General features: G+C 71.2%; 44 protein-coding genes, 4 pseudogenes and 2 CRISPR repeat arrays (2 of these 50 cut by a window edge). Of the genes and pseudogenes, 26 read left to right on the plus strand and 22 right to left on the minus strand.

The genetic code is table 11. The annotated features are described in order from the left end of the window. A protein-coding gene (locus ABZ862_RS01400; RefSeq protein ID WP_360950321.1) for a pyruvate dehydrogenase crosses the window boundary here: on the plus strand, positions 1 to 755 show its 3' portion. Its footprint begins 988 nt before the window's first position; only the last 755 of its 1,743 coding nucleotides appear in the window; its start codon lies off the left edge, out of view; it ends in the stop codon at positions 753 to 755. Positions 756 to 1,592: 837 nt separating this feature from the next. Further along, positions 1,593 to 1,865: pseudogene (locus ABZ862_RS01405) on the plus strand (ATP-binding protein); the annotation flags it as partial. A 169-nt stretch (positions 1,866 to 2,034) separates the two neighbouring features. Here ABZ862_RS01405 and ABZ862_RS01410 read toward each other — a convergent pair. Beyond that, positions 2,035 to 3,072, minus strand: a complete 1,038-nt coding sequence (locus ABZ862_RS01410) for a DUF2637 domain-containing protein (protein ID WP_360950324.1) — start codon at positions 3,070 to 3,072, stop codon at positions 2,035 to 2,037. A gap of 302 nt (positions 3,073 to 3,374) precedes the next feature. Then, the gene (locus ABZ862_RS01415; protein WP_360950327.1) at positions 3,375 to 4,166 is read right to left on the minus strand and encodes a (2Fe-2S)-binding protein; all 792 of its coding nucleotides are present in this window, start codon (positions 4,164 to 4,166) and stop codon (positions 3,375 to 3,377) included. Between the two features lie 761 nt (positions 4,167 to 4,927). Between ABZ862_RS01415 and ABZ862_RS01420 the strand changes: the two are divergent. Continuing rightward, positions 4,928 to 5,599, plus strand: a pseudogene (locus ABZ862_RS01420) (GntR family transcriptional regulator); the annotation flags it as partial. Positions 5,600 to 5,800: 201 nt separating this feature from the next. On the opposite strand, the gene ABZ862_RS01425 reads toward ABZ862_RS01420, so the two are convergent. The 3 genes from ABZ862_RS01425 to ABZ862_RS01435 all read right to left on the minus strand — a co-directional run bounded on the left by ABZ862_RS01425 (position 5,801) and on the right by ABZ862_RS01435 (position 9,167). Beyond that, positions 5,801 to 6,331 carry a DUF2231 domain-containing protein gene (locus ABZ862_RS01425; protein WP_360950330.1) on the minus strand — a complete coding sequence of 177 codons (531 nt, stop codon included), beginning with the start codon at positions 6,329 to 6,331 and terminating at the stop codon, positions 5,801 to 5,803. Positions 6,332 to 6,500: 169 nt separating this feature from the next. Beyond that, complete coding sequence (locus tag ABZ862_RS01430) at positions 6,501 to 7,298, minus strand: hypothetical protein (RefSeq protein WP_360950333.1); 798 nt, start codon at positions 7,296 to 7,298, stop codon at positions 6,501 to 6,503. 183 nt (positions 7,299 to 7,481) lie between these two features. After that, complete coding sequence (locus ABZ862_RS01435) at positions 7,482 to 9,167, minus strand: PucR family transcriptional regulator ligand-binding domain-containing protein (RefSeq protein ID WP_360950336.1); 1,686 nt, start codon at positions 9,165 to 9,167, stop codon at positions 7,482 to 7,484. 529 nt (positions 9,168 to 9,696) lie between these two features. On the opposite strand from ABZ862_RS01435, the gene ABZ862_RS01440 reads away from it, so the two are divergent. Genes ABZ862_RS01440 through pucD form a run of 3 tightly spaced genes read left to right on the plus strand, consistent with a single transcriptional unit; the run spans position 9,697 to position 13,652 of the window. Then, positions 9,697 to 10,587 carry a xanthine dehydrogenase family protein subunit M gene (locus ABZ862_RS01440; RefSeq protein WP_360950339.1) on the plus strand — a complete coding sequence of 297 codons (891 nt, stop codon included), beginning with the start codon at positions 9,697 to 9,699 and terminating at the stop codon, positions 10,585 to 10,587. Beyond that, entirely contained in the window at positions 10,587 to 11,180 is a 594-nt protein-coding gene (locus ABZ862_RS01445) for a (2Fe-2S)-binding protein (RefSeq protein ID WP_360950342.1), read from the plus strand. The genes ABZ862_RS01440 and ABZ862_RS01445 overlap by 1 nt, the downstream gene beginning before the upstream one ends. A 3-nt stretch (positions 11,181 to 11,183) precedes the next feature. Then, the gene (gene pucD / locus ABZ862_RS01450; protein ID WP_360950345.1) at positions 11,184 to 13,652 is read left to right on the plus strand and encodes a xanthine dehydrogenase subunit D; all 2,469 of its coding nucleotides are present in this window, start codon (positions 11,184 to 11,186) and stop codon (positions 13,650 to 13,652) included. A 20-nt stretch (positions 13,653 to 13,672) separates the two neighbouring features. Here pucD and ABZ862_RS01455 read toward each other — a convergent pair whose 3' ends face one another. Beyond that, the gene (locus ABZ862_RS01455) at positions 13,673 to 14,113 is read right to left on the minus strand and encodes an SRPBCC family protein (RefSeq protein WP_360950348.1); all 441 of its coding nucleotides are present in this window, start codon (positions 14,111 to 14,113) and stop codon (positions 13,673 to 13,675) included. Positions 14,114 to 14,318: 205 nt separating this feature from the next. On the opposite strand from ABZ862_RS01455, the gene ABZ862_RS01460 reads away from it, so the two are divergent. Further along, positions 14,319 to 15,329 (plus strand): DUF2278 family protein, encoded by a 1,011-nt coding sequence (locus ABZ862_RS01460; RefSeq protein ID WP_360950351.1) that lies wholly within the window; start codon positions 14,319 to 14,321, stop codon positions 15,327 to 15,329. Positions 15,330 to 15,407: 78 nt separating this feature from the next. On the opposite strand, the gene ABZ862_RS01465 is transcribed toward ABZ862_RS01460, so the two are convergent. The 5 genes from ABZ862_RS01465 to ABZ862_RS01485 all read right to left on the minus strand — a co-directional run bounded on the left by ABZ862_RS01465 (position 15,408) and on the right by ABZ862_RS01485 (position 19,209). Continuing rightward, positions 15,408 to 15,674: a DUF4235 domain-containing protein gene (locus ABZ862_RS01465; protein ID WP_360950354.1), complete on the minus strand. Its 267-nt coding sequence runs from the start codon at positions 15,672 to 15,674 to the stop codon at positions 15,408 to 15,410. A gap of 4 nt (positions 15,675 to 15,678) precedes the next feature. Then, the gene (locus ABZ862_RS01470; RefSeq protein ID WP_360950357.1) at positions 15,679 to 16,128 is read right to left on the minus strand and encodes a DUF3618 domain-containing protein; all 450 of its coding nucleotides are present in this window, start codon (positions 16,126 to 16,128) and stop codon (positions 15,679 to 15,681) included. Beyond that, the gene (locus tag ABZ862_RS01475) at positions 16,125 to 16,496 is read right to left on the minus strand and encodes a phage holin family protein (protein WP_360951376.1); all 372 of its coding nucleotides are present in this window, start codon (positions 16,494 to 16,496) and stop codon (positions 16,125 to 16,127) included. Before ABZ862_RS01475 ends, ABZ862_RS01470 begins: the two co-directional genes overlap by 4 nt. A gap of 163 nt (positions 16,497 to 16,659) precedes the next feature. Further along, complete coding sequence (locus tag ABZ862_RS01480) at positions 16,660 to 17,727, minus strand: YihY/virulence factor BrkB family protein (RefSeq protein ID WP_360950360.1); 1,068 nt, start codon at positions 17,725 to 17,727, stop codon at positions 16,660 to 16,662. Between the two features lie 312 nt (positions 17,728 to 18,039). Beyond that, entirely contained in the window at positions 18,040 to 19,209 is a 1,170-nt protein-coding gene (locus ABZ862_RS01485) for a hypothetical protein (protein WP_360950363.1), read from the minus strand. Positions 19,210 to 19,813: 604 nt separating this feature from the next. Between ABZ862_RS01485 and ABZ862_RS01490 the strand changes: the two genes are divergently transcribed. From ABZ862_RS01490 to ABZ862_RS01510, 5 genes are all read left to right on the plus strand, one after another. After that, positions 19,814 to 21,262, plus strand: coding sequence for an amino acid permease (locus tag ABZ862_RS01490; RefSeq protein WP_360950366.1), 1,449 nt, complete (start codon positions 19,814 to 19,816; stop codon positions 21,260 to 21,262). 190 nt (positions 21,263 to 21,452) lie between these two features. Then, entirely contained in the window at positions 21,453 to 22,700 is a 1,248-nt protein-coding gene (locus tag ABZ862_RS01495) for an arginine deiminase (RefSeq protein ID WP_360950369.1), read from the plus strand. Between the two features lie 76 nt (positions 22,701 to 22,776). Next, positions 22,777 to 23,778, plus strand: a complete 1,002-nt coding sequence (gene argF / locus ABZ862_RS01500; RefSeq protein WP_360950372.1) for an ornithine carbamoyltransferase — start codon at positions 22,777 to 22,779, stop codon at positions 23,776 to 23,778. A gap of 120 nt (positions 23,779 to 23,898) precedes the next feature. After that, on the plus strand, positions 23,899 to 24,834 hold the full coding sequence (arcC, locus tag ABZ862_RS01505; RefSeq protein WP_360950375.1) for a carbamate kinase: 936 nt from the start codon (positions 23,899 to 23,901) through the stop codon (positions 24,832 to 24,834). 40 nt (positions 24,835 to 24,874) lie between these two features. Then, positions 24,875 to 25,345: a hypothetical protein gene (locus tag ABZ862_RS01510; RefSeq protein WP_360951379.1), complete on the plus strand. Its 471-nt coding sequence runs from the start codon at positions 24,875 to 24,877 to the stop codon at positions 25,343 to 25,345. A 332-nt stretch (positions 25,346 to 25,677) separates the two neighbouring features. On the opposite strand, the gene ABZ862_RS01515 is transcribed toward ABZ862_RS01510, so the two are convergent. Next, positions 25,678 to 26,088, minus strand: coding sequence for a hypothetical protein (locus ABZ862_RS01515; RefSeq protein ID WP_360950378.1), 411 nt, complete (start codon positions 26,086 to 26,088; stop codon positions 25,678 to 25,680). Between the two features lie 109 nt (positions 26,089 to 26,197). On the opposite strand from ABZ862_RS01515, the gene ABZ862_RS01520 reads away from it, so the two are divergent. From ABZ862_RS01520 to ABZ862_RS01530, 3 genes and pseudogenes are all read left to right on the plus strand, one after another. Next, positions 26,198 to 27,085, plus strand: a complete 888-nt coding sequence (locus ABZ862_RS01520) for a hypothetical protein (protein WP_360950381.1) — start codon at positions 26,198 to 26,200, stop codon at positions 27,083 to 27,085. A gap of 167 nt (positions 27,086 to 27,252) precedes the next feature. Next, the gene (locus ABZ862_RS01525) at positions 27,253 to 28,776 is read left to right on the plus strand and encodes a hypothetical protein (protein WP_360950384.1); all 1,524 of its coding nucleotides are present in this window, start codon (positions 27,253 to 27,255) and stop codon (positions 28,774 to 28,776) included. 155 nt (positions 28,777 to 28,931) lie between these two features. Next, positions 28,932 to 29,288, plus strand: a pseudogene (locus ABZ862_RS01530) (crosslink repair DNA glycosylase YcaQ family protein); the annotation flags it as partial. Between the two features lie 17 nt (positions 29,289 to 29,305). On the opposite strand, the gene ABZ862_RS01535 reads toward ABZ862_RS01530, so the two are convergent. The 8 genes from ABZ862_RS01535 to ABZ862_RS01570 form a co-directional block, all read right to left on the minus strand. Then, positions 29,306 to 29,842, minus strand: coding sequence for a GNAT family protein (locus ABZ862_RS01535; RefSeq protein WP_360950387.1), 537 nt, complete (start codon positions 29,840 to 29,842; stop codon positions 29,306 to 29,308). Positions 29,843 to 29,927: 85 nt separating this feature from the next. Continuing rightward, positions 29,928 to 31,637 (minus strand): carbamoyltransferase C-terminal domain-containing protein, encoded by a 1,710-nt coding sequence (locus ABZ862_RS01540; protein ID WP_360950390.1) that lies wholly within the window; start codon positions 31,635 to 31,637, stop codon positions 29,928 to 29,930. Positions 31,638 to 31,681: 44 nt separating this feature from the next. Then, positions 31,682 to 32,611 carry a hypothetical protein gene (locus ABZ862_RS01545; RefSeq protein ID WP_360950393.1) on the minus strand — a complete coding sequence of 310 codons (930 nt, stop codon included), beginning with the start codon at positions 32,609 to 32,611 and terminating at the stop codon, positions 31,682 to 31,684. 25 nt (positions 32,612 to 32,636) lie between these two features. Continuing rightward, the gene (locus tag ABZ862_RS01550; RefSeq protein ID WP_360950396.1) at positions 32,637 to 33,575 is read right to left on the minus strand and encodes a ribokinase; all 939 of its coding nucleotides are present in this window, start codon (positions 33,573 to 33,575) and stop codon (positions 32,637 to 32,639) included. 9 nt (positions 33,576 to 33,584) lie between these two features. Further along, entirely contained in the window at positions 33,585 to 36,341 is a 2,757-nt protein-coding gene (fxsT, locus tag ABZ862_RS01555) for an FxSxx-COOH system tetratricopeptide repeat protein (RefSeq protein ID WP_360950399.1), read from the minus strand. Beyond that, positions 36,338 to 36,766, minus strand: a complete 429-nt coding sequence (locus ABZ862_RS01560) for a hypothetical protein (RefSeq protein WP_360950402.1) — start codon at positions 36,764 to 36,766, stop codon at positions 36,338 to 36,340. Before ABZ862_RS01560 ends, fxsT begins: the two co-directional genes overlap by 4 nt. 25 nt (positions 36,767 to 36,791) lie before the next feature. Beyond that, positions 36,792 to 37,991 carry a TIR domain-containing protein gene (locus ABZ862_RS01565; protein WP_360950405.1) on the minus strand — a complete coding sequence of 400 codons (1,200 nt, stop codon included), beginning with the start codon at positions 37,989 to 37,991 and terminating at the stop codon, positions 36,792 to 36,794. Between the two features lie 362 nt (positions 37,992 to 38,353). Next, positions 38,354 to 39,505 (minus strand): magnesium and cobalt transport protein CorA, encoded by a 1,152-nt coding sequence (locus ABZ862_RS01570; protein ID WP_360950408.1) that lies wholly within the window; start codon positions 39,503 to 39,505, stop codon positions 38,354 to 38,356. A 261-nt stretch (positions 39,506 to 39,766) separates the two neighbouring features. Here ABZ862_RS01570 and ABZ862_RS01575 point away from each other — a divergent pair, with 261 nt between their 5' ends. The 11 genes from ABZ862_RS01575 (at position 39,767) to cas2e (ending at position 52,733) form a co-directional block, all read left to right on the plus strand. Then, positions 39,767 to 40,972, plus strand: coding sequence for a helix-turn-helix domain-containing protein (locus ABZ862_RS01575; RefSeq protein WP_360950411.1), 1,206 nt, complete (start codon positions 39,767 to 39,769; stop codon positions 40,970 to 40,972). Between the two features lie 120 nt (positions 40,973 to 41,092). Next, complete coding sequence (locus ABZ862_RS01580; protein WP_360950414.1) at positions 41,093 to 41,296, plus strand: hypothetical protein; 204 nt, start codon at positions 41,093 to 41,095, stop codon at positions 41,294 to 41,296. Between the two features lie 50 nt (positions 41,297 to 41,346). Next, positions 41,347 to 41,667, plus strand: coding sequence for a DUF6415 family natural product biosynthesis protein (locus ABZ862_RS01585; RefSeq protein WP_360951382.1), 321 nt, complete (start codon positions 41,347 to 41,349; stop codon positions 41,665 to 41,667). A 64-nt stretch (positions 41,668 to 41,731) separates the two neighbouring features. Further along, positions 41,732 to 42,858: direct repeats of the CRISPR family, unit length 29 nt; unit sequence CGGGACACCTCCGCTCGCGCGGAGCCGAC. Positions 42,859 to 43,067: 209 nt separating this feature from the next. Next, on the plus strand, positions 43,068 to 46,016 hold the full coding sequence (gene cas3, locus ABZ862_RS01590; protein WP_360950417.1) for a CRISPR-associated helicase Cas3': 2,949 nt from the start codon (positions 43,068 to 43,070) through the stop codon (positions 46,014 to 46,016). A 229-nt stretch (positions 46,017 to 46,245) separates the two neighbouring features. Next, positions 46,246 to 47,832, plus strand: coding sequence for a type I-E CRISPR-associated protein Cse1/CasA (gene casA / locus ABZ862_RS01595; protein WP_360950420.1), 1,587 nt, complete (start codon positions 46,246 to 46,248; stop codon positions 47,830 to 47,832). Between the two features lie 41 nt (positions 47,833 to 47,873). Next, a complete protein-coding gene (gene casB / locus ABZ862_RS01600) occupies positions 47,874 to 48,581 on the plus strand; it encodes a type I-E CRISPR-associated protein Cse2/CasB (RefSeq protein WP_360950422.1) in 708 nt (235 codons plus the stop codon). 76 nt (positions 48,582 to 48,657) lie between these two features. Next, positions 48,658 to 49,833, plus strand: a complete 1,176-nt coding sequence (gene cas7e / locus ABZ862_RS01605) for a type I-E CRISPR-associated protein Cas7/Cse4/CasC (RefSeq protein WP_360950425.1) — start codon at positions 48,658 to 48,660, stop codon at positions 49,831 to 49,833. Next, positions 49,833 to 50,708, plus strand: a complete 876-nt coding sequence (gene cas5e, locus ABZ862_RS01610; RefSeq protein WP_360950428.1) for a type I-E CRISPR-associated protein Cas5/CasD — start codon at positions 49,833 to 49,835, stop codon at positions 50,706 to 50,708. Before cas7e ends, cas5e begins: the two co-directional genes overlap by 1 nt. Next, complete coding sequence (gene cas6e / locus ABZ862_RS01615; RefSeq protein ID WP_360950431.1) at positions 50,705 to 51,394, plus strand: type I-E CRISPR-associated protein Cas6/Cse3/CasE; 690 nt, start codon at positions 50,705 to 50,707, stop codon at positions 51,392 to 51,394. Before cas5e ends, cas6e begins: the two co-directional genes overlap by 4 nt. Before the next feature lie 71 nt (positions 51,395 to 51,465). Beyond that, on the plus strand, positions 51,466 to 52,392 hold the full coding sequence (cas1e, locus tag ABZ862_RS01620; protein ID WP_360951385.1) for a type I-E CRISPR-associated endonuclease Cas1e: 927 nt from the start codon (positions 51,466 to 51,468) through the stop codon (positions 52,390 to 52,392). A 23-nt stretch (positions 52,393 to 52,415) separates the two neighbouring features. Beyond that, complete coding sequence (gene cas2e / locus ABZ862_RS01625) at positions 52,416 to 52,733, plus strand: type I-E CRISPR-associated endoribonuclease Cas2e (RefSeq protein WP_360950434.1); 318 nt, start codon at positions 52,416 to 52,418, stop codon at positions 52,731 to 52,733. Between the two features lie 18 nt (positions 52,734 to 52,751). Then, positions 52,752 to 55,592: a CRISPR direct-repeat array (repeat unit 29 nt; unit sequence GTCCTCTCCGCGCGAGCGGAGGTGTCCCG). Positions 55,593 to 55,726: 134 nt separating this feature from the next. Here the strand turns inward: cas2e and ABZ862_RS01630 are convergent. Then, positions 55,727 to 55,996, minus strand: a pseudogene (locus ABZ862_RS01630) (trypsin-like serine protease); the annotation flags it as partial. A gap of 362 nt (positions 55,997 to 56,358) precedes the next feature. Then, a protein-coding gene (locus ABZ862_RS01635; protein WP_360950437.1) for a LuxR family transcriptional regulator crosses the window boundary here: on the minus strand, positions 56,359 to 57,671 show its end. 1,519 nt of this gene lie beyond the right edge of the window; the window shows 1,313 of its 2,832 coding nt (coding positions 1,520-2,832); its start codon lies off the right edge, out of view — the gene reads right to left on this strand; it ends in the stop codon at positions 56,359 to 56,361.

Here is a 57,671-nt window from a genome sequence, read left to right on the forward strand (position 1 = left end):
GGCGCTTCCTCGACAAGATGCTCAAGAAACACGCCGACGCCCTGGAGGGCGTGGTGAAGGCGTACACGCGCAAGGTCGAGAAGCACGTGCCCGTTCATCCCGAGTACGTGGCGTCGGTGCTCGACGAACTCGCCGACGACGACGCCGTGTTCACGGTCGACACCGGGATGTGCAATGTCTGGGCGGCCCGGTACATCACACCCAACGGCCGCCGCAGGGTCATCGGTTCGTTCTCCCACGGCTCGATGGCGAACGCGCTGCCGATGGCGATCGGCGCCCAGTTCACCGACCGGCGTCGCCAGGTGGTGGCGATGTCGGGGGACGGCGGATTCGCCATGCTGATGGGCGACTTCCTCACCCTCGTCCAGCACGACCTCCCGGTGAAGGTCGTCCTGTTCAACAACTCCGCGCTCGGCATGGTGGAACTGGAGATGCTGGTCGCCGGACTGCCCTCCTACGGCACCGCCAACGCCAACCCCGACTTCGCCGCCGTCGCCCGCGCCTGCGGCGCCCACGGGATACGGGTCGAGAAGCCCAGGCAGCTCGCGGGCGCCCTCAAGGACGCCTTCCGGCACAAGGGCCCGGCCCTCGTCGACATCGTCACCGACCCCAACGCCCTGTCCATCCCGCCGAAGATCAGCGCCGAGATGGTCACCGGTTTCGCCCTGTCCGCCTCCAAGATCGTGCTGGACGGCGGCGTCGGCCGCATGCTCCAGATGGCCCGTTCGAACCTCCGCAACGTGCCCCGGCCGTAGCCCCCTGTCCGGTCCTCCGCCGGTCCGCGGCGGGCGCGGACCGACGGATTCCGGCCCGCCCCGCGGAGAGAGGACCGGCGGATTCCGGCCAGATTCACACGCCGCGTGAGGACTGCCGTACCGCCCGGCCGCGACGGTCACGGCTCCCGCCCCGGGAGCCGCGGACGGTGCCCGACGAGAGGCGGCGGGGCCACGGCTGCCCTGGGCGGGAGATCCGCGGACGGGGCCGTACGGCCCTCCCGCACCACCCGGGCGCCCCGGAACCGGCCGCCGCCCCGGACGGCCCCGCACGGCCGGAACGGGGCGCCGTTCCCGCCTTGTGGGACGGACCGCGCATGGCCGAACACCGGTCGTCAACTGCCGTACATGACTGGCCCGTTCCGCGTCCGGGAATGGATCCCGTGAAGGTGTTCGATCAGGAGGGGTACCGGCAACAGCGTGCGGGCGGGGGTCATGGAGAGGCAAGCACGAGGGGGCGGTCCTGTGACGATCGGGGCTTCCCCGGTCACGTCGGTGGCCGCGTCAGTGGAGGAAGAGCCGGGCGCCGGCACGGAGCGGGCGCCCGCACCGCAACTCAGACGCAGACTCGGCAGGGCGGACCTGCGGGCCGTCTCCGAATCACGCAGGGCACTGCGGGAACTGCTCTGCGAGTGGGGGAGCCCCGGACATCCCGGCACGGCGGACACCCCGGACGGCCCGGACAGCCCGCATCAGCCGGACGGCGGCACGGGCGCCTCACGGGACACGGCCGGCACGGACGGCACGGGTGGTACGGGAGCCTCGACGGCTCCGGAGGACTCGGGCGGTCCGCGACGCGCCTCCGGTGTCTCCGAGGTGTCGGACGTCGCCGAGCTGCTCACCAGCGAACTCGTCACCAACGCGCTCATCCACACCGACCACGACGCGGTACTGACCGCCACCGTCGGGCCCGGCGGACTCCGGGTGGAGGTGAGGGACTTCGTGTCCCGCAGGCCGAGGCTGTGCGTGTCGGACCCCGACGAGGGCACACACGGCCGGGGCCTGCTTCTGGTGCAGTCCCTCGCGGACGCCTGGGGCGTACGCGCCCACGGGGTCGGCAAGTCGGTGTGGTTCGAACTCGACGTCGCGTGAGGCGGTGACCCGGACAGGTCCGGAGGGACGGACCGGATACGGCGCGGGGCGGATACGGCGCTGACCGGATACGGCACGGGGCGGGGGCGCGACCTGTGCCAGGCCGCGCCCCCGCCCCGAATCGTGCCCGCGGGCGGTCACCTTCCGACCGTCGCGGCTTGCCGTCCTGTCAGCCGAACTGCTGCTCCAGGTCCTTCAGCTTGCGCTCCAGCGAGTCGAGCCGCGGGAGAGCCATTGTGTCGTCCTCCGCGGTGAGATCGACCTTGGCGGAGTCGGAACCCTGCCGCACGGGCTGCAGCGAGGGACGGGCGCGCACGGGCAGCTCGGCCGCTATGGCAGGCTCCGCGGAGACACGCTCGGCGCTCGCACGCTCCAGAGCGGCGGGCTCCGCCTGATGACCCGGGCCCCGGCCGATGAAGCCGCGGTGCCCCCGGCTGAGCGCCTTGAGCTGGGCACGCTCGACGCGCTGCTGCTCGCGACGGCGCATCCGGGTGTCCTCCTTCTGACGGCGGTCGTCGCGCACCTCCTCGACGGCCTCGTCCAGGCTGCGCACGCCCTCGAGCAGCATCAGCGACCAGGCGCTGTACGTCTCGCGCGGGGCCCGCAGCCAGCGGACCATACGGATCTGCGGGAGCGGGCGCGGCACCAGACCCTGCTCACGCAGCGCGGCGCGACGGGTCTGCTTCAGCGCGCGGTCGAACAGCACCGCGGCGGACAGGGACATGCCGGCGAAGAACTGCGGAGCGCCCGCGTGGGAGACGCCGCGGGGCGCGTGCACCCAGTTGAACCAGGCCGAGGCGGCCGCGAAGGTCCACACGAGGATGCGCGAGCCGAGCGCCGCGTCACCGTGGCTGGCCTCGCGCACCGCGAGCACGGAGCAGAACATCGCCGCACCGTCGAGGCCGAACGGCACCAGGTACTCCCAGCCGTCGGTCAGGCCGAGGTTCTCCTGGCCGAAGCCGACCAGGCCGTGGAACGAAAGCGCCGCGGCGACCGCGGCGCAGCAGAACAGGAGTACGTAGGACGCCGTCGCGTAGAGGGCCTCCTTGCGCCTGCGGCGCTCCTCGCTGCGCTCCCAGGAGTCCTCGGCCTTCGCGTGCTCCCCGGACCGCTTGCTGCGCGTGAGCACCGCCACCGCCGCCAGCACACCCAGGAGCAGCACGGCGCCCGGAAGCAGCCAGTTCAGCGATATGTCGGTCAGTCTCATCTGGGGTCCCTTGCATTGGGATAGGGCGTATCGCCCGCCATAGTGGACCACTCCGCCGAGCCCTCAGGGGGTTTCGGGGCAAGAGGCCGCCAAGGAAGTGCAAGGGGATGCCAAGGGCGGCGTTCTGCCCGAACTGCCATTTGAGGGGCGGGAGTTGAGTTCGAGTAAGACTACCCGTACGGCTGGTTCCACGGAAAGTTACCGTGAAAAGTGAGGAACTTGTGAATCGCCTGTCACCGTACGTGAGGTCTCCTCGTCGGCGATCTTACGGGAGGGGTGTGACGCGTGGTACTGAGGAAAGCTCAAGCCGCCGCAATCGTTATGGGTTTGACGTTTCGGACGGCGCCACAGGTGCGCGGACAGGTCGCGCAGGCGTCCGCGGGGCGCACGGTGTAGAACATGCAGCAACTCGCGCGGGTGCCGGACCCGGTGACCTCCGGGAGCAGAAGTGCCAGCTCACGTGGGGTGCGCCGCTCGGTATCCGTGCCGAGCAACGGGGCGACGTGGCGCAGTCCTTCGGTGATCTCGTCGGTCACCATGCCCCACAGGGCGCGCCCGCGCCGCCGCATCCGCGGCCCGAACGCGGCGAGCAGCGGCTCCAGATGCTCCGTGACGGCCGCCCGTACCTCGGCGCGCAGCGCCTCCTCACCGGCGACCGTCCGGGCCCCGGGCAGTGCCGCCGCCGGATCGTCCGGCAGGCAGGCGAAGGAGACGGGACGTACGGCCATCCGGCCGGCCGTGCGGTCGTACGACACCGCTGTCACGGGCAGCCGCGGCACCCGGCGCTCCAGCAGCCAGGGGACGGTGAACAGCAGACAGGCGGGCCAGGCGTAGCGGTGCAGGGCGAAGCTCGCGACCACGTCCGGGCGGGCCCTGGTGCCGTAGTCCCGCAGTACCTGCTCGTCGTCCCAGGCGAGGAAGGCGTCCAGTGCCGCCCCGCCCGCGGCGAGCGAGGCCGCCGTGACCCAGCCGCCGCCCTGCGGGAGCCGTTCGCCGGGGCCCGGCTCCGTCACGACGAGACCCGGGAACGCCGCGGTGAGCCGGGTGTACGCGGAGGTGAGGGGTGATGACGGGCGCGACGTGACGACGGGCATGCCGGGACCACCGATTCGGGATCGAGTGCAGGTAAGGCTCACCTTACCTAAGGCGGCCTGGATTTGAACTGTCGGCTTCTGCCCCTAAGGTGCTTGACGGACAAGTAACAACCCGTCGTAATGACCCCAAGACGACCCCAGTCCCGACGAACCCGGAGGAGGCCCCCGTGACGCAGAGCGCACAGGGCTCGGCACAGACGGGGGCGGAATCCCTGCGGGAAGCGGAGCGGGGGGAGAGCGCGGAGGCGGAAGCGGGGACGGAGGCCGGGACGGTCCCCGCGACGGAACCGGGGCACCGGTCACGGCCGGCACCGGGCCCTCACCCGATACCGGATTCCCGTCCGGTCCTTGGGCTCCGGTCGGCGCCGGATTCCCGGTCGGTTCCTGAGCCGCGTCCGGCGCGGGATTCCCGTCCGGTCCTTGAGTCCCGCCCGGCGCGGGATTCCCGGTCGGTCCTTGAGCCCCGATCGGTTCCGGAGCCCCGGTCGGCTCCTGCGTCCCGGGCGGTTCCGGACCTCGGTCCGGGCGCCCGGTACGGCCGCCTCCAGGTCCCGGTCCAGCCGACGGCCGCCGACAGGGACCGCGTCCATGGGGCCGGCACCCGCCCCGGGCGGGGCGCGGCGCAGGACCCCGCACCACGGTCCGCGCAGGCCGAAGCGCGAGGAGCCGCGCGGCCGTTCACCCCGGCGGAGGCGCCCGCCCGGAATCCGGCACGGACGACGTCCGCCCCCCGGCAGACGTCCGCGCTCCCGGCCGGCACCCGGGGCGAGCACACCCACAGTGAGCCCCCCGCGCCCTCGGCCCGTCCCGTAGTCCAGCGGTCCTCCGTGCGCGGGCAGATCCTCGACGCGCTGCGCACCGCGCTGGCCGCGGGGAACCTGACGCCCGGCGAGGTGTACTCGGCGCCCGTGCTCGGGGAGCGCTTCGGCGTCTCCGCGACACCCGTCCGCGAGGCCATGCAGCAACTCGCCCTGGAAGGAGCTGTGGAGGTCGTACCGAACCGCGGCTTCCGGGTCGTACGGCGTGGTGCCCGGGAGATCGCCGAACTCGCCGAGATCCGGGCGCTGATCGAGGTCCCCGTCCTGCTGCGGCTGGCCCGCACCGTACCCGCCGAGCGCTGGGCGGAACTGCGGCCCGCCGCCGAGGAGACGGTCCGCGCCGCGACCGCCGGCTGTCCCGCCGCGTACGGCGAGTCCGACCGCGCCTTCCACCGCGCCGTCCTCGGCCTCTCCGGCAACGAGCAGCTCGTCCGCCTCGCCGAGGACCTGCACCGCCGGGCGCAGTGGCCCCTCACCAACGCCCCGTCCGGGCACCCCCGTACCGACCTGCTGGCCGACGCGACGGCACACACGGCCCTGCTGGACGCCCTGATCGCCCGCGACCTGGACGCCGTACGGCACGTCCTCGGCGAGCACTTCACGGCCACCGCCTGACCACGGGACACCGCGCCGCCCGCCGGGGTACGGGAAAACCCGTGGGGGCGGTCCGTTCGGCCGGACCGTCCCCACGGGCCGTGGAGACGTGCAGAAATTCAGAAGTTCAGCGGCTCACAGGTCGCGGGCCGCAGGCACAGCCGCGCACGGAGGCAAAGAGACGCGGAGGCGAAGAGGCGCAAGAGCCCGGCGGGAACCGGGTCACTCGTCCCCGTCGCCCTTGCCGCCGGTCGCCGTCTTGGAGTAGCCGTCGTGCCACGCGGCCTTCGCGCCGGAGTCGCCGATGCGGTACACGTCGACGACGGCGCCGGCGGCCACCACCACGGAGAGCACGGCCGCGGCTATCCGGATGACCGACCCGGTGCGGCCGGACGCCTGGGCACCGCCCTGCGCGCCGCTCTCCGCGGCGGCGGTCCGGCGCGTCGTCCACCACACGACGGCGGCCAGCACGAACAGGCCCAGCGCCCACGGGAGCATCCCGTCACCCAGTTCGGCGTGGCGGCGGACCAGGGGGTCGCTGTCGACATGCCGCTCGAGCCACTCGCCCGCCTCGGTGGCCAGCGGCACGCTGCCCAGGGTCACCAGGGCCATGACAGGAAGAACCACGCCGATACGCCGTGCGGCCACCGGCCAGACCGCGGACACCACCAGGGCCAGCGCGGTCAGCGGAACGAGGACGACGACGAAGTGGACAAGCAGGACATGCGCGGGCAGTCCGTTGATGAGGCTCATGCGAGGGGACTCCTCAGGGGGGTTGGGGCCGTCAGCCTGCCACAGGAACTTCTCAGCTTCCTCTGAGCCCCCGCTAAGCCTCGCCAGACCCACGCGTTTCAGGACACGGCGCGGCGTCGTCCCCGGTCGGACAGGCTACCGGGTGCCTCTCCGCTCCCTTCCACCGCCCTCAGGCGGTAGCCGCCCCGGGCCCCGTCTCCGGCTCCGGCGGCGGCAGTTGCCGGGACAGCCACGTCGGTACGCCGCCCAGCAGCCGGCACAGCCGCCAGGCCTCCTCGCGCAGCCGGGACGCCTCCGGCTCGGTCTCGGCGTCGGCCAGCGAGGCCAGCGCCGGTGCCGTACCGACGAGGTAGCCCAGCTCCTCGCGGATCCGCAGGGACTCGGCGAAGCCGTGCCGGGCCTCGGCCAGGTCGCCGTCCCGCAGGGCGAGCCCGGCGAGATGACGCCAGGTGGAGGACAGCAGCAGCCGGTCGGGATGCGCGGCGGCACCGGAGTGGGCCCGCAGATAGGCGGCCCTGGCGGCCTGCGGGGAGTGCGAGAGGTTCTCCGCGAGCAGCCCGCGCCGGAAGTCCAGCAGGGCCCGCCCGGCGGCCCCCGGCGGGATCAGCGCCGCCGCCCGGCCCAGTGCGGCCCGCGCCTCGTCGGCCCGGTCGCGGACCTGGTGCACGGTGGCGGCGTAGGCGAGCTGACCGCGCTCACAGGCGGCCGCCCCGCGTTCCTCGTCGCCCTGCGCCAGCGCCTCCGCCGTACGCAGCGCGTCCTCGGCCTCCTCCCAGCCCGCCTCGGTGTACAGACACCGCTCGACGAACAGAGAGGCCCGCTGGAGGGCACCGCCCGCCGTGTCCCCGGTGATCAGTGCCGCCGCGTCGGCCCAGCAGGCGCGTGAGCGCAGCCGCCACACCGCGGTCTGGAGAGGATCGTCATCCGGAGTCGCCGTTCCGTTTCCAGACATGGCGGAATACGCCACATTGCCCTCCCCGAGCACACCGAGCACATCGTTGAGCCTTGAGTGTTGGCGGCATTCCAGCATCATTCCGCGCGCCGGGCCAAGGGGGTGGGTGAAAGTTTTCACAAAGTGGTGGGGCGCGCCGCGGGGCAGGGGGAGCGCGAGCAGCCGCCGCCACGCGCCCCGCCGGCCTCGGCACATGCGCTAACTCATGCGCAGCGCGAGGAAGAAATCCACCTTGTCCTCGAGGCGCGAGAGATCGCGACCCGTCAACTGCTCGATTCGCCCGACCCGGTACCGCAGCGTGTTGACGTGCAGATGCAGCCGGGTCGCGCAGCGCGTCCACGAGCCGTCGCAGTCCAGGAACGCCTCCAGCGTCGGGATCAGCTCGGCGCGGTGGCGGCGGTCGTAGTCCCGCAGCGGGTCCAGCAGCCGGGCGGTGAAGGCACGCCGTACGTCGTCCGGGACGAACGGCAGCAGCAGGACGTGCGAGGCCAGCTCCTGGTGCCCCGCCGCGCACACCCGACCGGGCCGCGCGGCGGCCACCCGGCGGGCGTGCCGGGCCTCCTCCAGCGCCCCGCGCAGCCCCTCCGCGGAGTGCACGGTCGCGCTCACCCCGAGCGTGAGCCGCCCGTCGTCGTCGAGGCCCGCCGACAGCGGGTCCCGTACGGTCTCCAGCAGTGTGTCGGCGACGGTCCCGGTCTCGGAGCCGTCGTGCTCGCCCGCCACCGCGGGCAGCGGTACGAGCGCCACGGCCTCGTCGTCCGTGCACGCGACGGCGATACGGCCGGAGGGCTCGGGACCGCTGCTGCGCGGATCGACGAGGATCTCCTCCAGCAGCGCCTGGGCGGCCGGGCCGCCCTCGACCTCGCCGCCCGCCCACTCCACCCGGGCCACGACCACCTGCCAGTGCGGGGCGGTACCGAGCCCGGGCAGCAGCACCGGCGCGGCGACGCGCAGCCGCGCCGCGATCTCGGTCGGCGCGGCGCCCGTCCGCAGCAGCTCCAGCACCTCCTGGGCGAGCCGCCGCCGTACCGTGCGCGCGGCGTCCGTGCGGTCGCGTTCGACGGCGATGAGCTGGGTGACGCCGTACAGCAGGTCCAGCCGCTCGGCGGGCCAGTCCCCGGCGTCCGCGTCCACGGCCAGCAGCCAGTCCGACAGCAGGGTCTCCCGTACGTCCCGGGGCTCCCGCGGGCCACGGCCGCCACCGGGGTGGCCGCCCCGCACGGGAAAGAGGCTGTACGTCGTGTGGCCCAGCGCCACCCGGTGCGGCCCGCGCCGCCCCGCCCGGGTGGCGGCCAGATGCTCGGCGGCCAGCGTGGCGCACACCTCGGCGGGCAGTCCCGGCGCGGCGGCCTTCGGGCCCGCGATCAGCCGTCCGGTGGGGGAGAGCACCCAGGCGCGCAGATCGAGGTCGGAGCCGAGCAGATCGAGGACCACGTCGGGGCCGCCGCCCGCGGGCCCGGCGGTCATCATCCTCCGGTGCCGGTCGACGACGGCCGCGAGATCCCCGGCCCGCTCGCCGCTGACCTGCCGTACGACATGCTCGGTGATCGTCGCGAACGCCACCGACTCGTGCACCGCGAACAGCGGCAGCCGGTGGCGGGCACAGGCCAGCACCAGATCCTCGGGCACGTCCCCCAGCTCGGCCTCGCCGGCCGCCAGCGCGGTCACCCCGGCCTGCACCAGGATCTGCACGAACCGCTCGGAGTCCGCCGCGTCCCGCCGCCAGGCCAGGCCGGAGAGGACCAGCTCACCGCCGGAGAGGTAGCGGCTGGGGTCGCGCAGATCGGTGGTCATCACACCCCGTACGGCGCGGTCCAGCTCCCCCTCGCCACCGAGCAGCCGCAGGCCCAGCGCATCGGTCTCCAGCAGTGCGCGCAGCCGCATCTCTCGTCGCCGCCGTTCTGTGTCGCTGTCTCTCGGGAACCACGGTGAGCCGCGGTCCCGGGCCGCCGGACCGCCCCTGCTGTTTCCACGGGGAACCAACGAGGTTTCCGACACCCACCGTTCATACGAATCTACAAGATTACCCCTTTGGCCAGCCAACTCCTTCATACGTTCCGCGACTGACCCCCCACCCCCACCCCCCTGTCTACTGAACCCACCCCCGACTCCCTCAGGGGCGCGGGGAACTGCGCGCCAAGCCCCCACAGACCCGCACCCGCCCCACGCACCCCGGCCCCACCGCAAACTCCGCCGGCTCCAACCCCCTCAGGGGCGCGGGGAACTGCGCGACCAGCCCCCACACACCCGCACAGCGCCCCACGCACCCCGGCCCCACCGCAAACTCCGCCGGCTCCAACCCCCTCAGGGGCGCGGGGAACTGCGCGACCAGCCCCCACGCACCCGCACCCGCACAGCACCCCCGCGCAGCGCACCGCACCGTCTCCGACCAGCCAGAGAAGAGAGCCAGGCCATGGACTTCCTACGCCCCGCCACCTGGCCGGAGGCCCTCGCGGTGAAGGCCCAGCACCCCACCGCCACCCCCCTCGCCGGCGGCACCGACCTCATGGTCGAGATCAACTTCGACCACCGCCGCCCCACCCACCTCCTCGACCTCACCCGCATCCCGGACCTCTACGAGTGGGAGACCGGCGAGACCGAGGTCCGCCTCGGCGCCTCCGTCCCGTACACCCGCATCCTGGAAGGCCTCCGCACCGAACTCCCCGCCCTGGCCCTCGCCGCGCACACCGTCGCCTCCCCCCAGATCCGCAACCGCGGCGGCGTGGGAGGCAACCTCGGCACCGCCTCCCCGGCCGGCGACGCCCACCCCGCGCTGCTCGCGGCGGGCGCGGTCGTCGAGGCGGAGTCGGTGCGCGGCACCCGCCTGATCCCCATCGACGACTTCTACACCGGCGTGAAGCGCAACGCGCTCGCCCCCGACGAACTGATCCGCGCCGTACGCGTCAGGAAGGCGGACGGCCCGCAGCAGTACGCCAAGGTCGGCACCCGCAACGCCATGGTGATCGCGGTCTGCTCCCTCGGTCTCGCCCTGCACCCCGCCACCCGGACCGTGCGTACCGGCATCGGCTCGGCGGCCCCCACACCGGTCCGCGCGAAGGCCGCCGAGGACTTCCTGAACGCGGCGCTCGACGAGGGCGGCCACTGGGACAACGGCAGGACCGTCCCCTCGTCCGCCGCCCGGCGGTTCGCGCAGCTCTGCGCCGCCGCCTGCAACCCGATCGACGACGTCCGCGGCACCGCCGCCTACCGCCGCCACGCCGTGGGCGTCCTGGCCCGCAGAACCCTCACCTGGGCCTGGGACGCGTACCGCGCCACCGGCCTCGCCCGGGAAGGAGCCGCGTGATGCGTGTGCACCTCACCGTCAACGGACGCCCGCAGCAGGCGGACGACGTCTGGGAGGGCGAGTCCCTGCTGTACGTCCTGCGTGAACGCCTCGGCCTTCCCGGCTCGAAGAACGCCTGCGAGCAGGGAGAATGCGGTTCCTGCACGGTCCGCCTGGACGGTGTGCCGGTGTGCGCCTGCCTGGTGGCGGCGGGCCAGGCGGAGGGCCGGGAGGTCGTCACCGTGGAGGGCCTGGCCCGGTACGCCGAACAGCGCACGGACCCGCACGCCGAACAGCGCACGGCGCGGGACGGCGCGGGCACCTCTCTCGACGAGGCCCGCCGGTGGGTGCCGCAGGGCACCGGCTCCCGGACCGGCGAGGGCATCGCGCTCGCCCCGGTCCAGCAGGCGTTCATCGACGCGGGCGCCGTCCAGTGCGGCTTCTGCACGCCCGGCCTGCTGGTCGCCGCCGACGACCTGCTGGAACACCACCCCGACCCCTCCGACGCCGACATCAGGGAGGCACTGTCGGGCAACCTGTGCCGCTGCACGGGCTACGAGAAGATCATGGACGCGGTCCGCCTGGCGGCCGTACGGCAGTCACGGGAGGCCTGACCGATGCCGGCCCCCGACCCCGCGACCCCGCTTCCCGGCCCCCCGAACGGAACCCCGAACGGCGCCCCCGCACAACTCACCCAGCACACCGGCACCGGCACCGGTACCGGCACGAGCGGCGGCATCGGCGAGTCGACCCTCCGCCCCGACGGCACCCTCAAGGTCACCGGCGAGTTCGCCTACGCCTCGGACCTCTGGCACGAGGACATGCTGTGGGGCCAGATCCTGCGCTCCCCGGTGGCCCACGCCGAGATCGTGTCCGTCGACACCGGCGAGGCGCTGGCCACCCCCGGGGTGTACGCCGTCCTGACGTACGACGACCTGCCCGCCCCCGTACGCCACTTCGGCCTGGAACTCCAGGACACGCCGGTCCTGGCCCACGGCAGGGTCCGCCACCACGGCGAGCCGGTCGCGATCGTCGCCGCGGACCACCCGGAGACCGCCCGCCGGGCAGCCGCCCGCATCCGCGTCGAGTACCGCGAACTCCCGGTCGTCACCGACGAGACGACGGCGACCGCACCGGACGCCCCCGTCCTCCACGAGCACCGCACCGACCCCTACGCGGCCCACGTCCCCCACCCCAACGTCCTGCACCGCCAGCCGGTCGTCCGCGGCGACGCCGCACGGGCGGCGGCCCGCGCCGACGTGACCGTCCGGGGCGAGTACCACTTCGGCATGCAGGACCAGGCGTTCCTCGGCCCGGAATCCGGCCTCGCCGTGCCGGACGAGGACGGCGGGGTCCACCTCTACATCGCCACCCAGTGGCTGCACGCCGACCTGCGCCAGATCGCGCCCGTCCTGGGCCTGCCCGAGGACAAGGTGCGGATGACGCTGTCCGGCGTCGGCGGCGCGTTCGGCGGCCGGGAGGACCTGTCGATGCAGATCCACGCCTGTCTGCTCGCCCTGCGCACCGGCAGACCCGTCAAGATGGTCTACAACCGCTTCGAGTCCTTCTTCGGACACGTCCACCGCCACCCGGCCCGCCTCCACTACGAGCACGGTGCCACACGCGACGGCAGACTGACCCACGTCAGAGCCCGGATCGTCCTGGACGGCGGCGCGTACGCGTCGTCCTCCGCGGCGGTCGTGGGCAACGCGGCCTCGCTCGGCGTCGGCCCGTACGCCGTGGACGACGTCGACGTCGAGGCCCTCGCCCTCTACACCAACAACCCGCCCTGCGGGGCGATGCGCGGCTTCGGCGCGGTCCAGGCGTGCTTCGCCTACGAGGCGCAGATGGACAAGCTCGCACACGAACTGGGCATGGACCCGGTCGAGTTCAGACAGCGCAACGCCATGGAGCAGGGCACCCTCATGCCGACCGGCCAGCGCGTCGACTCCCCGGCCCCGGTCGCCGAACTCCTCCGCCGCGTCAAGGCGTTGCCGCTGCCCCCGGAACGCCAGTGGGAGAGCAGCGAGGGCGTCGACGTACGGCAGCTGCCCGGCGGCCTCTCCAACACCACGCACGGCGAAGGCGTGGTGCGCGGTGTCGGCTACGCGGTCGGCATCAAGAACGTCGGCTTCTCCGAGGGCTTCGACGACTACTCGACGGCCAGGGTGCGCATGGAGGCGGTGGCGGGCGAACCGGTCGTCACCGTGCACACCGCGATGGCGGAGGTCGGTCAGGGCGGCATCACCGTGCACGCGCAGATCGCCCGCACGGAACTGGGCGTCGCCCACGTCACCATCCGCCCCGCCGACACCCAGGTGGGCAGCGCCGGTTCGACCTCCGCCTCACGGCAGACGTACGTCACCGGCGGCGCCGTGAAGCACGCCTGCGAGCTGGTACGGGAGAAGGTCCTGGAACGGGGACGCCGCAAGTTCGCCACCCACCACCCGGCCTGGACGGGAGCCGAACTCCGCCTGGAGGGCGGCAAGGTGGTCACCGACGCCGGCGAGGTCCTCGCGGACCTGGCGGACGTACTGGAGGACGAGACCGTCGAGTGCGAGACGGAATGGCGTCACCGTCCGACCCGCCCCTTCGACCCGCGCACCGGCCAGGGCGACGGACACGTCCAGTACAGCTTCGCCGCGCACCGTGCCGTCGTGGAGGTCGACACCGAACTGGGCCTCGTGAAGGTGATCGAGCTGGCCTGCGCCCAGGACGTCGGCAAGGCCCTGAACCCCCTCTCCGTCGAGGGCCAGATCCAGGGCGGCACGGCACAGGGCCTGGGCATCGCGGTGATGGAGGAGATCCTGGTGGACCCGAGGACGGCGAAGGTACGCAACCCGTCCTTCACGGACTACCTGATCCCCACCATCCTCGACACCCCCACGATCCCGGTCGACACCCTCGAACTGGCCGACCAGCACGCGCCCTACGGGCTGCGCGGCATCGGCGAGGCCCCCACCCTGTCCTCGACCCCGGCGGTCCTGGCGGCGATCCGCGACGCCACGGGCCTGGACCTGAACCGGGTACCGGTCCGCCCGGAACACCTGACGCACCCCACCCGACCCACCGCGGACCACACCTGACCCACCTCGGAGGGCGCGTCTCACGCCCGCCGCAGCAGCCGGTTGACCGCCCGTCCGAACACCGACCGCGCCGCCGCCAGCACCACGGGATCGAAGGCACCCGGCAGGAACCGCACCCCCAGCTCCTCGCGCCAGATCACCCGTGACCGGCCCCCGGGTCCCTCACACACCTCGATCTCGGCCCAACCCCGCACCACCCGGCCCCGCTTGACCAGCCGCACGAACCCGGGCCCGCCGTCCTCGGGCGGCCGCCACACGGTCACCTCCATACGGTCGTCGAAGGCCAGCGGACCGATCCCGGAACGGGCCACGAAGACGGTACCCACCCGCGTCGGAGGCGGAGTGACCACGGTGACCCGGGTCAGCGGCACGACATCCCCGTGCCGGGACCACTCGGTGAGCCGGCGCCAGGCCTCGTCGAGCGGCAACGGCGCCGTACGCTCAAGAAGAAGGACGACCACACGACGATCTTAGGCACCCGGCCCGGCGCACTCACAGGTTCGCCTCCGCCTCACCCGGACGGACCATCCCTCAGGCCGGGGGACCGGGTATGCCGGACAGTAGACACGCACGCCGGCCGCAGGCACACCGGCGGTACCGCGTCGCCCGGCCCTACGATCCCGCAGGGCCGGGTACTTCGCCCGGCCACGGAGGAGGTTGGTGACCATGCCACTGAAGTCGTACGGCGTCCTGATAGCCAAGGCGGTCGGTGTCCACCGCGAGGGCAACGCCCAGACCCCGCACTACCAGATCCACCTCGTCGACGACGCGGGCACGGAGTACCGGGCCGCGGTCAACGTCAAGTCCCAGGAATCCCCTTCGGAACTCCTCTACTTCGTCGCGGACGACTTCCGCCACCCGGTCACCGCCCGCGTGGCGGACCTGCCGAAGGGCTGGAACAGCCTGCCGCCCGGCCCCGGGGGAGCGAACCTCGACTTCGTACGCGGCAACCTCTTCGACCCGGCCGCGATGCGCCCGCTGCCGCCGGACGTGGCGGGCCCCGACAACGACCTGGCCGATCTCCTCGACCACTACGTACAGCGCGCGATCACCGACGACTCGGCCCGCCTGTACGTCTTCGGCGAGCGGTGGGGGCCCGAACCGGGGGTGAAGGACAAGATCTTCGGCTTCCTGCCCGGCAACGGCGTCCACGACGTGCACATGAACCAGGGCAACAGCCCCGATTTCGCGAAGGACGACGGAACCTGGCAGGACGGCGGACTACTCGTCCACTTCCCCGGCCAGAACCGGTGGGTCGGTGTCTTCCTGGCCTTCCAGAGCCAGAAATGGCACACCGACGACACCACGGGCCACACCGTCCCCGAGGCGGACGGCACCCGCCCCGGCCCCGGTACGCAGCCGGTGCGCATCGCCGCGGCCCTGCTCAACCCGCGCGGCCCGGCCCCCGCGCGGCAGACCGTCACCCTGATCAACGCCTCACCGGAACCGGTCGACCTCACCGGCTGGCACATCACCGACCACGACGGCACCGCCACCCCGGTCCCGCCCGGCCCCCTGGCCCCCGGCACCACCCGCCTCTTCCCCCTGACGGACGGCACCCGCCCGCCCGGCCAGGGAGGCGGGATCACCCTCCTCGACGCGCACGGCCTGAAAGCCCACGGCGTCTCCTACACCACCGACCAGACCTCCCGCGTCGGCTGGACGACGGTCTTCTGACAGCCGTACCCCCAAAGGCCGGGGGTACCGCCCGTCCGCCGCCGCAGCGCCTCGGCGCCTGGCGGCACCCGTGCCGGTTCAGCCCGGCCAGGTGCCCGTCAGGCGGCGGGTGGCGGTCGCGCCGCCCCGGTCGACCAGGGCCTTCACCGTGGCGAAGATCGCGCCCTGGATCGCGGCGGCGACCACGATCTCACCCCACCCGCGGTCCTCGTCGGTCGCATCGGGAGCGTCGGCGTCGTGCCCGCCGATCTTCCACGCCTGCTTGAACAGCGCGTCGGCGATCATGCCGCTCACCGCACCGAGGGCCAGGCCGACCGGCTTGTAGACGATCTTCGATGTCTTCATGCCGTCACGCCCTCCGGCGCCGCAGCATCAGCCAGACCACGGCGACCGCACCCGTCGCACCGGCGGCGACCAGCACCGCCTTCCGGTTGTCCTGCGCCAGCCGTGCCCCCTGGGCCGCGCGGCCCCGCGTCCGGTGCGCGACATCGGTGGCCTTGTGCTGCACGGTTCCCGCGCCGGAGGCCGCCTGGTGCCTCAACGTCCCGCTCTTCGCGGCGGCCTGCCGCTTCATCGCGCCGGCCTTCGCCGCCGCCCGCTCCTTGACCTCGGTGACCTTCGCCCGTGTCCGGGCCTTCACATCGGCCTTGGCGGCGAGGGCCTCGACCGTCCGGCCCAGTTCCGAACGCGTCCGCTCGACCTGCTCGCGCAGTTCCTCGGGACTGGCGGCAGCCTGCTCGTCATGAGCCTGCTGCGCCTGCTGGGTCTTCTGGGCCTGCTGCTGGGCTTGCTCGGTCATCGGTGGGCACTCTCCCTGATCTCGGCCACGTCGGCCTTCACGTTCTCGATGGTCTGCTGGGGCGCCGGTCCCGCCGCCCGGCCGACCTGCCGTCTCCCGCCGAGGGCCAGGACGGCCGCGATCAGACCCAGCACCCCGGTCACGATCAGCCCCGCCGCCCACACCGGCAGTGCCACCGCGATCGCGGCGATGGCCGTGGCCACCAGGGCCTGCAACATCAGGAAGCCGACGACCCCGGCGCCGCCGAACATGCCGCCGCCCTTGCCGTAACGCTTGCCCTTCTCCTTCATCTCGGCCTGCGCGAGGCGCAGTTCACCGCGCACCAGCTCCGTGAGCTGCTGCGAGGCCCGCTGTACCAGCTCACCCACCGGTTCCTGGCCGGCACCGGCCGCGTGGTGACCGTCGGGCGTGGTGCGTGTGGCGTGTGTGCTCTGCGTGGGGTACGTCCGCGTGCTCGACACGGCGATCAGCTCCTGTTCGTCTCGTCGTCCCTGCCGCATCCCTCGGGCCCGCGTGCGGCGCCGGCCGGAGTCATGCGCCCTCGTCCATCCGGCGCAGATCCGTCTCGTCCCAGGCGCGGGTGTCGCGCGGCTCGGTGTACGGCTCCCGGTGCGGAGGCAGCCCGCCGGCGATGGCCCGCTGCCGCATCGTCTCCGCGTCGAACTCCAGGCCGAGCAGGATCGCCAGGTTGCTGATCCACAGCCAGACGAGGAAGACGATGACGCCGGCCATGGTCCCGTAGGTCTTGTTGTACGAGGCGAAGTTCGCCACGTAGAAGGCGAACCCGGCGGAGGCGGCCATCCAGATCAGCAGGGCCAGGAAACTGCCCGGCGTGATCCACCGGAAGCCCCGCACCTTGGCGTTCGGGGCGGCCCAGTACAGGAGCCCGATCATCGCCGTGACCAGCACCACGAGGACGGGCCACTTGGCGATCGACCACACCGTCATCGCCGTGTCCCCGATGCCCAGCGCGGTACCGGCCTGGCGGGCGACGCCGCCGGTGAAGACCACGATCAGGGCACTGACCACCGCCAGCACCATCAGCACGACCGTGAGGCCGACCCGGACCGGCAGGATCTTCCACACCGGACGGCCCTCGGGGATGTCGTAGACGCGGTTGGCCGAGCGCATGAACGCCGCCACGTAACCGGACGCCGACCACACCGCGAGCACCACGCCCACCACGGCCATCAGGGAGCCGGTGCCCGTGTTGCCCTGGAGCTGCTCGACGGCCCGGGTGATGATGTCGCGGGCCGAGCCGGGAGTGAGCTGCCGGACGTTGTTCAGCACCTTGTCGGTGGCCGACTTCCCGGTGAGCCCCATCATCGACACCAGGACCAGCAGCGCCGGGAACAACGACAGCACGCCGTAGTACGTCAGGGCCGCCGCGCGGTCGGTCAGCTCGTCGTCCTTGAACTCGCGCATCGCGCCCTTGAGCACCGCTCCCCAGGCGTGCTTGGGCAACTTCGCCGGCGTGTCCGGCGCCCGCCGCTCCACGTCCGGCCCGGGCCCGGCCTCCTCCGGCGGCGGCACGTCGGGAGACGGCTCCTCCACGCGTCCGCGATGGTCCTTATGCCCCAAAAGATGCAGTCTTGCCATGCCCCTCCGGGTAACCCGCTAACGCGCCCTTACTCCCCCCCCACCCAAACCCACCCCCACCCCCCGAAGATCAACCCCCACAGGGGCGCGAGGAACCGCGCGACCAGCCACACCACACCCGCACCCACCCTTGAATATCAGCCCCCCCAGGGGCGCGGGGAACTGCGCGCCAAGCCACAACGCACCCGCACGGCCCCCCGAAGATCAGCCCCCCAGGGGCGCGGGGAACTGCGCGCCAAGCCACAACGCACCCGCACCCGAACCCACGCCCCACGGACCCCGCACCGAACCCACGCCCCGCAGCCCCCGAAGTCACCCGACGCCGCACGCAGCGACCACGCAGGCATGCTCCCGTGCCGATGCCAGCCACGCGCCCACCGCCCGCCCGTGCGCCGTCCTGGCGGCGGGATGCCGGCGGTACTGCCCCTCCAGCTGGCGGCCCACCATGTGCACCAACGCCAGCAGCCGCGTCTGTTCCCGGTCCGTGTCACCACCGAGCGGCGACCACGGCGGACCCTGACGCCGTACGGTGCTGTCCCCGCCGAGCAGCAGCCACGGCGTCTCCAGCGCGAGCGGCAGCCGCCCGCCGGGGACACCGGGGCCGCGTACCGGGGTGCGCGGCCCGGGCGGCGCCGCGGCGACGCGGTGCAGGACGCGGCGCTGGGCCGGTGACAGCGGTCCCGCCTCGTCGAGCGCCCGCCGGGCGTCCAGCGCCAGCAGCCGCAGGGTCTCGCACGCGGCCTCCACCTCGTCGAGGACCCGGAGCAGCCGGTCGGCCGGGCAGCCGGACTCGAACAGGTCGGCCGCGGACCGCGGCAGCCCGGCCACCGCGGCGAGCATCGCGGTCTGCGTGGCCAGCAGCCGGGCCAGTTCCGGAGCGGCGGCCACGGACGGCCAGCAGTACAGCGGTTCCAGCGCGCCGGGTGCCAGCAGGTCCGCCGGTTCGTAGGGGCGGCCGGTGCGGCCGCTCGGTACGTCCAGCCGCCAGTTCCAGGTGGCCAGCACCGGCCCCGCCGGAACCGTGGGCCGCCGGTACAGCCGCAGGCACAGCGCCCGCCACAGCCGCGTCACGGCCTCCGGAGGGTCGTCGGGCGACCGGTGCCCCGCCACCGGCGCGGACGGCGGCCCGGGGGCGAGGTCCGGCCACTCGCAGCACAACCCGATGACGGCGAGCCGCAGCAGCGCCCCACCGGCCACCTGGCGCGGCAGCCCGTCGACCTCCGGACGCCGCGTCAGCAGATCGGCCGTCTGCGCCCAACGCCATGTCCAGCGGCGGGCATTGGCCGTCAGTGCCTCCTTGGGCAGATGCTGCGCCGCCTTGTCGAGCACCGACCAGGCGTCCGGCAGCCGCAGGTTCGGGCTGACGGGAGGCAGCAGGGACAACCCTGCCGCCGTGGCCGTCCCGGTGGTTGCAACGGTGACCGTTCCCGCCCCCGTGAGGTGGTGGCGGGCGGTCATGAGCGGTGCCGCCGAGCTTCCCATGGACGGATCCACCTTTCATGCACGGACGCCGGTCGTTCCACCTGAAGCCTCACGCCCGAACCCCCGCCCGCCGCCGCATACAAGGTCCCGGCGGCGTGGGCTGAACGGACCTGAATTCCAGGGACCTTTGGCCCGTCCGGCCACGTCAAGGCGGGGGTGCGGCGCCGACGGCGGTTGTATACGTATTCCCCGGCGCGCGCCCCACGATTCACCCGCCCGCCGTCAGCACCGGTGAATGCCATACACATTCATGCACGCGGAGAGACGTTATGCGCTCCGGAGCCGCATGGATATTCACCGGCCGCCCACCCGGCCGGACACCCGGCGACCAGCCCTCCGGGACGGCACGGCTGCAAATATGCAGCCCCATGGGTAACGCGGGAAACCGGTCCGCCGGCCCCTCGCCCCCGTCCCCCGGCTCCCCCGTGATCGCCGTTTCCCGCCCTCGCCACGCACCGGATGCAGACTGGCGGCGCCCCCAGGAACTCAGGACGGGCGGCGGAACGAAATCCGAATCCGGACGCGAATCCAGATGCGAACCCGGACGCGAATCCGGATTCCGGATCCGAACCGCCGACCCGTTCAGGCGAGTACGGAGAAAGACATGACGACGACGTCATCACCAGCGGACAGACAGGCGATCCCGCCCGACGGCCCCGAGAAGCCCTCTGACAACACGTCGGCAACCCTCGGACTGCCGGCGGCCACCGCGCTCGTGGTCGGGTCCATCATCGGCACCGGAATCTTCCTGCTGCCCGCGACGATGGCCCAGTACGGCACCATCAGCCTGGTCGCCCTGCTGGTGGTGACGGTCGGCGCCCTCGCCGTCGCCTCCGTGTTCGGCAAGCTGTCGACCCGGATCCCCGGTTCCGGCGGCCCCTACGTCTACGCCCGGCACGGCCTCGGTGAATTCCCCGCGTTCCTCAGCGCGTGGTCGTACTACATCACCGTACTGGCGGGTGACGCCGCGATCTCCGTGGCGTGGGTCGGTTACGTCAACTACTTCCTGCACTGGGACAGCAAGCCCGGCCAGGCATTCCTCGCCATCGTCGGCGTGTGCATCCCCACCCTCATCAACCTCGCCGGCCTCCAGAAGGTCGGATTCATCCAGACGATCGTCACCGCGGCGAAGTTCCTCATGCTGCTGTTCGTGTCGCTGGTCGGCCTGTTCTTCCTGAAGGCGGCCAACTTCGGCCCGTTCATCACCGACGGAAACTCCTGGATGGGCGCCATCTCCTCGGCCGGTGCCGTGGTGCTGTTCGCGTACTCCGGCGTCGAGACCGCCGCCATCGTGGCCAGCCGGGTACGCAACCCCGAGCGCAACATCTCCCGTTCCGGTCTCTACGGCACCCTGGCCTGCGCCCTGGTGTACTTCCTCAGCACCGTCACCATCTTCGGCACCGTGCCGCACGACAAACTGCTGAAGTCGTCGGCGCCGTTCGCCGACGCGATGGTCAACATGTTCGGCGGAGCCTGGGGCGGCGTGGTCTCCGCGCTGGCGGTGCTGTCCGGCATCGGCGCCCTCATCGGCTGGGCCACCGTCTGCGCCGAGGTGCCCTACGCGGTCGCCCAGGACAACCTGTTCCCCAAGGTGTTCACGAAGCAGAGCCGCAACGGGGCGCTGTGGGCGGCCCTGTCGATCTCCCTCGCCCTCAAGATCGTACTGATCCTCTTCAACTACGCCGGTGCGGCCAACGTGTTCGAGACGGTCGTCCTGCTCACCACCCTCACCACCGCGATCCCGTTCCTGCTCGGCACCAGCGTCCAGCTCTTCTGGCTGATCGCCAAGGGCAGGCAGGTGTCGCAGACCTTCGCCCGCGACGTGGTGATCGCCGTCTTCGCCGTCGCGTTCTCCTTCTGGCTGATCTACGGCTCCGGCAGCGAGGCGGTGTTCAGCGGGACCCTGATGGTCTTCGCCGGCGTCGTCGTCTACATCTGGGTCAAGGGCCGCCGCGGCGAGTACGGCGGAAAGGCCGACCTCGTGGCGGACCCCGCCCCGGCCGAAGTCACCGCCCGGGCCACGGACACCGCCCCGGACACGGAAGCCGTCTGACCCCGCCACCACCGCACCGCCCCTGGGCCCCGCCCCACACCCCACGCGCCGGACCCCCGGCCCTCCGGACCCACCACCCCACCGCATCCCGGCCCCCGGCCCCTGCCACGGACGCCGCCCGGCTCCGTCACCACCCCGTCACCACCACCGCCGCCGCGGTATCCCCTCCACCTCAGAAAGCGAGACCCCGATGCCCTTCCACGTCGATTCCGAGGCCGGCGTCCTGCGCCAGGTCATCCTCCACGAGCCCGGTCTGGAGATGCAGCGCCTCACCCCCAGCAACAAGGACGGCCTGCTCTTCGACGACGTGCTGTGGGTGCCTCAGGCACGTGAGGAGCACCAGACCTTCCAGCGCACCCTGCGGGAACAGGGCGTCACCGTCCACCTCCTCAAGGACCTGCTCACCGAGACGCTCAAGGAGAGCGAGGCCCAGGAGTTCGTCCTCGACCGGGTACTGGACGAGCGCCAGGAACTGGTGGGCGGCGGCCTCTCCCGCCTGGCGTACGGCGTCCTGCGCGACCTGCCCTCCGACACCCTGGCCGACCACCTCATCGGCGGCATCAACAAGCGCGAGTTCAAGGCCCTCGCCGGCAGCACCATCCCGCGCACCCTCGGCCTCGAGGCCCTGGAGGACTACGAGTTCCTCCTCACCCCGCTGCCCAACCACCTCTTCACCCGCGACACCTCCTGCTGGATGTACAGCGGCGTGTCGATCAACCCCATGATGATGCGGGCCCGCAAGCGCGAGACCGTCCACTACGAGGCGATCTACCGCTACCACCCGATGTTCGCCGACCAGGACTTCCCGCTGTGGAGCCCCGGCGAGGAGCAGGCACCCGCCACCATCGAGGGCGGCGACGTCGAGGTCATCGGCAACGGCACGGTCCTCATCGGCCTCAGCGAGCGCACCACCCCGGCCGGCGTGGAACTCGTCTCCCGCTCCCTCTTCGCCCACGACGCCGCCAGCCGCGTGATCGCCGTGGAACTGCCCAAGGCACGCTCCTGCATGCACCTGGACACCGTCATGACGATGGTCGACCGGGACGTCTTCACCCTCTACAGCGAACTCGACCCGGACAGCCTGCGCTCCTGGACCCTCACCCCGAGCACCGGCCCCACCGGCATCACCGTCAAGGAGAACCGCTCCTTCTTCGACGAGATCGCCGACGCCCTCGGCCTCAACACCGTCCGCGTGCTGCGCACCGAGCAGGACCCCTACGCCGCCCAGCGCGAACAGTGGAACGACGGCTGCAACGTACTGACCGTCAGCCCCGGCAAGGTCGTCGCGTACTCCCGCAACGAGGTCGCCAACCAGATGCTGCGCGACAACGGCATCGACGTGCTGACCGTCCCCGGCTCCGAACTCGGCCGAGGCCGCGGCGGCCCCCGCTGCATGAGCTGCCCCATCGAGCGCGAACCGGTCCCGGCCGCCTCCTGACCCCCCGCCCCCACCCCCCTCGGACCCTTTCGAACCCTCACCCCCTCCCACCACTACGCACCTGGAGATCCCGGACATGGCCGCCAACCTCCGCCACCGCAACTTCCTCAAGGAACTGGACTTCACCCCCCGCGAGTTCCTCTCCCTCATCGACCTGGCCGCCGAACTCAAGGCCGCCAAGCGGGCCGGCACCGAACGCCCCCGCCTGCGCGGCAAGAACATCGCGCTGATCTTCGAGAAGACCTCCACCCGCACCCGCTGCGCCTTCGAGGTCGCCGCCCACGACCAGGGCGCCCACGTCACCTACCTCGACCCGAGCGGCTCCCAGATCGGCCACAAGGAGTCCATGAAGGACACCGCCCGGGTGCTCGGCCGCATGTACGACGGCATCGAGTACCGCGGCAGCTCCCAGAGCCTCGTCGAGGAACTCGGCGCGTACGCCGGCGTCCCGGTCTGGAACGGCCTCACCGACGAATGGCACCCCACCCAGATGCTCGCCGACATGCTGACCATGCGCGAGCACTCCGACAAGCCGCTGCACAAGATCTCCTTCGCCTACCTCGGTGACGCCCGCAACAACCTCGGCAACTCGCTGCTGATCGCCGGCGCGATGCTCGGCATGGACGTCCGCCTCGTCGCCCCGAAGCAGCTGTGGAGCGCCCCGGAGATCTTCGAGGAGGCCGAGCGCATCGCCGAGCGGACCGGCGCGCGCGTCACCCGTACCGAGGACGTCGCCGAGGGCGTCGCCGGGGTCGACTTCCTCTACACCGACGTCTGGGTCTCCATGGGCGAGCCCAAGGAGGTCTGGGACGAGCGGATCGCCCTGCTGAAGCCGTACCAGGTGAACGCCGACGTGGTGAAGGCCACCGGCAACCCCGACGTCAAGTTCCTGCACTGCCTGCCGGCCTTCCACAACCGGGAGACCAGGGTCGGCGAGGACATCTTCCAGAAGACCGGCATGACGGCCCTGGAGGTCACCGAGGACGTCTTCGAGTCGGAGCGGTCCGTCGTCTTCGACGAGGCGGAGAACCGCCTGCACACCATCAAGGCGGTCATGGTCGCCACCCTCGGCGACTGACCCGCCCCCACCGAGAAGCCCCCGGCCGGGGCAGGACAGAGGAAAGCCCCTTGCCCCGGCCGGGACCCACCCCCTGACCCATCTGCCCTCATCTGCCCTCATCTGCAAGGAACAAGAACCATGCGCGTTGTCGTAGCCCTCGGTGGGAACGCCCTGCTCCAGCGCGGGGAACGCCCCGACGCCGACGTCCAGCTGGCCGGAGTGCGCCGGGCCATGCGGGCCCTCGCGCCGATCGCCGCCGAGCACGAGCTCGTCGTCACCCACGGCAACGGCCCCCAGGTCGGCGTCCTGGCGCTGGAGAGCGCCGCGGACCCCGCGCTGACCAAGCCCTACCCCTTCGACGTCCTCGGCGCCGAGACCCAGGGCATGATCGGCTACTGGCTCCTCCAGTCCCTCCAGAACGTCCTGCCCGGCCGCCAGGTGTGCACCCTGCTCAACCAGACCCTGGTGTCCGCCGCCGACCCCGCCTTCGACAACCCGACCAAGTTCGTCGGCCCCGTCTACGGCGAGGAGGAGGCCAAGGCCCTGGCCGCGGAGCACGGCTGGACCGTACGCCAGGACGGCACGTACTGGCGCCGCACCGTCCCCTCCCCGAAGCCGCAGCGGGTCGTGGAGACCCGGCTGATCCGCCAGCTGCTGGAGTCCGGTACGACGGTGGTGTGCGCGGGCGGCGGCGGCGTACCGGTGATCCGCGACGAGACCGGCCGCCTGACCGGCGTCGAAGCGGTCGTCGACAAGGACCTCACCGCCTCCCTCCTCGCGGAGACCCTGGAGGCCGACGCCCTCCTCCTCCTCACCGACGTCCCCACCGTGATGCGCGGCTACGGCACCCCGGACGCCACCCCGATCAACAACGCCACCCCCGCCCAGCTGCGCGCCGAGGACTTCCCGGCCGGCTCGATGGGCCCGAAGGTGGAGGCCGTGTGCCGCTTCGTGGAGACCACGGGCGACATGGCCGCGATCGGCTCACTGGAGGACGCAGCGGACATTCTGGCCGGCAAGACGGGGACTATCATCACTCCGAGTGGTTTCTTCCCCGAGCAAGGCCACTTCTGAGTGACGGGCGAGGTGGCGGTCGGTGAAGGCAGTAACAGCAGTGGACACGGACCCGCGCGCACCCGGTGACGGATGCCGAGCCCAGCGACTGGAACTGATCGCCAGGCTCGTGGCCCATCAGACGGCGACGACCCAGAGCGACCTGGTGACCCTGCTCGCGGAACGCGGCATCCAGGTCAGCCAGTCCACGGTGTCCCGCGACCTCACGGTCCTCGGCATCAAACTGGGCAAACAGGCCGCCCGCCGCCGGCCCGCCGCCCACGCCGGCATACCGGCGGCGAGCTGGCCCACGGTGAAACGCCTCCTGGTAGCCGCCGAGACCTCCGGCGGCATCGTGGTCCTGCGCACCCTCCCGGGCGCCGCCAAACTCCTCGCCTCCCTCCTCGACGCCGCCGCCCTCCCCGACGTCCTGGGCATGGTCGGCGGCAACGACTCGGTGGCCCTGGTCTGCCGCACCCCGGAAAAGGCCGACCACCTGGCGGCCGACCTGATGGCAGCCCTGGCGGGCTGACCGGGGCGGACCCGCCGAGGGAAAGGCGGCACCGGTCGGCGCGGTGCGCGCATCGCCGCGCCGACCGTCACGGCTGGACCGCCGCCCCGCCACGCGAACGGGCGGGGCTGCCGGGTCCAGGGCTTACGGCCGCATGACGCCGGTCGAGGACAGGACTCCAGACCGGGCAACTCGCTCCCCGGCCCGCCGAGGGGCCATGGTGCTGTGCCGATGCGCCGACCTGAGTCCCGTACGGCAGCCGTGCTCCTTTGACGCAGCACGGTCACGGCACGAACTGCGCGGCGAGCGGCGCCCCGTGCCGCCTGCCGCGGTTTGCCACGGCCCGCCCGCCGTCAGAGAGCCGGGGGCGGCGGTGCGGACGCCGGCAGACCGTGCACGTCCCGGCCCGCCTGGATCACAGTGCCGTGAACAGTGCTCCCGTGGATGCTGTTGTGCACGCCGGGCTCGACCACGACCGCGGTGCTCGCTTCCTCCGCCCACTGCCGCAGCCCCTCGCGGAACCCCGCATCCAGCGCGGCCCGTACCGCAAGGGCAGTGCTCAGGGCATGAGCACGATCGATGTCGGCGGGGGCGTCCCGCAGAGCCCTCAACTCGACCTCCCCCGAGGCCGTCGGGGAACCGTCGGGCGCCGCCGAGGCGGGGCGGCGTACCAGCGCCGAGAGTCCCGCCCACGCCTGGCGGCCGATCTCACCCCCCGCACCACCGGCGAGAGCCACCAGCAGCCCTACGGACACGGGATCCATTTGAACACCCCCCGAATCGACGTGGTCACTCCAAGTGGACATCGTAGGGCGCGTTCTGGTTCCATCGGAGTGAAACGGGGGTTTCGGGGGGCAAGTGATGAGTCATCACATGGATCACGCGAGGAGCCGGGACGGGGAGCGGCGTAACGAGATCGCCGACTCCGAGATCCACGGGCCGGTCGCGCAGGGCGGCAACGACGTCACCCAGATCGGCAACATCGTCTACCTGGTCCGCAACGGATTACGAAGGGCCGATGTCCTGGTCGTCCTCGCGGTAGTGACCGTCGTCCTCGTGGTCATCGGCGGGCTGCTGGCCAGACACACGTCCGACGGCCACGATGCCGTGGTCGGCGGCACCAGACCCGCACCGGGCCAACCGCTCGCCGATGCGGACACGAGCGCCTGGGACTGCGCAGACTCCGCCGTCGTCCCGGGACTGAAGATACCGGCACAGGGCATGGCGCCCCTGCCGTCCTTCCCCCGCGGCGGGATCCAGGCATCCGGCAACAAGATCGGCATCGTTCTGCAGGGCACCACCGACGAAGAATTGCTCCTCACCGGTGCTCGCGTGGAGATCGTCGCCCGGCACCGGCCGGCCCGCGGGGTCCACGTGGTCAACCCCTGCGGTTCCGACGCCCCGAAGAGGGTCTTCACCGCCGATCTCGACCAGAAGGCCCCCGAACTCAAGGCGATCCCCGACGACACCAGCGAGCAGACCGCCCGGGAATTCAGGACGTGGCCCTACGCCATCAAGCGGGGCGACGCGGAGTACCTGGTCCTTCAGCCCCGATCCACCAGCTATGACACGGAGTTCCGCCTCGTCTTCTCCTGGAGCAGCGGCGGTCACCAGGGCAAGCTGACGGTGCCCGACCACGGCAGGCCCTTCCGTATCACCGCCACCTCGGCGGCGACGCCGACCTGCGTCACATCCCGGGGGGCGACCGGATACTGGCTGATGCCGGGTGGATCCACGTCGTGCACCGGAGCAGGCCGATGAAGAACCTCTCAACCTCTCCGGTGCCCACCTCCCCGATGTCCACGCGCCGCAACCGCCTGCGCCTGGCGGGGCTGGCCACTCTCCTCCTCGCATGTACCACGACCTGCCAACACGCGTCGGACGACGGGTCCGACGACGGGCCGCCCCCGTCCTCCGTCCGGTGGAGCATGGTGCCCAGGACCCTGCTCCCCGCCGGGTTCATCGATTTCACACCCAGTCAAGTACTGGCCACGGAGCATGAGTTCGTCGTCGCGGGCGTCTCCAACGGCGGCGAGGTCAGGCTGTATGGCTCCAAGGACGGAGTCTCCTGGTATCCGGCGCAGCCCGAGGAGGGGATTCCCGCGTACGCGGCCGTCCGCGAGGACCGGCTGACCCTGGCGGGCGGTTGGAGCAACGGCGGCAACCTGGTACCCGCCGTATGGCGGACGAAGGACGCACGCCACTGGAAGCGGCCGGAGATCCTGCCGGGCGGTGTCCCCTCCGACCAGATCCTGGCCGTGTCGGACGGCCCGGAGGGCACCGTCGTGGTGGCGCACGACGGCGGCCCCTTCTCCTTGAGCGGCACGAACACGGACCTGACGGCCTACCGCGGGGAGTCGCTGCGGCTGTGGACGGCACCGCCGGACGCGGCTTTCGGCCAGCCGTACGACATACCTTGCCCGGCGTACATGACCCACGAGCCTCAGGTGTCCGCCGTGGCCGACGCCACCGGCTTCACGGTGGCAGCCGCCTGCACCGACGACTCCAGTCACACCGAGCGCCTTGTCATGACCTCACATGACGGGACTCGCTGGGGCGCCGGACCTGTCCCCTTCACACGGCAGACGTCCGTGACGAGTGCGTCGGGTGCCCGGGGGAGCGTCTTGGTGACGCGCGCGGAGAGCAGCAACGCCACCCCCGACGAGTACCGTTCCACCCTGTGGAACCGCCGGGCGGGGGACGACACATGGACTCCGGGCCGTCCGCTCGACGTCGGGCGAATTCCCGACAGCGGTGTGGCGCCCCGTGACGCGCAGAGCCCCACCGCCGTCAGCGCCGTACCCGGCGGGTTCTTCGCGGCGGGCAGTTCCCGGGACATGCGCCGAGGCCCCGTCGGCGCCCTGTGGGCCTCCTCGGACGGCCGCCGGTGGACCAAACAGCCCACCCGCCGCAACCACTTCGACGAGGTCTTCGACCTGTACGGAGCAGCGGGCCTGAACGGCCGCTACATCCTGCTGGGCAGCGGCGAAGCGAAGCAGGCGGACAACCAGGCAGGCGATCAGGCGGACGCCCGCCTGTGGCTCGGCCGCCGCAGCAGCCCGCCCGCGCTCCCCCGGACATCCGGCCTCGCCCCCTTCATCGGTACCTGGACCTGGGGATCCGGCTCCCTTTCCATCGACAGACAGGGCCGGTTCACCTATCGCTGGAGGCTCTTCCGCGTCTGCGGCACGGACCCCGCGCCATGCGACACCTCCACGGTCTGGGGAGGCAAAGCAACCGGCACCCTCCACCCCACCGGCCGCGCCGGCACCCTCCGCGGTCGCCTCGCCACCACCGACATTCCCAAGGACCGCTCCTACCGCACAGGTGCGTCGATCGAAGTGAAACGGGCGCCGTACAGCGCGGTCTCCGTACGCATCAACGGCGAGGACCACGGCTACTTCTGCGCCGCGGGCCTCCAGGACATGCGCTGCATCGCCCCTGACGAGTAGGTACGACATCTTGCTGTCCTCGTCCGCCTCATCAGCGCGCGATCACCACCGAGGCCGGTGGCCCCGCGCCGCCGGCCGCTGCGGGAAACAGGACCGCGGCTGTCCGCATGCCGCCGTAACGTGGTGGGCATGACCGACTCCGCGGCCCCCCGGACGGGACCGGACTGTACGACCTTCCCGACGCGCCCCGCCCCGGCCCGGACACCCCGGCCCCGCCCCGCTTCCTCCCCGAGTTCGACAATCTGCTCCTCGCCCACGCCGACCGCACCCGGGTCGTACCGTCCCAGTACCGCGGACGTCACTGGCACGTGAACACGGCGTACCCGACGCTCCTGGTGGACGGCTTCCTGGCGGGGGTGTGACGGCTCACCGACGACTTCCTCGTCATCGAGACCTTCGGCGACCTCACCGCTCCGCAGCGGGACGCCGTGGCGGAGGAGGGGGAGCGGATGCTCTCGGTGATGCATCCCGGGAGCGGACACGCAGTCCGGCTCGGGGCCGTCGTACGGTGACAGCGATCCGGCACCGCTCACCCCCGACGCGACCACTCCTCCGCCAGAAGCCCGAGGACGGCCTCGTCCGCGAACGCGCCATACACCCAGGCGGAACGGCGCAGCGTCCCCTCCCGCGTGAACCCGGCCCCGGCCGCCGCCGCGAGCATCGGGGCGTTGTCCGTCAGGGTCTCGATCTGCAGCCGCCGCAGCCCGCGGACGGCGAACCCGTACTCACAGAGCACGTGCAGTACATCGACGCTCAGCCCGCGACCACGGAACGCGGGCCGCAGCGCGATCCCGAGATGAGCCGACCGGTTGTGCGTGTCGATGCCCCAGAGCAGCGCCTCACCGGCCAGCTCCTGCGACTGAAGCTCGACGACGGAGAAGCACGCCGCCTCGTCCGACGGCCCGGCCACGGCGAACGGCGAGTCCTGCGAACCGGGCGGCACGGGCCGCCACGGCCGGGAGTCGGCCCGCGACCGGGTGACGACATCGTCGTACAACTCGGCCTGCAGAACCGGGACATCACTCTCGTGCCGGGCCCGCAGCCCGGTCCTCTCACCACGTATCACGGGGCATTGCTATAGGAGGGCCACCGGCGGAACAACCGACTTTCCCCACCGCGCTCCGCATCTGCGGAAACAAAGGAGGGAGGGCCTACCGGAAACGCTGGTGGAAGCGTGGCCCCGGGTGGGGGTCCGTGCTTCGGGAGACGAGGAATCCCTCGATGGCGAGCAGGTCGAGGTCCGATCTCAGGAAGCAGTCGACGGCGTCGGCGGGGGTCTCGACCATGGGTTCGCCGGACAGGTTGAAGGACGTGTTCAGCACCATCGGTATGCCGGTGTTCCGGTGGAACTCGCGCAGCAGAGCGGCGAACACCGATGTGTCGTCCCCGCTGAGCGCCTGCAGGCGTGCGGAGCCGTCGACGTGGATGACGGCCGGGACGCGTTCCCTGCCCATCGGGGTGGCCGTCGCGATGATCTCCATGAACCGGCCGGCATGCGGAACGTCGAAGAACGGGGCCGCGTGGTCGATCAGTACCGATGGCGCGAACGGACGGAACGGCTCGCGGTGCTTGACGACGAGGTTCAGGTAGTCGCGCATCGCGCGGGGTCTCGGATCGGCCAGGATGCTGCGTGCTCCCAGGGCGCGCGGCCCGAGTTCGCTGGGTCCCTGGAACCAGCCGGTGACGTATCCGCGCGCGATCGACCCGGCCACCTCCGCCACGAGTGAATCCGGCTTCCGGACGCGAAGCCGGGGGTCGTTCATCAGAGTGGCCTCGACCTCCCGCGCCGAGTAGCGGCGGCCGAAGAAGGCCTTCCCGGGGTTCGTCCTCCGTGCTCCGCCCGCGAGGGTGGTCCAGGCGTAGAGGGCGTTGCCGACACACTGGCCGGTGTCACCGGGGGTGGGCCCGGTGTAGACGTGGTCGAAGTCGGTCTGCTCCAGGATCCGGCGGAGCGCCACGCAGTTGAGTGCCACCCCTCCGCCGACGCAGAGGTTCCTGCTGCCCGTGATCCTTTGCAGGGACCGTGCCTTGTGCACGACGGCTGCTTCGAGTTCGTCCTGGATGAGCGCCGCGATGTCCGCGTGGTGGGGCGTGAGGGCTTCGTGCGGCAGACGCGGTGGCCCTATGTCGATCCCGGCTTCGGCCGCGAGTCCGACCACCGCGCGCGCCGGGTCGGCGTCGCCGTTTCTGAGGAGGGTCCGCACGGCGTCGGTCCGCAGGTCGAAGACCCGGAGTCCGTCGAGGCGCCGTCGGTCGCCGTACGGTGCCAGCCCCATGGTGTTGCCCGCGTAGACGTACGAATGCCATCCGAGGTAGTACGTGAAGTGCCGGTACGCCTCGCCGGGGCCCAACTCGTCGGTGCCGAGGCCGTCGTCCGCCGTGTCGAGGCGCTCGATGCTCCCTTGGTCCCCCGTGTAGTAGGTGTTCCGTTCGACCCTGTTCCTCCAGTAGACCTCGCTCGTACGCCGGCCGACGATGGTGCCCTCGTTGTCCATGACCATGATCGCGGCGTCGGTGAACGGCGACAGCATGTACGCGGTGTGCGCATGCGACAGGTGGTGGGACGGCACCGAGAAGATCCGGCGCCGATCGACGGGCAACCGGAGATCGCAGCCGTCGTCGAGAGGTTCCTCGGCACAGGTGCTCACCGCCACCATGTCCAGGTCCGAGTAGGTCGCGCCCACCGAGGCGAGGCAGTAGTCGAGGGCGAGCGTGTGGCCGCCGTCGTGTTTACGGCGGCTGAGTCGTTCCTCCGCTATCGCCACGAGTATCTCGCCGTCACGCAGGAGGCACGCGGCGCCGTCCTTGAGCCGGTGCCTGCCGTCGCACGTCCTTCCCATGTTCACGCCTGCGATGAGCATGAGTCGCGCATCCCCCAAGGTCGGACCGGATCCCCCCGGCCGAGTTATCCGGCGGTGCCTTCCCGCGGCAGGTACGCCTCCATGCCGTATTCGTCGAAGAGGTCTTCGAAACACGAGATGATTTCCTTCACGCCCCCGCTGAACGCGACGATCACGTGATAGCTGCACAGCGGAGCGGACTCTGCCGAGATCTGCGGTTCGACGGTGAGTGCCATGTCGGGCTCGATGCGCAGTACGGCTCTGTCGTCGATGGAGACCCGCGCATCACTGATCACCGAGCGCAGTGCGGCGGTGTCCCCGGCGTGCAGGCAGCGCAGCGCCTCGGCCGAATACGTGCCGTACGACCAGGGCAGGGTGTGCCCGATGTTGGACAGGCCGGACCGGGTGGCGGAGGTCTCGTTGACGAGTTCCGCCGAACGGATCTCCCGCTGCGAGTACCGGAAGAGCGTCCTGAGTTCCATTCCCACCTCGGCGTACCCCGCCACCTTGCGGGTCAGTTCCCAGCAGGTCGCCAGATGACGTCTGATGGTGTCGTCGGCGCCCCGGTAGAGCGTGACACCGATGTCTCCGATCATGGCGGAATTCCGGTCGAACGGCGAAGCATAGGCGTAGACGAGGCTGTCGTCGGCCAGTGGGATGTCACTCCGTGACCACGTCTGCTCATGGCGGAGCGAATGGTAGTTCAGGCGTGCGTGCGCGTCCCCGGCGTGTCCGACCAGAACAGCCGCACCGCCGGGCGGCGGCTGATACCAGCCCTCGGCGCAGATACCGGAGAGCTTTCCCATGCCGTGCAGCCAGCGATCCTGAATGCCGCGCTCCGATTTCTCTCCCGGCCCGCGGAGTGCGTCGAGCAGGTTCGATGCGGCGGCTTCCCTGGTGCGCCGGACGGCGGCGATGCGTTCGGCCGGGTCGGCGGGGTCGCTGAAGTTCACGGAATCCAAAGGGAACTCCACAATGTTGATGGAAGCAGGCATGTATTGCAGGTGTCAAGGTGCGTTTTCAGGAGACCAGTTCACTCCCGCCGCTGACGTGTGGGAGCCGGGGCAATACCTCGTGCCGGTGAGGCATCGAGAGTGCGGCGCCGCGCCGTGTCACCGAAATCCCGGCGGACACACAGGCGTAGGTGATCGCTGTTCCCAGTGACGAGCCGCGGCAGAGTTCCGCCGCGAGCGCACCCGTGAAGGCGTCGCCGGCGCCGGTCGTGTCCACCGCCACATCCTTGGTCGCCTCGAACCACGACAGTTGCTTCCCCGCCCTGGCCACCACGCCCGCCGCTCCGAGAGTCACCACAAGCGCCTGGACGCCCGGCGCGTCGAAGCGGTGCATCGCGGCCTCGACGCCGTACCGATCCGTGGGGTCGAGTGCGGCCGTCCCCGCGACGCGGGCCAGTTCGAACTCGTTGAGGACCAGGATGTCGACCCGGCGGAGCAGTTCGGCCGAGATCGGTTGCGCCGGTGCGGCGTTGAAGACCGTGCGGGCCCCGTTGTCGCGACCGGCCGCGAGGAAACCGATGATAGCGGATTCCGGGATATCGAATTGGCTCACCAGGACATCGCCGACGGAAATACCGATGGTGTCGTCGAAGGTGAAGGGCGGCATCTGCGTCCCGTCGTAGACAATAGTATTCTCTCCTGCCTCGTCGACGACGATGAAGGCCACGCCCGTGCGAAAACCAGGGGAACTGGTCACGTGTGCGACATCGACCTGCTCCCGCGTCAGGAATTCCAGCAGATCCCGCCCGAACGAGTCGGCGCCCACGCAGCCCAGCATGGTCACGTCGGCTCCCGCCCGTGCGGCGGCCACCGCCTGATTGGCGCCCTTGCCGCCCGGCAGGTATTCAAGCCCCCAGCCCGCGATCTCCTCACCCGGCCTCGGATGCCGGCTTACATTGATCACGGCGTCGGTGTCGATTCTTCCTGCCACCAGTACCTTGGACATGAAACCCCTTCACTTGTGCAACAGGATCAGCCTGGCCTGCGCCCGCTTCGTCGCAGCATGGTCCGCCGACAATGCCTCGCGGCGTATCCTCAGGCATCTGTTCATCAGATCGATCGCGCGTGTTGTGCCGCCCGATTCGAGTTCGACGGTCGCCAGGTTGTTCAGGCTGGTCGCGACGTCAGGATGATCCGGTCCGATCGTCGACTCGCGTATTCTCAGGGCCTCTTCCAGGAGTGACTTCGCCTGCGTGAGTTCTCCCAGGTCCGCGAGGACGACCGCGACGTTGCTCAGGCTCCAGGCGACATCCGGATGCTCGGCGCCGAGCCTGAGCTCCCTGATCGCGAGCGCCTTGAGGAACGCCTGCCGCGCAGCCGTCAGTTCTCCCGTCGAAGCGAGCACCGTGCCGAGGTTGTCGAGGGTCGTCGCGGCGGCGGTGCCCCACCGGGTCGCGGCAGCCCACTCCCGAGCCACCCGGCGCTCGGCCGGCACGGCGAGAGGACCTACGGCCTCCGCGTCCGTCACCGCTCGCCGATCCCCCGGCAGATCACGCTCACAACAGGCCCGAATACCCGCTATATGACCTAGTTTATCCATGAGCTCGCCCCCGTCGGCGGGATCGGCCCGCGAGCCTTCCCCGTCACGCTCCCCGGCCTCCCAGAGCTCCCACGCGCGCTCAAGGACCGCCCGTGCCGCCGGCAGCCGGCCGAGCCCGCGAAGGGCCACACCGAGATTGGTCAGCGAGAGGGCGATGATCGAGGGGGGCGCCCCCGCCTCCTCCCAGATCGACCGTGACGTTCCGAGGGCCTCGCACGCGGCGTCGTAATCCTCGAGATCGCACAGCACCCCGCCCAGGTTGTTCAGACTCAGCGCGAGATCCGGATGTCTTTCCCCCAACAGGCCGCTGCGGATGTTGTAGGCCTGCTCGTGCGCGGCCCTGGCCTCGGCGAGCCTGGCCATGTCCCACAGCACGAGGCCGAGATCGTTGAGGCGGTCCGCCATCCGCAGTCCGCCCCCATCGGCCGAACTCTCCAGCGCTATCGACCGCTCCAGCAGCCGACGCGCCTGCGGAAGGTCCGCACGACCCCACAGAAAAGTCGAGACCTTGCTGAGCAGCAGAGCCGACGCGACACGCTCCACCTGAAGCCGGCCCGCGTTCTCCACGGCCTCCAGAGCATGGGGGAGCAGCGCCCCGCACCTGTCCCACTGGCCGGCGTCGCTGCCGCCGTTCGGGAAGGCGCTGTTCAGCAGACGCACCGCGCACCCCGCCCACTCCCTCGCCTCGTCCGGCGGCAACCCGGCGCGGATCACCGTCTGCACGAGCCGGTGCAGGGAAAGGGCGTCACGGGTCAGGTGGATGAGCGAGTAGCGGTGGATCACGGCCAGGGCCTGGTTGAAGGCGAAACCCCGGGAGAGCGAGTCGCGCAGTCCCGCCGGAAGCAGGTCGACGCCTTCGGTGATGAGAGCTCTGGGAATGTCCTCCGGGTGGAGATAGGAACACAGCGCGAGCAGGCTCTGCGCGGCGGGTGCCTGCTGTCTGACCCGATCCAGCGCGACCCGCCAGGTGGCCGCCACGGTCTGCTCGATGAGGGTCGACTCGACCGCGAGCAGTTCCGCACCGTGCTCGTGGAACATCTGGAGGTACTCCTCGGGGGCCACCCGGGTCGCCTCGATGTATGACGCGGCCTGCTCAAGCGCGAGCGGCAGACTGCCGAGAGCGACGGCGAGGCTCGTCAGGACGGCTCGGTCCTCGTCACCGACCCGCCTCAGCAACATGGCTACCGCGTCGTCGAGGCACAACGGCCGGAGCTCGATCGCCGGGGTCAGACCCCAGGCCGGACTCCTCGAAGTGATCAGGATGTGGCCGCTGCCGGCGGGAGGGAGATAGGGCGCGAGAGCCAGGGCGGTCTCCACGTTGTCGTAGACCAGCAGCCATCGCTCGAGGTCTCGCATCGCATCCCACAGCGCGCCGAGCATCTCCGACTGGTTGCGTTCCTCGGGCAGACCGATCCTGCGGGCCAGGCGTACGAGTGCCTCGGGGATCGCCACGGGAAGCTCCGCGGGAACCCACCAGACGACGTCGTAATCCTGCTCGTGCACGTGGGCGTATTCGTTGACCAACTGGGTCTTGCCGACGCCGCCGAGACCGTAGACCGCCGAGACACGCAGAGTGTCCGTGCCGTGGAAGAGCGAGCGCTGCAACCACAGCAGTTCGGTCGTCCGGCCACAGAACGCGGGACTGCGCGGCGGCAGGTTGGAGATGTGAAGCCGCCCGGGGAAGCGCGGTGCGCCGCCCGCACCCGCGGCATGCGGATGCGGCGGTTCGAACGCCGGCTTACGACGTTCGTCACGCAGCGAACCCAACAGGCGCTCCCTGCACTCCTCGGCCGAGAGACGCACCAGGTCGACGTACGACCGGCTACGGAACAGACGGGGCATCCGGCACGGCTCCACGCGGATCAGGAGCAGACGGTGCCGGCCGTACTCGTCCTCGAGGAACGCGCTCGTCCACTGGTCGCGGCAGAACGGAGAGGCCAGGTAGTGCGGTGAGACCAGGGCGATCGTGCGGTCGGCCGACTCGAGCGCGTCACGCATCCGCTCGACCACGTTCTCACCCGGGCCGAAGTCCCAGTCCTGAAGGAAAAGGGTGTGACCGGCGTCCTCCAGCTGCCAGCCGATCCACTCGGCCCACGCCCGGTCCCGCCCCGTGTAGGAGATGAAGAAGTCACGCCGTTCCAGGCCGGAACGGGCGCCTGAGCCAGAGTTCAACGAGCCTCCTCCGAGCCGGGCCCGGGCTCCTGCGGCGGCTCTCGCGGCGGCTCCTGCGGCTGCTCCTCGGCGCTTCGAAGCGCCGATACCAGCGCGCTGAGCTGCGCCGGAGTCGTGCCATGGGAGACCTCGACGACCACCTCACCGGTCCGGACGGTCACCTGCGGTTCGGCGGGCGCCTCGCGTGTCCGCCAGCGCCGTACGCTCGCAAGGAACTCGGGCAACGCGAGTGCCGTGGAGAGCACGATCGCTATGACCGCGGTGGGATCTCCGAGCTGCTCGCGGCCTGCCGGCCCTTCCTCGGCGGACCGGACGAGCGAGACGCTGCCGTGTCCGCGCAGCCGCTGGTCGCGCAGGAGCCAGCGATGAAGGCTTGCCGTGTGTTGTGCGTTCCCGAGTTTCACGGTCAGTGCCGGATGCGCCATGAGCGTGAGTCCTCCGCAGTGGATGTCATCGGGTTCCGACGTGGGCGTTCCTCACGAGGGGTATACGGCCGCCGTGATTACGCGTCTGCCGTTGCGGCTCCGGCCAGCCCGCACGCGCGCAGACCGACCGGGCGCCTTCGAACAACGAGTCGGCGTCCAGCACCGGCGGCCCGTCGGGCAGCCCGTTGCGGAAGATGTCCAGCAGGGTGCCGGTGAACGCCGTGAAGGTACTCCCGGCCGGCGCCAGGGAGATCTCTGTCGCGCCCGACGAACTCATGACGAAGCTGCCCTCCACGAGGGGCACCACCGGTGCCTCGCCTCCGAGACTGTCGAGAGCCAGGCCGCTGAAACAGCAGTCGAGGATCAGACAGCGGCTGGCCGCCCCGGAGAGTTCGACGACCTCCCGGACCCTGTCGAAGTCCACGAACGTGTGCGGAGCACCGGTCCGGGAGTCCGCCACCGAGAGCAACAGGCGACCGGTCAGCGGGTGCGGTACGCCGTGACCCGCGTAATAGAAGAGCAGGGTGCCGCCGCGGAGTGCGGCGATGCGCCCGGCCTGTTCGAGTCCGTCGAGGATGTTGCGGGGGTCGCTCGGGTTGTCGGCGACGAGGCAATGGGCTGCCGGCAGTCCGAAAGCGTCGGACGTCAGCACCGACCGGAGCGAGTCCAGATTGTTCTTGATCGACTCACGGTCCCCCAGATGACGGTAGGCGTGGACGCCGACGAGAGCGGCGGCGCCACGGCCCCAGTCGGGCAGAGCGGGCCGTCGGCCGACATGAACGGGTTGTCCCGCCGTCGGGAAGGCGGGTTCCACCGCGGGCCTGCGCGGGCCGCGCACGGCTTCGAGCAGGACGCGGTGAGCGGCTTCCTCGGCCAGGTCGTACAGAGCGGGCGCCAGGAGCGTCGCCAACAGCGGCGGGGGATCGCTGCCGTCGATCCTGAGGGGAACGAGGCGGTGCCCCATGGCCAGGACCGCGGCCCACGTGTCGGCCGTGGACGTGTGGTGCTCGTAGTAGGAGCGCGAGAACAGGGCCACGACGCGGCTGCGCCGGATCGCCTGATCCAGCCGCAGGACCACGTTGTCTCCCGGCACCCAGTCCCACCGGTCGAACTCGACCTCGTAGCCCGCCGATTCGAGGTGCCAGGCCACCCACTCCGCCCAGGCCCCGTCGTCCCGCGCGTAGCTGATGAAGAGGGACCCGTCGGATCGGTCGTCAGCCGGCACGTCGGCCTGCCGCATCGCGCTCGGGCGGTACCGCCGGTGTGATGACAGCAGTTCACCGCCTCCCGATCGGGCCGTGCACTCGAAATGGTTACCCCGACCGTACCCAGCGCAAGAATCGCAAGGCATTCGAACTTGACGAAGTGCCAGATGAAGTTCGCGGTGGGCGGATCGCCTCACCGCCTGCCCGCCGCCCGTCGCGGTGCCGCACGAGGAGGTCTGCTGCCAGAGTGATGATGGGGATCCCCTCCCTGACGCCGTCCTCGCCTCTGACCAGGACGGGGACCTGATCGTACGGATCGAGTACCCCGCCGACGGCGGACGGACGCGACCACCGGAAGCCCCGCCCCTCGGTGGTCAGATGTTCACAGCCAGTGCTTCCGTTTGAAGATGACGTACAAACTGGTGCATACAACCGCCATCAGGAGGATCGCGAACGGGTATCCAAGTACCCAGTGCAACTCCGGCATACGGTCGAAATTCATTCCGTAGATCGTGCCGACCAGCGTCGGAGCGAACAGGATCGCCGCCCACGACGAGATCTTCTTGATCTCCTCGTTCTGCTCGAAGCCCGCCTCCGCCAGCGCCCGCATCTCCGTGTTCTGCTGTTGGCTGACCAGGGTCGCGTTCACCGTGAGGATCTCCGTCAGGGCCGAGCGGAAACCGTCGACGCGTTCACTGGTGTGGGTGACGTGGTCGGCGACATCCCGCAGATAGCGCTGGAGCTCCTCGTCGGTTCCGTACTTGGAGAAACCGGCGATCAGGCCGTGCAGCATGCCGACCAGAGGGCGGGTGGCACGCTGGAACTCGACCATCTCCCGCGAGAGTTCGTAGATACGGCGGGACACGTCCGGGTCACCGCGGAAGACCTCGGTCTCGATCTCGTCGATGTCGATCTGGACGCCGGAGACAACAGGGGCGTAACCGTCCACGACCGCGTCGAGGATGGCGTAGAGCACCGCCTCAGGGCCCAGTTTCAGCAGGTCAGGAGACTTCTCCATACGCTGCCGCACAGCGGTGAGGTCCGGGGCCGCGCCATGCCGGACCGTGATCACGAAGTCCGGACCGACGAAGACGTGCAACTCACCGAAGTCCACCTCCTCCGGCGCGTCGAGATAACGGGCGGCGCGCAGCACGACGAAGAGCGTGTCGCCGTAACGTTCCAGCTTCGGCCGCTGATGCGCCTCGAGCGCGTCCTCGACCGCCAGCGGATGCAGATCGAACTCGCTCGCGAGGGACAGAAGCTCGGTCTCGGTGGGCCGGGCCAGCCCGATCCACGCCATACCGGAACGCTCCCGCAGCTCACGGAAGGTCTCGGCGAGGGTCACGGGGGAGGACACCCGCACCCCGTCCCGGTAGAGGGCGGCCTGGACCACGCTGGCCACCTCGGCCGCCTCCGGCTCGGCCGGCCCGGCCGGCGCGACCGGTTCAGCGGGCGGCTGCGCCGCGGACACGGGACGGCGCCACATGGCCCTCCTGCGGCCCCTCGCCAGGGCCCGGACACGTCGCTCGGACATCACGCCCGCCTCTCTGCCCACCGCACCCGGGTCCGCGCTCGCCCCGTTCCCGGCTCGATCACGGCGCAGGATATACGGGCGACGTTACGCGCCGCCCAACATGGCCAGGTCAGGGGGCGAAGGTGACTCAGGGGTCCCCCAAGATCCGACACGTGGCGTCGCACGCACCTCCCGCACCCCATCAGGTGAACCGCGTCCGATCGCCGATCCGCCACGCTCGCCAGAGCTACTGTCGAGGTGTCGAGGCTCGGAGGTGCAGGTATGCCGTACGCGGACGAGGCCGCAGGTGAGCGGATCGGGCAGCGTATCGCTGCGGTGCGCAAAGCCCGCGGCCTGACCCAGTTGCAGCTCGCGCAGCGCATCCCCTGCTCGAAATCCTTGATTGCCCAGGTCGAGCGGGGGCACAAACCGGCCACGCCGTCGCTCACCGCGGGAGCAGCCCGCGCGCTCGGCGTCCGCTTGGAGCACCTCACCGGTCAACCCTATGAGGACCAGCGGCACGGGCGTGTGTACGCCACCGTCGCGGACATCCAGACATCCATGCTCAGCTGGGACCTCCCGGACGAGGACATCGCCGTACGGCCGTACGGCGAGCTGGCGGCCGATGTCGCGCACGCCTCCGCACTCGGCCGCGAGGCGAGATATGTGAAACTCGGCCGGATGCTGCCACCGCTGCTCGACGAGCTGTCGACGGCATGCCATGCCGCCGAGGGGGCCGAGAGGGAAAGGCTGTTCGGGTTGCTTGCCGAGGCGTACTCCGGGGTCACCGCGATCGCGTACACGCTCGGGCTGTTCGACCTGCGCTCCCAAGCAATGGACCGGGTGCAATGGGCGTCGTACGAGTCTGCCGACCCACTGCGCGTCGGCAGGACCCAGTGGCAGCGTTCGACCCTCTTCCTCCAAGGCGCGGCGTACGACCGTGGTCTGCGGCTCCTGGATCGCGTTCGCCGCGATCTGGGTGATGACGTCGGCCATATGAACGGCCCGACACTAAGCGTGCACGGCGCTGTTCATCTCCGATCGGCGATGTTCGCCGCCCGGGCCGGAAACGCGTCGATGGCCCAGGCACACCTCGACGAAGCAGCGGAGGCCGCCCGCCGAATCGGCGGCGACGCCAACCACTACGGTCTGGAGTTCGGACCGACCAACGTAGCCATGCACCGCCTCGGCGTGGCCGTCGAGATGCACAACGGCCCCGAGGCGGCGCGCTGCGCGGATCGGACACGCCTGCCCGCAGATGTGGCCCCGGTCCGGGCCGGTCGCTGGTACATGGACGCCGCGAGGGGGTGGCTCGACTACGGCAACCGGGAGAAGACGCTCGCAGCGCTCCAGGACGCCCGACGCGTCGCACCTGAACAGACACGCAACCACCCGCAGGTGCGGGAGACAGTACAGACGCTGATCCATCTGGAGCGGTACAGCAAGGAGTCACTGGCGGGCTTCGCCTCATGGATCGGCCTGACATGACGATGTTTCACAACTCGTGAAACTCAAGGCCTGTGCACCACAGCAGCATGAACACAAAGACCACGGAGAGGTCGTGAGACCCCCAGGGTGCGATCAATGCTGCAAAGGAGTACTCGCACGATGAACGCGACGACGCCCGACGAGTCCAGCTCGCCGCAAGCCAAGATGACGCTGCGCGTCTACACGGTGGACCGCTACGGCGCCGTGACGGGCGAGCGCAGGACCGTGAGCGTTCCGCATGGGCAGGAGCTGCCGCTGCTGATGTCCCCGACCCCGCCCTGTGCGTGCATCCGGTGCGTGGCCGCGCGGTCGGCCGACCGGTGATCGCCTTGACCGGGAACGGTAATGGCGCTGACGGGGTGAACCTGACCGTGATGCGTGAGACCGCACGACTTCTGCTGGGAACGGATGCGGCGTCGGGCTGTGTTCCGCTTGTTGCAGGAGAACTTGCCCTGCTCACAGACAAGTTGCATGGCCATCTCGCGGTGCTTGTGCCCGTTGTGGAGCGAACAGTGAGCTGTGTTGAGACGGGCGGTGGCAACGTGTCTGCCGCGCGCGGGTGCGTGTGGGAAGCGCGAAGCAGGCTGGTAGCTGAGCCGAGCGCCAGGACCGGCGGGGCGGTCGGCCACGCTCGGCGTCTCGCCCGTGTCCTGGTCGCCCTGTGCGGACACTACGAGACGCTCGTCGGGAACTAGGGACCCGGAACATGGAAGGGGAGCGTCACGACTGCTGGCATACGCTCGCAGCGCTCGTGACCACCGAGACACCTCCGCTCGCGCGGAGCCGACTTGTTCACGCCGGGTCGGGCGCTGTAGACGGTCGGGGCACCTCCGTTCGTGCGGAGCCGATGTCAGCTCGACGGGAGCCTCGTGCCCGGCGGCCGGGACACCTCCGCTCACGCGGAGCCGACTCCCATCTCACGGGCGCCGTACGCCTCAACGACGGGACACCTCCGCTCGCGCGGAGCCGACGCCTACCGCAGCACCCTGGAGACCAACACCAGCGGGACACCTCCGCTCGCGCGGAGCCGACGCCGACACGAACATCCGCGGCTCGCTGAACGTCGGGACACCTCCGCTCGCGCGGAGCCGACGTGATGGACGTTTTCAGCCCGGACACGCTGGACGGGACACCTCCGCTCGCGCGGAGCCGACACCTGCCCGTACAGGGTCGTGAACTCGAAGTGCGGGACACCTCCGCTCGCGCGGAGCCGACACGAAGGCCATGGAGAAGGCCATCAAGCAGGCCGGGACACCTCCGCTCGCGCGGAGCCGACATCTGCCCGGACGCGGCGAGCGCCAGGGTGCCCGGGACACCTCCGCTCGCGCGGAGCCGACGGCTGCGCGTCGCTCTCCGGCTGGAGCTCCATCGGGACACCTCCGCTCGCGCGGAGCCGACCGCTGTGACGGCAGGGTTGCGGCCTCGTCTTCCGGGACACCTCCGCTCGCGCGGAGCCGACAGGGTGCGCTGCGCGATGCGGTGCCCCCACGGCGGGACACCTCCGCTCGCGCGGAGCCGACATCGTGAGCGTCACCAGGACCAGACCCCGGGCCGGGACACCTCCGCTCGCGCGGAGCCGACGACTCAGATTGACCCCCGAGCGCTCCCCACATCGGGACACCTCCGCTCGCGCGGAGCCGACATCGTGAGCGTCACCAGGACCAGACCCCGGGCCGGGACACCTCCGCTCGCGCGGAGCCGACGTCGACACCGAATGGAACCCGGCCCACAGCGGCGGGACACCTCCGCTCGCGCGGAGCCGACGTCAGCAGCCCGAACCCGGCCACGGGTTACGCCGGGACACCTCCGCTCGCGCGGAGCCGACAGCTGCAATCTCCAGATGTGGCTGGACACCACCGGGACACCTCCGCTCGCGCGGAGCCGACCTTCGTGACCTGCGGTGTTAGAAGGGCTTGGTCATTCCTTTGCCGAGGTTAAGGCGAATGATCATTTGGTCTGATGCTGCCGGGGGTTGAGGGAGGGGACGTGTCTTTCTGGTGGATCCTGCACGTGCAGATTACTGCGTGGCGTGGAGGAAGGGGGTGGGTGGGCAGGTCAAGGCCTGTTGTCAGTGACAGGTGCTAGAGATTCTCTCGTGAGCGACGATGTGGTGCTTGTCGGAGGGCGGCTCGATGCGCGGGTGTGGGGCAAGGAACGGGGGCTGCCCTGTCCGTACCCGTTGATTTGTCATCTCCTGGACGTGGCAGCGGTGTTCGCTGTGCTGTGGGATGTGTTGCTTCATCCGCGGCTTCGGGAGGGGATCGCTGCGGAGCTCGGGCTGAGCGTGGTCCAGGCGCGGGGGGTGCTGGCGTTCTGGGCAGGACTCCACGATCTTGGAAAGGTCACACCGCCGTTTCAGGCGCAGGTACCGGATGCCTACGCAGCGTTGGTGGACGGCGGGGGCTATGCGGCGGCTGAGGGTGCCGAGGGGTTGCGGGCGTTCCGTCATGAGCACGGGACGCACTGGGCTCTGATCTCGCTGCTGGCCGAACTCGGTTATCCCGTAGGGAGGTCGCAGGCGCGGAGTCTGCCGCACCAGGTGGCGCAGATGCTGGGTGGGCATCACGGCTGCTTCGCCGATGTGGTTCCGGCTCGTCAGGCGGTGCGGGCCGGTGAGTATCAGGAGGGGCTGGGACGGCAGGGGTGGGAGCAGCAGCGGCGTCGGCACCTGGAGGAGTTGGCGAGGGTGGTGGGTGCCGAGGCGGTGCCGTCGGGAGGGCTTTCGGCGGCGACTTCGGTGCGGGTGCATGGTTTGGTGGTGCTGGCGGACTGGCTTGCCAGCAGCGTCGATTGGATCGCAGCGCTGCTGCCGGGCCGCGGATGGTCGGGATCGCCGGAGCAGTTGGATGTCCACTACGAGCGGGCGGTGAAGACCGCTCCGGGTGTTGTGGCGGCGGCGCGGCTGGGGCGGGCGGAGTTCCCGGCCGGGCCGGGCCTGGAGTTCGGCAAGCTGTTCCCGTTCACCCCGAACGCCTTGCAGCGTGATGTCGCCGAGGTGCTTCCCGCGGTGGTGGGGGAGGGGGCTTCCGGTCTGGTGCTGGTGACGGCGCCGACGGGGGACGGGAAGACGGAGGCGGCGTTGTTCGCGGCCTCGGTGCTGGGGCGGGCCTCCGGCGCCCGGGGGCTGTACTTCGCGCTTCCGACGATGGCGACTGCGGACTTGATGTTCCCGCGCGTGGCCGCCTTCGCGGAGCACGCGATGAGCGGGGAGCGGGCGTTGCTGTTGTTGCACGCTGCCGCGTGGCTGAGCCCCGTCATGGATGACGAGCGGACGAAAACCCTGTCGCCGGACAGATGGCGGCTGCCCGATACGCTCCCATCGGCGCTGGTGGTCGAGGAGACGGATGCCGGGGCTTTGTTCAGTGCGGTGTCGGCCACGGCGGTGGAGGCGCAGGAGTGGCTGCGTCAGGGCGGGAAGCGCGGGTTCGCGGCGCCGCTGGGAGCGGGCACGATCGATCAGGCGCTGACGGCTGTGCTGCCGGTGTCCTTCAACGCCCTGCGCCTGTTCGGCCTGTCGGACAAGGTGCTGGTGGTGGACGAGGCGCACGCGTACGGGCCGTGGATGCAGACCCTCATGGTCCGCCTCCTGGAGTGGCTGGGGGAGTTTCGGGCGCCGGTGGTGTTGCTGTCGGCCACGTTGACGGGGCGCACGGCGACGGCGCTGGTGGACGCCTACCGGCGCGGCGCCGGTTTCACCGAGCCCAGCCGTATCCGGCCCGCTTACCCGGGGTGGCTGTACGCCGACGCTGCGACCGGTGCCGTGACGGGGCCCAGGCCGGTGGGGACCGGCCGGCCTCGCACCGTGGACGTGAGGGTCCACCGCGTGGTCTGGGACTGCGAGGACGTCTCCCCGTACCCCACGGCGGGTGGCCGGCGTGGCGCTCTGCGGGACCTGCTGGCTCCGGTTGCCGAGCAGGGGGGTACGGCGCTGGTGTGCTGCACGACAGTGGCGGAAGCCCAGCGCACCTACCGCGACCTGAAGGCCGCCTTCCCTGAACTGGCTGCGCGGCGGGGTGGGATCCGGCTGCTGCATTCGCGGTTCCCCGGTCTGGTGAGGCAGGAGATCACCACCGCCTGCGAGGGGGCCTACGGCAAACCCGCCAAGGGTGAGACGCCCGTCCCGCGGCCCGCGTCGATCCTGGTGGCCACGCAGATCGTGGAACAGTCACTCGACTTCGACTTCGACCTCGTCATCAGTGACCTCGCCCCCCTCGCCCTCCTCCTGCAGCGGGCCGGTCGCGGCCGGCGCCACGCCCGTGGGCCGGGCGGAAGGCCGGCGTGGGCTGCAGCAGAGGACCGCCCCGCCCTCGCCGTCCTGGAACCCGTCGGGCCCGATGGCCGTACGCAGCCACCACGATCGTGGGGCGACGTCTACGACCAAGGCCTGCTGCTGCGCACCGCCACTCTCCTCGCGCAGAAGGTCGAGTCGGGCATTGCCGTCCCCGGCGACGTGCAGGAACTCGTAGATGCCGTGTATGCCGAGGACTTCGCCGACCGTCTGGATGCGGCGGGCCGTGCGGAAGCCGAGGCCGTGGCACGCCGGCTGGTGGGGCTGGATCAGCGCCGCGAGGGGGAACGGATCGCGGAGGAGAGCCTCGCGGTCATGACCGGGATCAGCGCCCCGTACATGGTGCGGGGTGACCTGTCCCTCCTGAGCAAGGGCACCGCCGCGTTGACCGCAGACCTGCTCACCACCCGCCTGGGTGCCGACACCGGGCGTCTTGTGCTGCTGTTCACCCAGGACGACGGCACCATCACGCTCGACGAGGAGGGGCGTTTCCCCCTTCCTTTCAAGGGGGATCTGCCCCGGGCCCTGGTCCGCCGGATCGTCGCCCGCACCGTCCCGGTGCCCGGCAGGTGGCTTCCTCCCGCGGCCGAGCAAACCGCGCTCCCCTCCCCCTGGCGTGAGCGTGTCCACCTCCGAGACCTCGTACCCGTGCCCATGATGCGGGCCGGATCCGTCGGCGAGGACCTTTTATGGGTGGGACAACTCGCAAGTGTCCGTCTGGAATTCACGTACACGACCGGAGTTGAACGAGTATGACCGATTTTCCCGAACCGGTTGCAGCGATTGGGCTTTGCCATGCACTGTTCTTGTAAGTGCAGAGGCCTGCCCCGAAAGTGAATTGGGGTCAGGCCCATGCAGGCCCGCTCGTGCGGGCCTAGGGGGAGTTCCGCAGTCTGGCTGTGCCACGCACTGGGGACACCTCCGCTCGTGCGGAGCCCTCACCTCATTGTGCCCAATCCGGTTGTCCGGGAGCGTGATCCGCGAAGTGTCTGCCTTTCCTCTCGACGAAGAGCCGTGTCTGCCGGTGCTGTGGACGGCGTCCGCGCAGATGACCGGTGAGGTGCTGCCACCGAAGGTCGGGTTTCGCACGTTGCTGGAGCGCGGCCACGAGATCAGTGGGCTCGCGATCACCGAACCGCCTGCCCACGCCGCTCTCTTGCGGGTTCTGTATGCGCTGACGGCGCGGGTGTGCGGGCTGGACGAGGACGATGACGGTTCGGGTGAGGACTGGTCCGAGCGCCGCTTCGCCGTCCTGGACGCCGGTCGGCTACCCGTCGACGGTATCGCCGCCTATTTCGGTGAGTGGTCGCACCGGATGCGCCTGTTCGACACCGCCCGGCCCTGGATGCAGGATCCGCGCATGGTCGAGCAGTGCGACCCGCAGCGTTCGGCCGGCGTCAACAAGCTGGTGACGACCCGCCCGTCGGGCAACAACCATGCCTGGTTCACTCACGTCCAGGACGAGGACCCGGATCCCGTCCCGGCGGGCGAGGCCGTGCTGAGCCTGCTGACCTGGCACTACTACGGGCCCTCCGGGCGCGGCTCGGCCCGCACCGTCAACGGGAAGGCCACCGCGAGCATGAAGGCGGGACCGCTGCGCGGCGCGCTGTCCTACCACCCCGAGGGCGGCAGCCTCTTCGAGACGCTGCTGGCCGGCCTGATCCGCCCCGAACCGCATGTGCGCCGCGCCCAGGACCGCTGCATGTGGGAGTGGGAACATCTCCCCGACCCGGACGCGGCGCCACCCGCTGTGCAGGGCCCGTGCTCCCGTCTGACGGCCGTCTCCCAGCATGCGCTGCTCCTGGTTCCCGACCCCGGTGACGTCGGCAGCGTCAAGGACGCGTTCATCACCTGGGCCTACCGTGACGGCCGGCTTCCCCGGGATGATCCGTTCCTGATCTGGCAGATCAGCCAGCAGGGCAACCCGTATCCGCGGCCTGCCGACGCCGGGCGCGCTCTGTGGCGCGACCTCGACGCCCTGCTCCTGATGGAGCCCGGCGGGACCGCGCAGGCGCGGCGTCCGGAGGTCTTCGACGGCGGGCACGCCGTGGAGCTCTCCGACGTGCTGGAGCGTCCGCTGGCCGTGCGCGCCCTCGGCTTCGACCAGGACGGGCAGGCCAAGGACCGGCAGTTCGTCTCCGGTCTCACCCCGCCTGTGCTCGACCACGCCGAGAAGCAGACCCCGGCCAGTCACCCCGCGGTGGGGCGGCTGCGGCGCATGGGGGAGATGTTCGGGCGGCGGGTGGAGTACGCGGTGCGCCGGGCCTGCCAGCTCTACACCGGTGAGAGTAAACCGAAGGAGGCCGAGGCGTGGGTCGCGCGCGCCGCCGCCCTGTACTGGCCGCAGGCGGAAGGCGAGTTCTGGAGCCGCTTCACCGCCCTGGACCGCGGCGGCTCCGCAGCCGTGGAGGCCGGCCTGGACCGGGCCGCCGCCCGCACGGCGTTCCAGCGGATCGCCGAACGTGCTTATGAGCAGGTGACCCGGCCCGTCTGCCACACCCAGCGCGGTGCGCGGGCCGTCGCCGACGCCCGTATCGAGCTCTACGGCGGCCACCGCCGCCCCCGCCCCTGACAACCCCCTGCCCCTGGCCCATGAACCGGGAGGACCCCTCCATGACCACCACCGCCGTGCCGCCCCCGACCCGCCTCGACGTCTACCGCCGGTATGTGACGTGGATCGACGAAACCTGTGCCAAGGATCCCGGTGCCCGTGTCGCGCTGCGTCGTGGACTGCGCCGTGGACTGGACGACGTCCAGGGCCTGCACCGCCTGGTCGCGGGATGGCTGCCGGACAACTGTTCCCCGGCCGAGGAACGCGCCTTCTACGCCGTGGCGGCGATGATCGCCGACCGCCCCCGCCACTCCTTCACCACCGGTGAGCAGGAGCCGGACACCGGCGAGGAGGCCGGCGACGCGGGCGGCGAAACGGCCACCATGGCGAAGACCGCGGTCGGACAGGAGCGGCAGGTGCGGGTGCGGCGGGACAGCCTGGGCGCCGCGTTCGCCCGGGCGGTGCCCGCCCGTCCTGGTCAGCCGGGCGTCCGGCTGGAAACGGCCGAGGCCCGCCTCAACCTGCTGACCCGGCAGAGCCTCGAGGGCCTCCACCGCCACCTGCCCGGCAGCATCCGCCTGCTGCGCACCGCCGACACCGGCATCGACTTCGCCGTCCTCCTGGATGACCTCGCCTCCTGGCCCCGCTACTCCAAGACGATCAGCCGGCGCTGGCTGCAGGACTTCTACCGGCTGCGCCGGGCCGCCCTGGAAGCAGCCGCCCGCAACGCCGACACCGAGGCCGACGAAGCCGCCGACGCCGACGACTGACCGCCTCACCCCCTCTGCCAGCGCACCGTCCCGGTGCCGGCCGACGACAGACCACGCCCTGTTCGGAGGATCCGCCATGCCCGCCACGCCCCGTTTCCTGGACATCCACGTCGTGCAGTCCGTCCCCTTCGCCAACCTCAACCGCGACGACACCAACTCCGTCAAGACCGTCCTGTACGGGGGCGCCCTGCGCACCCGGGTGAGCAGCCAGTCCTGGAAGCGGGCGGTGCGCATGGAGTTCGAGCGCCTGTCCGGTGACAGCGCCCTGCGTACCCGCCGGATCGGTGAGGCCGTCACCCGGGAACTGGTCGAGCGGGGCTGGCCGCAGCCGCTCGCCGAGCGGGCCGGCGCGCACATCGCCGCCGCCGTCGGCAAGTTCGAGGTCGAGACCGACGAGGCGAACAAGCCCGTCCCCAACCACGTGGTGACCAATGCGATGGTCTACGTCCCGCGCGCCGCGGTGACGGAACTGGCCGACTTGGCCGTAGAGCACCGGCAGACGCTGGAGTCGACGGCCAAGGACATCAAGAAGAACGGCGACACGAAGGCCTCCGCCCTGCCGAAGGCCGCCATCGACGCGGTCCTGCGCGGCCGCAACGACGTCATCAACCTCTTCGGCCGCATGCTCGCCGAGATCGACCGCGCCGGCGTCGACGGCGCCGTCCAGGTCGCCCACGCCATGACCACCCACGAGAACGACGTCGATCTGGACTACTTCACCGCGGTCGACGACCTCACCTCCGCATGGAAGGACACCACCGGCAGCGCCCACATGGGCCACGCCGAGTTCAGCGCCGGCACCTTCTACCGGTACGCCACCGTCGACCTCGACGAACTCACCAACAATCTCGCCGGCACCCACACCGACGTCCGGGAACTGCTGACCACGTTCCTGACCGCGTTCACGCTCGCCGTGCCGCAGGCCAAGAAGAACTCCACCGCCCCCCACACCCTGCCCCATCTCGTCCACCTCGCCCTGCGCGCGGACCGGCCCGTCTCCTACGCCGCCGCCTTCGAACAGCCCGTGCGCCCCGCCGCACACGGCGGCCACGCCGTTCCCTCCGTCGACGCCCTCGCCGCCTACGCCCAGGCCGCCGCCGCGTTCCTCGGCACCCGGCAGCTGCTGTGGCAGGGATGGTCCAGCCCCGAGCTGAAGGACCTCCCCGACGGCCTCGGCCTCCGTGCGGACGGCCTCGACACACTGATCACCGACGCCGCCGCCCGCCTCACCCTGCGGGACAGGGCCGCGTGATGACCGCCGACCGCCCCCGCGTGCCCGGTCTGTTGCTGCGCCTGGCCGGCCCCCTGCAGTCCTGGGGCGAGCACAGCCACTTCAACGACCGCGACACCCTGGCCTTTCCCAGCCGCTCCGCGCTCACCGGCCTGCTCGCCGCCGCCCTCGGCCGCCCCCGCCACCAGAGCCTGGACGACCTCGAGATGACGCTCACCGTCCGCGTCGACCGGCCCGGCAACCGGCTGCGCGACTTCCACACCGTCGGCGGCGGCCTGTCCGGCCCACGCAGCGTTATCACCGCAGACGGCGGACGCCGCCCCGGCGACACCTCCACCCTCACCAGCACCCGCTGGTACCTGGAAGACGCCGCCTTCACCATCGCGCTGGCCCGCCCCGACCACACCCCGCCCCCGCCCGCCTGGGCGAACGCCCTGCGCTTTCCGCGCTGGCCCCTCTACCTCGGCCGCCGCTCCTGCCCCCCGGCCGGCCCCCTCCTCATCGGCGCCAGCAGCAACCTGTACGCCGACCTCGTCCGCCTCCCCCTCGCCCAGCCCGCACCCGCCACCCGTCAACAACCGGACGACACCGGTGAAGAGGACACCGTCGAGGTGCTCTTCCTCTCCGACCAGCCCCTGACCGTCCTGCCCGCACCCGCAGGCGACGGCGCCGCAGACGACGCCGTACAGGTGCACTCCACCGTCCTGGACGCCCCCGTGGACTTCACCCCAGGTCACCGCCGCTACCGCGCCCGCCCCCTCTACCGGCGCACCCTTCCCCTCCCCGCCGCCCTCCGCGCCGGCTACGGCCCCGCCCACCTGCGACAACTCGCCGCCTACACCTCACCCACCTTCACCCCCGAAGCCCGCCCTGCCCCGGAAGGGAGCCTCCGATGACCCTGTGGCTCACCCGGCTCACCCCCCACCCCACCTCCCGCCTCGCCCAGCAGGAACTGAGCGGCACACACAGCACCTCCCTCCACCGCCGCGTCATGTCCCTGTTCCCCGACGGCGTCGAGGACCAGGCCCGCACCCACTTCGGCGTCCTCTTCCGCATCGAGGACACCACCCGCGGCAGCCACCTCCTCCTCCAGTCCAACCAGCCCCCCGACCCCACCAGACTCCCCGACAACTACGCCGCCCTCACCACCCGCCCCCTCGACGACCTCCTCACCGCCCTCCAGCCCGGCCGCACCCTCCACTTCCGGTGTGCGGCCTCACCCGTCCGCAAACCCGGCGCCACCACCCGCGCCCTCTACAACCTCCCCGCCGTCGTCCCCCTACGAGGCACCGCCGCCGACGAATGGTGGCAGCGCCAGGCCGACGCCGCCGGCCTGAAAACCCTCACCCTCACCTCCCAACCCCTCGACACCGTCCGCGACCGCACACGCCCCACCAACCCCCGCACCCAAAGCGACGCCAAGAACGCCAACACGATCCGCCACCACCGCGTCCGCTTCGACGGCACCGCCACCGTCATCGACCCCGACCTGCTGCGCACCGCCCTCCACCACGGCATCGGCCGCGGCAAGGCCTACGGCTGCGGCCTGCTCAGCATCGCCCCCGCCCCGGACCCCACATGACCGGCCCCACCCCCGCGGCCTCCGCCCCCACCGGCGGAGGCCGCCGCCGTCTCGCCGCCCCCACCGTCGCCATGCTGCCCCGCGTCATCGACAGCCTCTCCTTCCTCTACCTCGACGTCGTCCGCGTCCACCAGGACGACACCGGAGTCCGCGCCGAGATCACCACCGAACGCCGCGGCCGCGAAACCGTCTACCTCCCCACCGCCGCCCTCGCCTGCGTCCTGCTGGGCCCCGGCACCTCCATCACCGCCCCCGCCCTGGCCACCTTCGCCCGCCACGGCACCACCGTCCTGGTCACCGGCATGGGCGGAGTCCGCTGCTACGCCGCCACCGTCCCCGGCACCCTCACCACCACCTGGCTCGAACACCAGGCCCGCGCCTGGGCCGACGACACCCGCCGCCTCGCCGTCGCCACCGCCATGTACGAACACCGCTTCGGCCCCGGCCAGGCACCACCCGGCGCCACCCTCCAGCAACTGCGCGGCCTGGAAGGCCAACGCGTCAAAGCCCTCTACAAACTCCTCGCCCAGCAACACCGCATCGGCCGCTTCCGCCGCACCTACGACCCCGACGCCTGGGACACCCAAGACCCCGTCAACCTCGCCCTGTCCGCAGCCAACACCTGCCTCTACGGCATCGTCCACGCCGCCATCGTCGCCCTCGGCTGCTCACCCGCCCTCGGCTTCGTCCACAGCGGCAACCAGCAAGCCTTCGTCTACGACATCGCCGACCTCTACAAAGCCGAACTCACCATCCCCCTCGCCTTCTCCCTCCACCAATCCACCCACCCCGAAGCAGAAGCCCGCCGCTCCTTCCGCGACAACCTCCGCCTCTTCCGCCTCATGCCCCGCATCGTCCACGACCTCCAGACCCTCCTCGCCCCCGACCAGGCTCCCACCCGCCCCGACGACGAAGAACTCGACGAGCAACTCGTCGACCTCTGGGACCCCGTCACCGGCCCCCTCCCCGGAGGCACCAACCACGCACCCACCGGCTGACGACGAAAGGCCCACCCCCTCCCGTGCCCGCCATGACCGTCATCTCCGCCACCGCCGTCCCCGACCACCTCCGCGGCGCCCTCACCCGCTGGCTCCTCGAAGTCACCCCCACCCTCTACATCGGCACCCTCTCCGCCCGCGTCCGCACCGAACTGTGGACCAGCCTCACCTCCTGCCTCACCGAAGGCAGCGCCGTCCTCGCCTACCCAGCAGCCAACGAACAAGGCTTCACCCTCCACACCGCCGGCCCCCAACGCCGCGACCCCCTCGACTTCGACGGCCTCACCCTCATCGCCTTCCAGCACGACAACACAAGTCAAGAAATCGCAAAGCCCCTCTAGAATCGCAGGTCAGGAAGAGTCCTCTCCGCGCGAGCGGAGGTGTCCCGCCCTTCAGCACCCTGGCCGTCGGCATCGTCCTGTCCTCTCCGCGCGAGCGGAGGTGTCCCGCCTACCGTTCGCGCAGTACACAGGGTGATCCTGTCCTCTCCGCGCGAGCGGAGGTGTCCCGCTGCTGGATGCCGGAGCCCCCGGGGATGAGGTGTCCTCTCCGCGCGAGCGGAGGTGTCCCGCAACAGGTGACGGGCCCTTAAGGGTGCCCCCCGTCCTCTCCGCGCGAGCGGAGGTGTCCCGGCCACTCCTACACCGGCCCCCCGGCCCGGCCCGTCCTCTCCGCGCGAGCGGAGGTGTCCCGGCCCTGTGCGCCAATCTGCACTGCGCCGCCGCGTCCTCTCCGCGCGAGCGGAGGTGTCCCGTCACCGAACGGATCGAAGCGTTCGAGGCGGCCGTCCTCTCCGCGCGAGCGGAGGTGTCCCGCCAACACGGAAGCGGGCCGGAACGGGTGGGAAGTCCTCTCCGCGCGAGCGGAGGTGTCCCGCCGTCGCGCATCGTCCGCATTGACGATGAGACGTCCTCTCCGCGCGAGCGGAGGTGTCCCGACCGCGTCGGCAGCCGTCCCGCGATCGGTGGGGTCCTCTCCGCGCGAGCGGAGGTGTCCCGGAAATCCACCAGGTCCACCGGCGGCGCGTCCCGTCCTCTCCGCGCGAGCGGAGGTGTCCCGCGGACCGGAGGGGCTCCACGAGGGTGGACACCGTCCTCTCCGCGCGAGCGGAGGTGTCCCGATCTCGGACACGTTCACCCGGGTCACCGCGTCGTCCTCTCCGCGCGAGCGGAGGTGTCCCGGCGTTCTTCAACCCAGCGCTCGCCGGGACGCAGTCCTCTCCGCGCGAGCGGAGGTGTCCCGCAGCTCCGCGACGGCACCACCGTCACCGAGTAGTCCTCTCCGCGCGAGCGGAGGTGTCCCGACCTCTTCTGGCGCCGCGCCCAGTCCACCGACGTCCTCTCCGCGCGAGCGGAGGTGTCCCGCCCTACCCGGGCGCCCTCGGCTACGGCAAGGTGTCCTCTCCGCGCGAGCGGAGGTGTCCCGGCGATGCTGTATCTGCCGAACGCCCGGTACCAGTCCTCTCCGCGCGAGCGGAGGTGTCCCGAAACGATCTACAGCGTGTTCCGGAAACGGGCTGTCCTCTCCGCGCGAGCGGAGGTGTCCCAAGACCCACCGGGCCGCCCTCGACAAGGCGGTCGTCCTCTCCGCGCGAGCGGAGGTGTCCCGCCTCCCTGCTGTTCGCCGAGACCGGGGTGCCTGTCCTCTCCGCGCGAGCGGAGGTGTCCCGCGCGCGTTCAGCATCGTCCCCACGGCGCCCTGGTCCTCTCCGCGCGAGCGGAGGTGTCCCGGACCCGTCATCTGTTGCTTCGGCGCAGGTAGCGTCCTCTCCGCGCGAGCGGAGGTGTCCCGGAGCCGATGCCGACTTCGGTGCCGCAGCCGCAGTCCTCTCCGCGCGAGCGGAGGTGTCCCGGTCCCGGGCGCCTGGACGTCGTACACGCCGACGTCCTCTCCGCGCGAGCGGAGGTGTCCCGACGTCAGACAACTCGGTGCTGGATGCGGCGTAGTCCTCTCCGCGCGAGCGGAGGTGTCCCGTGAGCGTCACACTCGACGCGCACGGTGGTGAGGTCCTCTCCGCGCGAGCGGAGGTGTCCCGTCCCGGTCCACTACCGCGCCCAGTGCCTCCAGGTCCTCTCCGCGCGAGCGGAGGTGTCCCGCGGGAGGACCGCAAGGCCACCGCGATGGATGCGTCCTCTCCGCGCGAGCGGAGGTGTCCCGTCGTCGTCGATCCACGCGAACGGCCGGTGCTGGTCCTCTCCGCGCGAGCGGAGGTGTCCCGGTCTGGGACGGCGGTCGCACGCCGAAGACGCGGTCCTCTCCGCGCGAGCGGAGGTGTCCCGGAACCCTACAAGCACACCGTCACCCGGGACGGGTCCTCTCCGCGCGAGCGGAGGTGTCCCGCCGGGGGGTGGCGGCACAGATTCCGCCACCAAGTCCTCTCCGCGCGAGCGGAGGTGTCCCGACCTGCACGAGGTCGTCCGGCATGCGGTAGCCGTCCTCTCCGCGCGAGCGGAGGTGTCCCGTCGATGGCCCGCCATTCCTCCGCGGGCCGGCTGTCCTCTCCGCGCGAGCGGAGGTGTCCCGCCGTGGCCGTACTCCAGCAGCCGGAAGCACAAGTCCTCTCCGCGCGAGCGGAGGTGTCCCGAGGGCCTCGGCGTCGTCGGCCGGCTGGGGCTCGTCCTCTCCGCGCGAGCGGAGGTGTCCCGGACCTGTGCGCGGCGACGGACCTGGGAACCACGTCCTCTCCGCGCGAGCGGAGGTGTCCCGCCGCGCTCAACAAGGACTGGTCGAAGGCGCGCGTCCTCTCCGCGCGAGCGGAGGTGTCCCGCCGTACCGGTGGTCATGGTCGATGATGAGCTGGTCCTCTCCGCGCGAGCGGAGATGTCCCGTTCATCGGTGACGACATGATCCGCGTCCTCAAGTCCTCTCCGCGCGAGCGGAGGTGTCCCCGGCGGACGAGGACGAGGGCGATGAGGGTGAGGGCCGGCGTCCTCTCCGCGCGAGCGGAGGTGTCCCGCACACCGGGCCGTTGGGCACCGACCCGGGCGCGTCCTCTCCGCGCGAGCGGAGGTGTCCCGGCGATGGTGGCGAGGGTGAGGTTCCAGGCGGTGTCCTCTCCGCGCGAGCGGAGGTGTCCCGGCTACGTGAGCGGCTTGCTGTGACTGAAATTTGTCCTCTCCGCGCGAGCGGAGGTGTTCTGCCCCAGCCGGTGGTGCAGGTGAGGAAACAGTTGGCCTCTCCGCGTGAGTGGAGGTGATGGCGTGGCATGTGGTCCTTGTGGGCCACATGCGGTGTCGGGCTCGGGGAGGGCTGTACCTTCCAGCGCGGAGAATATGGAAAGGGGGCGTTGCGGGCTGCTCGTGGAAGCTCGCAACGCCCCCTGACTGGCTCCTGGTTACGAGGTGATCTGGGTGGTCATCAGGTCCGCGAAAGTGGTCCGCCTTCGCGTGCCCCTCGTTCCAGGAAGTGATCCCTGCCAGGACGCCCCGATGAACAGGGGACCGCCGCTGTCGTCCTGGCAGGTGTCTACGCCGCCGGATGGGTGTCCGGGGCAGATCATGTCGCTCGCGACGAAGTCGGAGCTGTAGTTGCTGTGTAGGGAGTCGGATACGCCCAGCACCTGGGCGGTGGTGCCGGATGCGTGCACGGAGGTGCCCGGGGTGGCCGCGCCGGTGGGAGCGCTGAGCGGGGCGGTCGCCGCGGGTGCTGCGGCGACCGCCACAGCGGTCCTTCTTGCGCGATTGAGCCCGAACATGGGTCTCCTAGTGGGGGGATGCCGGTGGGGGGACGCTCGGGTGTGTGTGGGGGGGAGGAGTGGTGCGGGACGGGGATCGCGGGACCGGTCCCCGTTTGTGCCCGGGCGAGCGGCATGCCGCTAACGCTAGGGCCCGGAACGTCCACCTCCCAATGAGGGAACCCCCTAGGGGAGCGGGGCAGGGAAAACCCTCTATCCGGGCCCGGGTGAGGGACCTTCGGCCCCTGGACGGGGGTGCGGGCAGGGTGCCGTCAGTGAACCGTGTGCGTCCGTCACTTGGGGCGGCGCCCCGCCGCCAGGCGGACGATGTCCACCCGGGAGCGGATGCCGAGTTTGCGGTAGACCCGGGTGAGGGTGGCCTCGACGGTCTTGACGCTGATGAACAGGCGTGCGGCGATCTCCCGGTTGGTGGCGCCCTCCATGACGAGCGCGGCGACCTGACGTTCCATCGACGCCAGCCCCTCCAGCGCGTCGAGAGCGGCGGAAACGGGCGCGGGGGCGGGGATCGCGGCGGTGGGCGGGCCCGTGGCGGCCGACTTCGCCGCCGCGTCGACCTGGCGCAGCCACGGCAGTGCCCGGCAGCGGCGGAACAGCCGGGCCGCCTCGTCGTACGACGTCGGTCCGGGGCGGCCGGTGGTCAGGCGGGCCAGTGCGAACGCGGCCCGCGCCTCCTCCAGGCCGTAGCCCAGTTTGCCGAGGCGGTCCTGAGCCGACATCAACTGTGCGACGGCGGCGTCGTGTTCGCCGTCTGCGGCGCGTACCAGGGCCTCGGCCCGGTCGAGTACGGCGAGGACGCTCTCCCGCTCCAGGCGCAGCGCGTTCTCGCGGGTGACGTCGATGACGTCCTGCGCCTCGGCGTTCTCGCCGATCCGTACGAGTGCCTCGGCGAGGTCGCCGTGCCAGCGGCCCCGGGCCGGGTCGGTGATGCCCAGGTGCAGCTCCAGTTCCCGTACGCGCCGCAGTGAGCGCACCGCGCCCGCCGCGTCCCCGGCGACCAGCTGGGCGTGGCCGAGGGCGCCCAGGGCGCGGGAGAGGTACATCTGGTCGCCGTCCTCCTCGGCGTTCTCCACGGCCTCCCGGGCCAGTGCGAGCGCCCGGTCGACGTCGCCGCCGGAGGCTTCGGCGAGCGAGGTGAGCATGGCGGAGGCGGTCTCGCCGATCCCGGAGTCGCGGGCCAGTCGCAGGCCCTCGCGGGCCAGGTCCAGGGCGCGGCCGCAGTGTCCGGAGCGCAGTTCGGTCTCGGCGAGGCCGCGCAGGAAGTGGACTTCGCTCTCCACGGAGCCGCGCCGCCGTACCTCGCGGAGCAGGGCGCTGATGGTGGCGCGGGCCTCGGCGAGCTGGTCGCTCATCACCAGCCAGCGGAACCGTGCCGAGCCCGCGCCGTTGTGGTGGCAGGCCACCCTGGGGTCCTGGGGTTCCTTGAGTGCCCGTTTGATGGTGGCGGGGGCGTCGGGGTGGCCCATCAGGGTCTCGGTCTGTGCCTGGAAGGCCAGGGCGAGGAGTTCGGTGCGCCGGTCGCCGCCCTGCTCGGCGAGCTGGGCCGCGTGTGCGGCGGCCTCGCGGGCCTCGGTGAAGTCGCCCTCGA

This window comes from Streptomyces sp. NPDC047000 (assembly GCF_040644295.1).
In the GTDB taxonomy this organism is placed as follows: Bacteria; Actinomycetota; Actinomycetes; order Streptomycetales; family Streptomycetaceae; genus Streptomyces.

What these genes read in the sequence shown, in the direction of transcription:
- ABZ862_RS01410 (WP_360950324.1), bottom strand. Translation starts at nt 3,072, where the DNA reads ATGAGACTGACCGACATATCGCTGAACTGGCTGCTTCCGGGCGCCGTG.
- ABZ862_RS01415 (WP_360950327.1), bottom strand. Translation starts at nt 4,166, where the DNA reads ATGCCCGTCGTCACGTCGCGCCCGTCATCACCCCTCACCTCCGCGTAC.
- ABZ862_RS01425 (WP_360950330.1), bottom strand. Translation starts at nt 6,331, where the DNA reads ATGAGCCTCATCAACGGACTGCCCGCGCATGTCCTGCTTGTCCACTTC.
- ABZ862_RS01435 (WP_360950336.1), bottom strand. Translation starts at nt 9,167, where the DNA reads ATGCGGCTGCGCGCACTGCTGGAGACCGATGCGCTGGGCCTGCGGCTG.
- ABZ862_RS01440 (WP_360950339.1), top strand. Translation starts at nt 9,697, where the DNA reads ATGGACTTCCTACGCCCCGCCACCTGGCCGGAGGCCCTCGCGGTGAAG.
- ABZ862_RS01445 (WP_360950342.1), top strand. Translation starts at nt 10,587, where the DNA reads ATGCGTGTGCACCTCACCGTCAACGGACGCCCGCAGCAGGCGGACGAC.
- pucD (WP_360950345.1), top strand. Translation starts at nt 11,184, where the DNA reads ATGCCGGCCCCCGACCCCGCGACCCCGCTTCCCGGCCCCCCGAACGGA.
- ABZ862_RS01460 (WP_360950351.1), top strand. Translation starts at nt 14,319, where the DNA reads ATGCCACTGAAGTCGTACGGCGTCCTGATAGCCAAGGCGGTCGGTGTC.
- ABZ862_RS01465 (WP_360950354.1), bottom strand. Translation starts at nt 15,674, where the DNA reads ATGAAGACATCGAAGATCGTCTACAAGCCGGTCGGCCTGGCCCTCGGT.
- ABZ862_RS01470 (WP_360950357.1), bottom strand. Translation starts at nt 16,128, where the DNA reads ATGACCGAGCAAGCCCAGCAGCAGGCCCAGAAGACCCAGCAGGCGCAG.
- ABZ862_RS01480 (WP_360950360.1), bottom strand. Translation starts at nt 17,727, where the DNA reads ATGGCAAGACTGCATCTTTTGGGGCATAAGGACCATCGCGGACGCGTG.
- ABZ862_RS01485 (WP_360950363.1), bottom strand. Translation starts at nt 19,209, where the DNA reads ATGGGAAGCTCGGCGGCACCGCTCATGACCGCCCGCCACCACCTCACG.
- ABZ862_RS01490 (WP_360950366.1), top strand. Translation starts at nt 19,814, where the DNA reads ATGACGACGACGTCATCACCAGCGGACAGACAGGCGATCCCGCCCGAC.
- ABZ862_RS01495 (WP_360950369.1), top strand. Translation starts at nt 21,453, where the DNA reads ATGCCCTTCCACGTCGATTCCGAGGCCGGCGTCCTGCGCCAGGTCATC.
- argF (WP_360950372.1), top strand. Translation starts at nt 22,777, where the DNA reads ATGGCCGCCAACCTCCGCCACCGCAACTTCCTCAAGGAACTGGACTTC.
- arcC (WP_360950375.1), top strand. Translation starts at nt 23,899, where the DNA reads ATGCGCGTTGTCGTAGCCCTCGGTGGGAACGCCCTGCTCCAGCGCGGG.
- ABZ862_RS01515 (WP_360950378.1), bottom strand. Translation starts at nt 26,088, where the DNA reads ATGGATCCCGTGTCCGTAGGGCTGCTGGTGGCTCTCGCCGGTGGTGCG.
- ABZ862_RS01520 (WP_360950381.1), top strand. Translation starts at nt 26,198, where the DNA reads ATGGATCACGCGAGGAGCCGGGACGGGGAGCGGCGTAACGAGATCGCC.
- ABZ862_RS01525 (WP_360950384.1), top strand. Translation starts at nt 27,253, where the DNA reads ATGGTGCCCAGGACCCTGCTCCCCGCCGGGTTCATCGATTTCACACCC.
- ABZ862_RS01540 (WP_360950390.1), bottom strand. Translation starts at nt 31,637, where the DNA reads ATGCTCATCGCAGGCGTGAACATGGGAAGGACGTGCGACGGCAGGCAC.
- ABZ862_RS01545 (WP_360950393.1), bottom strand. Translation starts at nt 32,611, where the DNA reads ATGCCTGCTTCCATCAACATTGTGGAGTTCCCTTTGGATTCCGTGAAC.
- ABZ862_RS01550 (WP_360950396.1), bottom strand. Translation starts at nt 33,575, where the DNA reads ATGTCCAAGGTACTGGTGGCAGGAAGAATCGACACCGACGCCGTGATC.
- ABZ862_RS01560 (WP_360950402.1), bottom strand. Translation starts at nt 36,766, where the DNA reads ATGGCGCATCCGGCACTGACCGTGAAACTCGGGAACGCACAACACACG.
- ABZ862_RS01570 (WP_360950408.1), bottom strand. Translation starts at nt 39,505, where the DNA reads ATGTCCGAGCGACGTGTCCGGGCCCTGGCGAGGGGCCGCAGGAGGGCC.
- ABZ862_RS01575 (WP_360950411.1), top strand. Translation starts at nt 39,767, where the DNA reads ATGCCGTACGCGGACGAGGCCGCAGGTGAGCGGATCGGGCAGCGTATC.
- ABZ862_RS01580 (WP_360950414.1), top strand. Translation starts at nt 41,093, where the DNA reads ATGAACGCGACGACGCCCGACGAGTCCAGCTCGCCGCAAGCCAAGATG.
- ABZ862_RS01585 (WP_360951382.1), top strand. Translation starts at nt 41,347, where the DNA reads ATGCGTGAGACCGCACGACTTCTGCTGGGAACGGATGCGGCGTCGGGC.
- casB (WP_360950422.1), top strand. Translation starts at nt 47,874, where the DNA reads ATGACCACCACCGCCGTGCCGCCCCCGACCCGCCTCGACGTCTACCGC.
- cas7e (WP_360950425.1), top strand. Translation starts at nt 48,658, where the DNA reads ATGCCCGCCACGCCCCGTTTCCTGGACATCCACGTCGTGCAGTCCGTC.
- cas5e (WP_360950428.1), top strand. Translation starts at nt 49,833, where the DNA reads ATGACCGCCGACCGCCCCCGCGTGCCCGGTCTGTTGCTGCGCCTGGCC.
- cas6e (WP_360950431.1), top strand. Translation starts at nt 50,705, where the DNA reads ATGACCCTGTGGCTCACCCGGCTCACCCCCCACCCCACCTCCCGCCTC.
- cas1e (WP_360951385.1), top strand. Translation starts at nt 51,466, where the DNA reads ATGCTGCCCCGCGTCATCGACAGCCTCTCCTTCCTCTACCTCGACGTC.